52 protein-coding genes (1 of these 52 only partly in view) are annotated in these 51891 nt (G+C 67.1%); 26 read left to right on the top strand and 26 right to left on the bottom strand.

Annotation, left to right across the window (positions count from 1 at the left end):
- Positions 1-557: 557 nt before the first annotated feature.
- From MGN01_RS06775 to MGN01_RS06740, 8 genes are all read left to right on the top strand, one after another.
- Positions 558-1730 carry an alpha/beta fold hydrolase gene (locus tag MGN01_RS06775; protein ID WP_306437181.1) on the top strand — a complete coding sequence of 391 codons (1173 nt, stop codon included), beginning with the start codon at positions 558-560 and terminating at the stop codon, positions 1728-1730.
- A gap of 33 nt (positions 1731-1763) precedes the next feature.
- The gene (locus MGN01_RS06770) at positions 1764-2282 is read left to right on the top strand and encodes a gluconokinase (RefSeq protein ID WP_373319204.1); all 519 of its coding nucleotides are present in this window, start codon (positions 1764-1766) and stop codon (positions 2280-2282) included.
- Between the two features lie 13 nt (positions 2283-2295).
- The gene (locus tag MGN01_RS06765) at positions 2296-3108 is read left to right on the top strand and encodes a Cof-type HAD-IIB family hydrolase (RefSeq protein WP_147045824.1); all 813 of its coding nucleotides are present in this window, start codon (positions 2296-2298) and stop codon (positions 3106-3108) included.
- 180 nt (positions 3109-3288) lie between these two features.
- A complete protein-coding gene (locus MGN01_RS06760) occupies positions 3289-4188 on the top strand; it encodes a transglycosylase SLT domain-containing protein (protein WP_147045823.1) in 900 nt (299 codons plus the stop codon).
- 283 nt (positions 4189-4471) lie between these two features.
- Complete coding sequence (locus MGN01_RS06755; RefSeq protein ID WP_147045822.1) at positions 4472-5380, top strand: helix-turn-helix transcriptional regulator; 909 nt, start codon at positions 4472-4474, stop codon at positions 5378-5380.
- Between the two features lie 235 nt (positions 5381-5615).
- On the top strand, positions 5616-6476 hold the full coding sequence (gene cysE, locus MGN01_RS06750) for a serine O-acetyltransferase (protein ID WP_147045821.1): 861 nt from the start codon (positions 5616-5618) through the stop codon (positions 6474-6476).
- Positions 6477-6622: 146 nt separating this feature from the next.
- Positions 6623-6838, top strand: coding sequence for a DUF3126 family protein (locus MGN01_RS06745; RefSeq protein WP_147045820.1), 216 nt, complete (start codon positions 6623-6625; stop codon positions 6836-6838).
- A 119-nt stretch (positions 6839-6957) separates the two neighbouring features.
- Entirely contained in the window at positions 6958-7287 is a 330-nt protein-coding gene (locus tag MGN01_RS06740) for a DUF6949 family protein (protein WP_147045819.1), read from the top strand.
- A 16-nt stretch (positions 7288-7303) separates the two neighbouring features.
- Here MGN01_RS06740 and MGN01_RS06735 read toward each other — a convergent pair whose 3' ends face one another.
- The 4 genes from MGN01_RS06735 to MGN01_RS06720 all read right to left on the bottom strand — a co-directional run bounded on the left by MGN01_RS06735 (position 7304) and on the right by MGN01_RS06720 (position 10435).
- On the bottom strand, positions 7304-7984 hold the full coding sequence (locus MGN01_RS06735; RefSeq protein WP_147045818.1) for a transglutaminase-like cysteine peptidase: 681 nt from the start codon (positions 7982-7984) through the stop codon (positions 7304-7306).
- Between the two features lie 155 nt (positions 7985-8139).
- Positions 8140-8778 carry a transglutaminase-like cysteine peptidase gene (locus MGN01_RS06730; protein WP_147045817.1) on the bottom strand — a complete coding sequence of 213 codons (639 nt, stop codon included), beginning with the start codon at positions 8776-8778 and terminating at the stop codon, positions 8140-8142.
- Between the two features lie 262 nt (positions 8779-9040).
- Positions 9041-9670 (bottom strand): PilZ domain-containing protein, encoded by a 630-nt coding sequence (locus MGN01_RS06725; protein WP_147045816.1) that lies wholly within the window; start codon positions 9668-9670, stop codon positions 9041-9043.
- Between the two features lie 153 nt (positions 9671-9823).
- Complete coding sequence (locus MGN01_RS06720; protein WP_147045815.1) at positions 9824-10435, bottom strand: PAS domain-containing protein; 612 nt, start codon at positions 10433-10435, stop codon at positions 9824-9826.
- A 470-nt stretch (positions 10436-10905) separates the two neighbouring features.
- Between MGN01_RS06720 and MGN01_RS06715 the strand changes: the two genes are divergently transcribed.
- Both MGN01_RS06715 and MGN01_RS06710 read left to right on the top strand, forming a co-directional pair.
- Positions 10906-11718, top strand: a complete 813-nt coding sequence (locus MGN01_RS06715; RefSeq protein ID WP_147045814.1) for a rhomboid family intramembrane serine protease — start codon at positions 10906-10908, stop codon at positions 11716-11718.
- Between the two features lie 355 nt (positions 11719-12073).
- The gene (locus tag MGN01_RS06710; protein ID WP_147045813.1) at positions 12074-12505 is read left to right on the top strand and encodes a CBS domain-containing protein; all 432 of its coding nucleotides are present in this window, start codon (positions 12074-12076) and stop codon (positions 12503-12505) included.
- 21 nt (positions 12506-12526) lie between these two features.
- On the opposite strand, the gene MGN01_RS06705 is transcribed toward MGN01_RS06710, so the two are convergent.
- From MGN01_RS06705 to folE, 3 genes are read right to left on the bottom strand one after another with little or no spacing between them, the layout of a single operon-like run.
- Positions 12527-13567, bottom strand: a complete 1041-nt coding sequence (locus MGN01_RS06705; protein WP_147045812.1) for a patatin-like phospholipase family protein — start codon at positions 13565-13567, stop codon at positions 12527-12529.
- On the bottom strand, positions 13564-13977 hold the full coding sequence (hisI, locus tag MGN01_RS06700; RefSeq protein ID WP_147045811.1) for a phosphoribosyl-AMP cyclohydrolase: 414 nt from the start codon (positions 13975-13977) through the stop codon (positions 13564-13566). Before hisI ends, MGN01_RS06705 begins: the two co-directional genes overlap by 4 nt.
- A gap of 43 nt (positions 13978-14020) precedes the next feature.
- Entirely contained in the window at positions 14021-14746 is a 726-nt protein-coding gene (gene folE / locus MGN01_RS06695) for a GTP cyclohydrolase I FolE (RefSeq protein ID WP_488803226.1), read from the bottom strand.
- 243 nt (positions 14747-14989) lie between these two features.
- Between folE and MGN01_RS06690 the strand changes: the two genes are divergently transcribed.
- The 3 genes from MGN01_RS06690 to thrS all read left to right on the top strand — a co-directional run bounded on the left by MGN01_RS06690 (position 14990) and on the right by thrS (position 18142).
- Positions 14990-15448: an iron-sulfur cluster assembly scaffold protein gene (locus MGN01_RS06690; protein WP_147045809.1), complete on the top strand. Its 459-nt coding sequence runs from the start codon at positions 14990-14992 to the stop codon at positions 15446-15448.
- Between the two features lie 4 nt (positions 15449-15452).
- Positions 15453-15797, top strand: coding sequence for a membrane protein insertion efficiency factor YidD (gene yidD, locus MGN01_RS06685; RefSeq protein ID WP_210246068.1), 345 nt, complete (start codon positions 15453-15455; stop codon positions 15795-15797).
- A gap of 317 nt (positions 15798-16114) precedes the next feature.
- Positions 16115-18142: a threonine--tRNA ligase gene (gene thrS / locus MGN01_RS06680; protein ID WP_147045807.1), complete on the top strand. Its 2028-nt coding sequence runs from the start codon at positions 16115-16117 to the stop codon at positions 18140-18142.
- 23 nt (positions 18143-18165) lie between these two features.
- Here the strand turns inward: thrS and MGN01_RS06675 are convergent, their stop codons facing one another.
- A complete protein-coding gene (locus MGN01_RS06675) occupies positions 18166-19575 on the bottom strand; it encodes an aminotransferase-like domain-containing protein (protein ID WP_147045806.1) in 1410 nt (469 codons plus the stop codon).
- 884 nt (positions 19576-20459) lie between these two features.
- Between MGN01_RS06675 and MGN01_RS06670 the strand changes: the two genes are divergently transcribed.
- Positions 20460-21983 (top strand): caspase family protein, encoded by a 1524-nt coding sequence (locus MGN01_RS06670; protein WP_147045805.1) that lies wholly within the window; start codon positions 20460-20462, stop codon positions 21981-21983.
- Between the two features lie 61 nt (positions 21984-22044).
- Here the strand turns inward: MGN01_RS06670 and MGN01_RS06665 are convergent, their stop codons facing one another.
- Positions 22045-22980, bottom strand: a complete 936-nt coding sequence (locus MGN01_RS06665) for an RgsD C-terminal domain-containing protein (protein ID WP_147045804.1) — start codon at positions 22978-22980, stop codon at positions 22045-22047.
- A 164-nt stretch (positions 22981-23144) separates the two neighbouring features.
- On the opposite strand from MGN01_RS06665, the gene MGN01_RS06660 reads away from it, so the two are divergent.
- From MGN01_RS06660 to MGN01_RS06645, 4 genes are all read left to right on the top strand, one after another.
- Positions 23145-23708, top strand: a complete 564-nt coding sequence (locus MGN01_RS06660) for a nitroreductase family protein (RefSeq protein ID WP_147045803.1) — start codon at positions 23145-23147, stop codon at positions 23706-23708.
- A 34-nt stretch (positions 23709-23742) separates the two neighbouring features.
- A complete protein-coding gene (locus MGN01_RS06655; protein WP_147045846.1) occupies positions 23743-24342 on the top strand; it encodes a flavin reductase family protein in 600 nt (199 codons plus the stop codon).
- Positions 24343-24559: 217 nt separating this feature from the next.
- Positions 24560-25366 carry an SGNH/GDSL hydrolase family protein gene (locus tag MGN01_RS06650; protein ID WP_147045802.1) on the top strand — a complete coding sequence of 269 codons (807 nt, stop codon included), beginning with the start codon at positions 24560-24562 and terminating at the stop codon, positions 25364-25366.
- A 47-nt stretch (positions 25367-25413) separates the two neighbouring features.
- The gene (locus MGN01_RS06645; RefSeq protein WP_147045801.1) at positions 25414-25797 is read left to right on the top strand and encodes a group III truncated hemoglobin; all 384 of its coding nucleotides are present in this window, start codon (positions 25414-25416) and stop codon (positions 25795-25797) included.
- Here MGN01_RS06645 and MGN01_RS06640 read toward each other — a convergent pair whose 3' ends face one another.
- From MGN01_RS06640 to MGN01_RS06590, 11 genes are all read right to left on the bottom strand, one after another.
- Positions 25798-26601: an MBL fold metallo-hydrolase gene (locus MGN01_RS06640; protein WP_147045800.1), complete on the bottom strand. Its 804-nt coding sequence runs from the start codon at positions 26599-26601 to the stop codon at positions 25798-25800.
- A 133-nt stretch (positions 26602-26734) separates the two neighbouring features.
- Positions 26735-27532 (bottom strand): TatD family hydrolase, encoded by a 798-nt coding sequence (locus MGN01_RS06635; RefSeq protein WP_147045799.1) that lies wholly within the window; start codon positions 27530-27532, stop codon positions 26735-26737.
- Between the two features lie 35 nt (positions 27533-27567).
- Entirely contained in the window at positions 27568-29067 is a 1500-nt protein-coding gene (gene metG, locus MGN01_RS06630) for a methionine--tRNA ligase (RefSeq protein WP_373319205.1), read from the bottom strand.
- Positions 29068-29241: 174 nt separating this feature from the next.
- On the bottom strand, positions 29242-30306 hold the full coding sequence (locus tag MGN01_RS06625; RefSeq protein WP_147045797.1) for a DNA polymerase III subunit delta': 1065 nt from the start codon (positions 30304-30306) through the stop codon (positions 29242-29244).
- Complete coding sequence (gene tmk / locus MGN01_RS06620; protein ID WP_147045796.1) at positions 30296-31003, bottom strand: dTMP kinase; 708 nt, start codon at positions 31001-31003, stop codon at positions 30296-30298. Before tmk ends, MGN01_RS06625 begins: the two co-directional genes overlap by 11 nt.
- 47 nt (positions 31004-31050) lie before the next feature.
- The gene (locus MGN01_RS06615) at positions 31051-32202 is read right to left on the bottom strand and encodes a D-alanyl-D-alanine carboxypeptidase family protein (RefSeq protein WP_238257721.1); all 1152 of its coding nucleotides are present in this window, start codon (positions 32200-32202) and stop codon (positions 31051-31053) included.
- A 183-nt stretch (positions 32203-32385) separates the two neighbouring features.
- Entirely contained in the window at positions 32386-33672 is a 1287-nt protein-coding gene (locus MGN01_RS06610; RefSeq protein WP_147045794.1) for an efflux RND transporter periplasmic adaptor subunit, read from the bottom strand.
- A gap of 55 nt (positions 33673-33727) precedes the next feature.
- Positions 33728-36958 carry an efflux RND transporter permease subunit gene (locus MGN01_RS06605; protein WP_147045845.1) on the bottom strand — a complete coding sequence of 1077 codons (3231 nt, stop codon included), beginning with the start codon at positions 36956-36958 and terminating at the stop codon, positions 33728-33730.
- A 150-nt stretch (positions 36959-37108) separates the two neighbouring features.
- Positions 37109-38434, bottom strand: coding sequence for a septal ring lytic transglycosylase RlpA family protein (locus MGN01_RS06600; protein ID WP_238257724.1), 1326 nt, complete (start codon positions 38432-38434; stop codon positions 37109-37111).
- 389 nt (positions 38435-38823) lie between these two features.
- Positions 38824-39129 carry a ribbon-helix-helix domain-containing protein gene (locus tag MGN01_RS06595; protein ID WP_147045792.1) on the bottom strand — a complete coding sequence of 102 codons (306 nt, stop codon included), beginning with the start codon at positions 39127-39129 and terminating at the stop codon, positions 38824-38826.
- A complete protein-coding gene (locus MGN01_RS06590; protein WP_147045791.1) occupies positions 39113-39769 on the bottom strand; it encodes a division plane positioning ATPase MipZ in 657 nt (218 codons plus the stop codon). The genes MGN01_RS06595 and MGN01_RS06590 overlap by 17 nt, the downstream gene beginning before the upstream one ends.
- Before the next feature lie 432 nt (positions 39770-40201).
- On the opposite strand from MGN01_RS06590, the gene MGN01_RS06585 reads away from it, so the two are divergent.
- Together MGN01_RS06585 and MGN01_RS06580 are read left to right on the top strand one after the other, a co-directional pair.
- A complete protein-coding gene (locus MGN01_RS06585; RefSeq protein ID WP_147045790.1) occupies positions 40202-40774 on the top strand; it encodes a PAS domain-containing protein in 573 nt (190 codons plus the stop codon).
- Positions 40775-40887: 113 nt separating this feature from the next.
- Complete coding sequence (locus MGN01_RS06580; protein ID WP_238257702.1) at positions 40888-41952, top strand: alpha/beta hydrolase; 1065 nt, start codon at positions 40888-40890, stop codon at positions 41950-41952.
- A 9-nt stretch (positions 41953-41961) separates the two neighbouring features.
- Here MGN01_RS06580 and MGN01_RS06575 read toward each other — a convergent pair whose 3' ends face one another.
- The 6 genes from MGN01_RS06575 to MGN01_RS06550 form a co-directional block, all read right to left on the bottom strand.
- Entirely contained in the window at positions 41962-43272 is a 1311-nt protein-coding gene (locus tag MGN01_RS06575) for a COG3904 family protein (RefSeq protein WP_147045789.1), read from the bottom strand.
- A gap of 200 nt (positions 43273-43472) precedes the next feature.
- The gene (gene cobF / locus MGN01_RS06570) at positions 43473-44228 is read right to left on the bottom strand and encodes a precorrin-6A synthase (deacetylating) (protein ID WP_147045788.1); all 756 of its coding nucleotides are present in this window, start codon (positions 44226-44228) and stop codon (positions 43473-43475) included.
- 1 nt (position 44229) lies between these two features.
- Entirely contained in the window at positions 44230-44589 is a 360-nt protein-coding gene (locus tag MGN01_RS06565; RefSeq protein ID WP_147045787.1) for a hypothetical protein, read from the bottom strand.
- A 541-nt stretch (positions 44590-45130) separates the two neighbouring features.
- Positions 45131-45976, bottom strand: a complete 846-nt coding sequence (locus MGN01_RS06560) for a metallophosphoesterase (RefSeq protein WP_174804562.1) — start codon at positions 45974-45976, stop codon at positions 45131-45133.
- A complete protein-coding gene (locus MGN01_RS06555) occupies positions 45976-46575 on the bottom strand; it encodes a cation efflux transmembrane domain-containing protein (protein WP_147045786.1) in 600 nt (199 codons plus the stop codon). Before MGN01_RS06555 ends, MGN01_RS06560 begins: the two co-directional genes overlap by 1 nt.
- A 216-nt stretch (positions 46576-46791) precedes the next feature.
- Positions 46792-47016, bottom strand: a complete 225-nt coding sequence (locus tag MGN01_RS06550) for a GCG_CRPN prefix-to-repeats domain-containing protein (protein WP_147045785.1) — start codon at positions 47014-47016, stop codon at positions 46792-46794.
- On the opposite strand from MGN01_RS06550, the gene MGN01_RS23990 reads away from it, so the two are divergent.
- The 6 genes from MGN01_RS23990 to MGN01_RS06525 all read left to right on the top strand — a co-directional run.
- Entirely contained in the window at positions 47015-47161 is a 147-nt protein-coding gene (locus MGN01_RS23990; RefSeq protein WP_210246067.1) for a hypothetical protein, read from the top strand. The genes MGN01_RS06550 and MGN01_RS23990 overlap by 2 nt on opposite strands.
- Before the next feature lie 190 nt (positions 47162-47351).
- Complete coding sequence (gene croR, locus MGN01_RS06545) at positions 47352-47825, top strand: 3-hydroxybutyryl-CoA dehydratase (RefSeq protein WP_147045784.1); 474 nt, start codon at positions 47352-47354, stop codon at positions 47823-47825.
- A gap of 217 nt (positions 47826-48042) precedes the next feature.
- Positions 48043-48864 (top strand): TrmH family RNA methyltransferase, encoded by an 822-nt coding sequence (locus MGN01_RS06540; protein WP_147045783.1) that lies wholly within the window; start codon positions 48043-48045, stop codon positions 48862-48864.
- 121 nt (positions 48865-48985) lie between these two features.
- Entirely contained in the window at positions 48986-50575 is a 1590-nt protein-coding gene (gene crtI / locus MGN01_RS06535; protein WP_147045782.1) for a phytoene desaturase family protein, read from the top strand.
- Positions 50572-50997 (top strand): DUF2141 domain-containing protein, encoded by a 426-nt coding sequence (locus MGN01_RS06530; RefSeq protein ID WP_147045781.1) that lies wholly within the window; start codon positions 50572-50574, stop codon positions 50995-50997. The genes crtI and MGN01_RS06530 overlap by 4 nt, the downstream gene beginning before the upstream one ends.
- 53 nt (positions 50998-51050) lie before the next feature.
- Positions 51051-51891 carry the 5' portion of an ABC transporter ATP-binding protein gene (locus MGN01_RS06525; protein WP_147045842.1) on the top strand. Its footprint extends 86 nt past the window's final position, so 841 of the gene's 927 nt are visible here — the first part of the coding sequence; its start codon is at positions 51051-51053; the stop codon falls past the right edge of the window.

Here is a 51891-nt window from a genome sequence, read left to right as displayed (position 1 = left end):
GCGAGCGCGACACCGAGGGCGAGGGGAATGGAGCGCATACAGGAGGGCCTGTCGGTTTCCTTGAACCCGCTGCCTAGCTCAAACCGTCAGGGCTGTCCGTGGCGAGGCAGTCACAGTGATCTCCGGACGGCCCCAGTCATCCGGCCGTCCCCGCTTCACACAAGCGAAACGGTCGAACCCGATTCTATCGGAGCATTTGCCTTTTTCTGTCCGGCCTGGCTGCATCTGCATCTCTAGGCGTTCATCTCGACAGGTCTTTTCCGCCGAGTCTGTTTTTCGGCGAAGAGCGTTCGCGGCGTCCATCTTTTGACAGAAAGCCTGCCCAATGACATGTGTCATATATTATACTGCCGTGGTGGGGGCGCTGTGTGCAGTCTGAACTGGATGATGGAAGGCCGTCTTGCGGGGCGGCTTCATCGAACAATTGTCTGGGCTACACGCCGCCGGATTTGCGGTATTCTGACCTATCGAAACAATCGGCATCGGTCGGGCGCCGGCATATCTTCTATTGTCCTGGCTACGACCCTGAGTCGCGCACGCGCTACCGCCTGCTCTTCGTGCGAGAGTTGCTGCGGCACGCCAAATGTTTCGGTGAGGCCAAGCCGCAGATCAGCCGCGCCAGCCTTTCGGCCGACGGGCTCGTGCAAAGCTGGACCGTCACCGCCGTTTCCGCCTCGAGAGACGTCGAGACCAGCTACGACGTGCTGTTGTGGGACGACATCGTTGTGCGGGACTCGGCGCGATCGCGCTTCGTCAGCGTGGTGCTCCTCGTTATCGGCACCCTTCACGCGCTGATCCGCGGCAAGCTATTCACGTTCTACCGGCTCAACTGGAAGTACGGAAACGTCATCCTCTACCCCTTCGTGCTGCTGATGCTGCTCGGAATGATCACGGCTCTCGTAGCGCTCGTCGTCCATGCCCATCTCGGCGACTGGTACGGGTACAGCCTGGGCCTGCCGCCCTGGGCGACGATCCCTCTCGGCATGCTCGCCGGCCTCGGCTGGATCCGGGCGATGGAGGCGATCCTCAACCGCGCCTTCTTCTGGCAGATCCTGAACGACTGGGTGTTCAACTGGCAGCACGGCCAGGGCCGAAGGCCGGATTACGAGGCGCGGCTCGACGCCTTCGCCGACCACCTCGTCGCACGCCTCGCCGCCTTCGCGGATGTGGGCGAGACGCTGGACGAGATCCTGATCGTCGGCCATTCCACCGGCGGCCTGACGGCGGTGGAAGTGGCGGCGCGGTTGCTCGTGCGCGATCCCGAGATCGGCGCACGGGGGCCCGTCCTGTCGCTGGCGACGCTCGGCTCCGGGCTGCCGCTGGTCGCACTTCAGCCTCAGGCGGCTCGTGTTCGCTCCGACATCGCGAGCCTCGTCACCAGCCGGCGTATCGCCTGGATCGACTATGTTGCGCCGCAGGACTGGATGAATTTCCCGCGCTTCAATCCGCTGCGCGATCTCGACCTTCCGATCGTGGCGGGTGCCCCGATCGTCAATCCGACGATCCGCTCGGCACGGTTTCGCGAAATCCTGGCCGAGGAGACATACCGCAAGGTGCGCTTGCGGCCCTTCCGGATGCATTTCCAGTTCCTGATGTCGAACGACCGGCGTGGCGCCTACGATTTCTTCGCGATGACGCTCGGGTCCTCAACCCTCCATCAGCGCGGTCTTGCTGATTGGGCCGGCCTCTCGACCGGGCTCGCCCTCCCATGCGAGACGCTGGCCGCCTGAGGCGGGGCACTCCCGCGGGCGGGGATGCACGAGATGGCGGTCCCGATGGTGCTCGTGGTGATGGGCGTATCGGGTTCCGGCAAGAGCACGGTTGCCCAATTGCTGGCGGGGCAGCTCAGCCTGCCCTTCGCCGACGGTGACGGTTTCCATACCCCTGAGAACATCGCCCGGATGCGGGCCGGCGACCCTCTCGACGATGCCAGCCGCAGGCCCTGGCTCGCGCGGATTGCAGCGTGGATCGACGCACGGCTGGCGGAGGGGCAGGGGGGCGTCGTTGCCTGCTCGGCCCTGCGCCCCGCCTATCGCAACGACCTGGTTCGTGGTCGCCCGGACGTGCGTATCGTGTATCTGCAGGGCAGCCGCGCCCTGATCGCTGATCGCCTGGCACGGCGGCGCGCCCATTTCATGCCGGCCGCCTTGCTCGACAGCCAGTTCGCTGATCTGGAACCTCCGGGCGCCGAGGAGTGTCCGATCACGGTGGGAATCGAGGACGAGCCGAACACAATCGTTGCGGAGATCCTCGCCCGCCTCGCCTTTGTAAAGAATCCTTGAAGGAGGAGCCGGCATGGACATCGCCCTGGTGGTCTCAGACGTCGATGGCACGCTCGTTACGACGGACAAGCGCCTGACGCCGGCGAGCATTGAGGCGGTGCGGCGCCTGGAGGTTGCCGGCATTGGTTTCACGATCGCCTCCTCCCGGCCGCCGGTCGGCTTCCGGTCGCTTGTCGAGCCGCTGAGGCTGTGTCTGCCGATCGGAGCCTTTAACGGCGGCACGATCGTTGGGCCGGACCTCGCGCCGCTCTCTCAAGCGCTGATTCCGGAGGATGCTGCACAGCGGGCGGTCGAGAGTCTGCTGCGGGTGGGGATCGATGTGTGGGTGTTTTCCGAGGGTGTCTGGCACCTGCGCGACCCGGCCGCGCCTTACACTGACCTCGAACGCCGAACGCTCGGCGTCGAGCCTAAGGTCGTCAGCGATCTCGGCCCCCTGCTCGACTCGGCGCAGAAGATCGTCGGTGTGAGCCGTGATGCCGATGGGCTGGCGCGTGCTGAATCAGGTCTCTCAGACGCCTTGGCCAGCCAGGCTAGTGTGGAACGCTCTCAGGTCTACTATCTCGACATCACGCCGCCGGGTGTGAGCAAGGGCAGCTTCGTCCTGGATGTGGCCCGCCGGCTCGGGATTGCGCCCGAGCGGATCGCGACCATCGGGGATGCCGCCAATGACAAGGCGATGTTCGCGGTAAGTGGCCTGGCCATCGCCATGGCCAACGCGAAGCCGGACGTGCAGGCGGCCGCTGCGGCGGTGACGGTTAGCAACGACGAAGACGGCTTCGCCCGTGCCATCGAACGCTTCATTCTGAGAAGTGTCCCGGCGGTCTGAGCGACTGTCGCGGACTGTGCCTCGGTGAACACAGGCAGCCGGTGAACGGTCACGCTGTCGGCCGTCGACCGAGCGAGGCCGCTTTCCGGCCTCATTTCGCAACGACCAAGCTCAGGTAAACTTGGCCGTCTCCGCGAGGAGGGAGCCGACGCACCGAACTTGGGTCACGCCGGAATGCAAATGCGCCTCGCGCTCGCTGCTCTGATCGCTGCCGTTCCGGTCTCTGCGCTTGCCCAGTCGGGCGGCGCGCGCGACAACATCGACGCGCTGATCGAACTGCAGGCCAAGGCCAACAAGTTGCCCGCTGCCTTCGTCCATCGGGTGGTCAAGCGCGAGAGCAACTACAACCCACGCGCCAAGGGCGGCTCGGCGCTCGGCCTGATGCAGATCAAGCACGCGACGGCCCGCGGCATGGGCTACAAGGGCGATGCGGCCGGTCTCTACGATCCTGAGACGAACCTTAAATACGGTATCGCCTATCTCGCCACCGCCTATCGTCTTGCCAGGGGCGATCTCGATCAGGCCTACCGCTACTACAACAAGGGCTTCTACTACGCTGCCAAGAGGCTCGGCATCGAGACCGCGGTCGCCGTGCCGGACGATACGCTAGCCTCCGCGCCCGTGCAGACTGCCAGTTCCTCGAATGAGTTCTCGAAGCTGTTCGGCCTGTCCTCTGGACAGACGGCGGCGCCGCTTCGGACTGCTTCCGCCGATCCGCAGGTCGGTATCGCCGGGGCGACCGCGCTCGCCTACGCAGCGCCAGCCGGGCCGGCGAGCTCCGTCGAGGTCCCGCTGCCACCGCGCCGGCCGGCCGCTTTCGGCGGCGAGACGCAGGGTTCGGCCGAGGCCCTCGCGCAGGTCTCGGTAGCTCCGGCCGCCCCGACTTCTCCCAGCCTGAGCCCCTCCATGTCGGCTCCGCCGCAGCCGGGGGCCTCCACCGATCTCGTCGAGGTGCCGCTGCCACCGCGCCGGCCGGCCGCCATCGTGCTTGCCACCGTCGCCCGGCCGGCAGCCTCCGCCCGCAAGCTCAATGCGCCCGCCGAGGTTCTGGAGGCGACGGCTCTGCCGGCCGCACAATAAGCCGGACGCGCCCGCAAGCCGCGCGTCGAGGTTCTACACACTCCGCATCATGGACGATGCCCCGTCGCGAAACGCATGGGTCCGCCGCTTGCGTGATGATTGCGTTCCGGCACACGACGCGGCACATCTGCCGATCTGCTATTGCAATGCAGCATAGGTGTGATCATGTCGATGGGCTTGGTCCGCCGTTTGCTGCGTGCCTCACGCGAGGCGGATATCGCGCCGATGATCCTGGTCTGAGGGCAGGCCGTAGATCTCGGTGCATGGAGAGGCTGGTGACGCCATGAGCGGCGTGGTGGAACTCGAAACCGCTTTTCTGAGTGAGCTGGGCCGGCGCGTGCGCGAGGCGCGCACCATGCGCGGTCTGTCGCGTAAGTTGCTGTCGCAGACCTCGGGCCTGTCGGAACGTTACATTGCCCAGCTCGAGAGCGGGCAGGGCAACGTGTCGATCATCCTGCTGCGTCGGGTCGCGAATGCCATGGGCGTGCGCCTCGACGACATGATCGCGGGCGAGAATTCTTCATCCGAGTGGCGGCTGATCCGGGACCTGCTGCGCGATGCCTCGCCTGATCAGATCGCGCTTGCCAAGTCCGTTCTGTCCGGAACCTCGACGCAGCAATCCGGTCAGAGTGGAGGCATCCGCGTCGCGCTGGTGGGCCTGCGAGGCGCTGGTAAGTCGACGCTGGGACGGCTCGTCGCTGAGCGCCTAGGCTGGACCTTCATCGAGCTGAACGCCGAGATCGAGCGCGAGAATGCGCTCTCGGTGCGCGAGATCTATGCGATCTACGGTCAGGAAGGTTATCGTCGGCTGGAGCAGCGGGCGCTGCGGCGGCTGACCGGGCATCCTGGCCCGCTGATCCTGGCGACAAGCGGCAGCATCGTCGCCGAGCCGCTGACCTATGACCTCCTGCTCCAGTCGTTCCTCACGATCTGGCTCCAGGCCCGGCCCGAGGAGCACATGCAGCGCGTGCGTGACCAAGGCCAGATGGAAACAACAGGCGACCATGCGGCTGCTCTGGAAGAGCTGCGGGCCGTACTGATCAGCCGCGAGCCTCACTATGCCCGCGCTGCCGCCACGGTCGACACCTCTGGTGTGCCCGTCTCCACCATGCTCGACCGACTTACGAACGAGATCGAGGCACGGATGCCGGCCGCCCGCCAAGCGCCCGTGAAGGACAGGCGCAGCGCCTGAAAGTCACGCCGCCAATGCTCTGCTCCTGCCCGGTTGCGGGCTCGGCAGGTCTTGACGCAGCGCAACCTCGCAATCACTTCCCCAGTGCGGGGCTCGGCAAACATCCGGTTCTCCGGTTGCGTGACCGGGCCACGGTTTTTTGCCGGGATCGTGCCTGGCATTGGCAGAACGTTATCCGGGACCGGGCCAGAATAGGATCGGCCGCGATCCGTCCCGACCGTTCCGAGGAGGAAGCATGTCCGCCAGCCCTGCGCCGAGCCTCAACCGAGGACCGAACGCCGTTGCCGGCGTCGTCGATCCGTGGTGGACGCGCGTGCGGGAAGAGGCGGAAACCGTCGTGCGTGACGAGCCGCAGCTCGCCTCGTTCTTTGTGGCGACAATCCTCAATCATCCGACTCTCGAAGCGGCCGTCGCCCACCGTGTCGCGGCGCGCCTGGGCCATGCTTCCCTGCCGGCCGAACTCGTCGCCCACGGTTTTCGCGAAGCCTTTGAGGCCGATCCGGAGCTCGGGCGCAGCATCCGCGCCGACATCGCTGCGGTGATGGACCGCGATCCCGCGACCACGCGCGCGCTGGAGCCGGTGCTCTATTTCAAAGGCTTTCACGCCATTCAGGCGCATCGCTTGGCACACTGGTACTGGGACCAGGGCCGCCGCGACCTCGCACTCTACCTGCAGAGCCGCTCCTCCGAAGTCTTCCAGACTGACATCCATCCCGCCGCCCGCATCGGCCGTGGTGTATTCTTCGACCATGCCACGGGAATCGTGATTGGTTCGACGGCCGTCATCGAGGACGACGTCTCAATCCTGCACGCCGTCACCCTCGGCGGAACCGGCAAGCAGGGCGGCGACCGCCATCCGAAGATCCGCCGCGGCGTGATGATCGGCGCCGGTGCCAAGATCTTGGGCAATATCGAGGTTGGGGCTTGCGCTCGCGTCGCGGCTGGCTCCGTGGTTCTGCGGCCCGTTCCGCCGCACACGACTGTCGTCGGCGTGCCAGCTCGCGTCGTCGGGACGGCCGGCTGCGCTGAGCCGGCGCGCTCCATGGACCAGCTCCTGGCCATGACCGATTATATCGACATCGCCGGCGGCATCTGAGGCCGGTCTTGCGATCCGGTGCAGGGACCTCTAGCTCTGCGCCCAATCTCGCTCTCGCCATCGGGTTCGTCCGACCGCCTGTCATAGCGGCCGTGACGGACGATCCGTGCGAGGTGAGGCGCGTCCCAACCCGAAAGGCCAGCTCCTTGAATAAGACCGAAGCCGCCACGCTCCAGGGCTATCTGCGCCGCAAATTCGCCAATGCGAACATCAAGGTCGTCGCCATGAAGACTGGCGATACCGCGGAGGTCTTCATCGGCGACGAGTCGATCGGCGTGATCGCCGACGACAAGGAAGACGGTGATGATTCCTATACGTTCCGGATGGCGATCCTCGACATCGACCTCGAAGAAGACGCCTGACCAGACCCTTTTCGTCCACAGCTCTTCCGGCCGGCATTTACCGTCCGGGAGAGCAATGCTTAACAGATCGTAAATTCTTGGTCAGAGTGCACGTCTCTGTGTGATGGAGATGGTGCGTCATGACCGTCAGCCCGGCTGCTGCCGAGTCCTTGCAGACTCTGATTGTTGGGCTCGCGCTGGCGGGGCTGCTCGCGAGCGCCTTCGAGTTGTTCACCGATCGCAAGGCGAGCTTCAGGCTGTTGGAGGCCGGCGGCGTCTCGGCTTTGGCGGCGGTACCGATGCTGGCCTTCACCGCGCCCTTCATCATCCTGCGCAACACCCTGCGCGGGCGTCGCCTGGAGCACCGGCCGATCCCCTTCGTGATGATCGCGACCATGGTCGCCTGCGGCTGGAGCCTGCTCTCGGGTCGCGTCGCGGTCGATCTCGCCGCCCTTGTGGTTGGCGGCTGAGCGGATCAGACAAAGATCAGCGGTTCGCCGTCGTGGACGGCGAGACGCCGTTGTTGAGCGAGACCCAAGCCATCCCGTCCTGGCCCTCGCGCTTCACGAAGCTGTAGCCGGTCCGCTGCCAGGGCAGGATCGTGTTGGTCTTATTGTCGAGGATCAGGTCGCCGCGGTCGGTGCGCACCATCAGTACCGCATGGCCCTCGCCGATCTCGTCAATCACTACCGTCAGCCGGAGCGCCCGTCGGGGCACGTGGCGCTCCACCAGCATGCGGCGCTTGAGGAGCTGAATGTCTTCGCAATCACCGAAGCCGTCATCGGGATAGTCCCAGCGATCGACAACGCCCCAATGCGCCATGTCGGTGACTGGCTTGATGCGCTGGTTGACGCGGCGGTTGATGCTGGAGAGCAGACGCCAGACCGAAGAGGTTAGGACGATCTGCGTGGGTTCCGACGGGTCGACGGTGCACTCGCCCGGCATGCGGGCGCAGAAGTCGCTCCAGGCGGCGACGGGCCGGGCCGGCTGGCCGTACTCGACAGGCGTGCCGATCTCGGGACGGTGAATCGAGGGCCGGGCCTGCGTAGTGGCTCCGCCAAGTAGCAGCGTCGCGCCAACGATCGAGAGATGGGCCGCGCGACGCAGATGGCGGCGAGCTGAGACGCGGACGACCGCAGACCCGCCGTCCCAAACCGCGTACCGCATGACCTTAAAGCCTTGCCGCAATGACCCAACGGCGAAGCTTGCACGGCGAAGTCCCAGGCTCAACAGCAAAGTTAAGCTTTTGTAAACCGATGGCCGCTGTTGGCCTCTCGGATCGGCACGTCATCGGCGCGCTTGCAGCTGGGCCACATACACGGTCAGCGATTGGCGGTGACCGTCGGAGAGGTGGCGCCGCCGAGGGAGACCCAGGCCACTGCGTCTTGGCTCTCGCGCTTGATGTAGGTGTAGCCGGTCTCGTGCCAAGCCATGACGGTATTGGTCTTGTTGTCGAGGGCGAAGTCGCCGCGATCGGTGATCAGGGTGAGCACGGCATGGCCCTCTCCCTTTTCGTCGATGACCACGGTCATCCGCATGGCTCGGCGGGGCAGGCCAGCTTCGGCAAGCATGTGGCGCTTCAGGAGCTGGTAGTCCTCGCAGTCGCCCACGCCGTCCTCGGCGAGGTCCCAGCGGTCCGGAACGCCCCAATGCTCCTGATCGGTTCGCGCCGCGACGCTGTTGTTCACGCGGCGGTTGACCGAGGTAATTAGGGACCAGACCGACGGGGTCAGGGCGATACGGGCCGGCTCATTCGTATCGACGGCGCATTCGGCCGCGTAGGACTTGCAGAACGTCGTCCAGGCGAGGATCGGCCGGGCAGTGCCGACCGGCGTGGCGCCGCTGGAGGCGCGCGGGAGGGTGCCGGTAGCCTGCTCACGGGCAGTCACCTGTGTGGCGGCGAGGAGCGTAAGGCCGAGAGCGAGCCCCGTGATCCCTGTCTTGATTCCTGCGCTGCACATCGCGGCCACCCCTTCGAACGAGGGCCATCGTGCAACCGCATCTGCTCTGGCTCGCTGAAGCGAATAAGCGCAATTTTATGCAATTCCCGACTGGCCGCACCGACCCCAGGGCAAGCCGAATCATCGGATGGAGATTTGCGCCGATTTGTCGGGGCTTCGTTAGGAAGTCAGCAACTCTGCGGATGCGGCGCTTACGCCGGCAGGCGGCGAACACGCCGCCTTCTCCGCTCCCATTAGCCGGTCGACCCGCCGTGGGCGCTGCTCAGAGACGGATGCCTTCGTGAAACCGGTCGGCGGAGATCGGCAGCATGAACTGTGCGCCGATGCCACCCTCGAAGTAGCGCACCACACGGCTTGGCGTGCTGCCAACCATCAGGCTGGTGCCGAGCGGCGGCGCCGTCTCGGTGGCGATCGCCACGCCCGACATCGAGATGTCGATGACCCGCGCGGTTAACTCGCGGCCGCTTGCGAGGCGCAAGGTCACTACGGGGTTGTTGGGTGTCAGGCGCTCGTGCGTGCGGCCCTCGGGCAAACCGAGATGCTCGCGGTTGGCGAGCCAAGTGAGCTGCGAGGCGATCTTGTCGCGCTTGCGCGGCGAGGCGGTGAACTGAGCTGCGAGGGTGCCGGCGTCTGGATGGCGCGTGATGATGCCTTCGACCCGGCCGATCTGCTCAAGATAGAACACCACGCGCTCGCCGATCTGGCCGAGGACCGCGCAGGTTACCTTCACGCCGCCCGGCGACATGTCGACGGTCTGGCATGGGTACTCGCGGCGGTCCGACAGCATATAGCGCCCAAGCAGGGCAACACGCACGCGCTGGTGACGACGCAGCTCAGGACCACGGGCAGGACGAGCCTCAACGGACTCGGCTCTCGTGGCGGCCTCGCTCATGTCGTCATGTCGTCCAGGAATCGCGGGATCGGATCTCCAGCCTTAGTGTCCGAGGGTTACGAAAGCCTTTTTGCAAATATCCGCATGCACGCAAAACAGGGGAATTTGCGAAAATTTACTACTTCAGGTTGGTGGGCATGGGTGACATGTAAGTTAGAGGCGACCACCCTCATGGACCAACAGATGGCCGCGCCGAACGGGGAGGGGGTCGTTCGCCGGCATCGGGATGTCGGTCGGCAGCTTGGCGGCTTCCGGGACACGAGCCGGCCCAAGGACCCGCAGGGAATTCACCTCGAGCCGCTTGACAGGATGCAGCCCTAGCCAGGCCGGCACGCAATGCGGGCTGAGTGCACCGAGGACGCGGGCTTGCGTCCGCCCGCGATGGCGCAGCGGCAGCAGCAGCAGTTCGAGTTCGATGATCTCGCTGGCGGCAGTGAGCCCTCTAAGGCCGGCGACTACGCCGAGCGTGTCCATCGTTACCGTCTCCACCAGGCGCCAAGCGCCCTCGGTGGGATCGCCACCGTTCCTGTCCCACAGCTCCGAAAAGGCAGATCCCCGCAACTCGCGCCCGAACAGGGCGCAGAGACGTGTGCCGGCGAGCCGGAAAGCGGCTTGGCGACGTTGCGGCTCGATTTCGAGAATCAGGCTGTCAGCCAGCAGGTTGCGGATCTCGCCGGGCTCGATCTCGCTGCGCTCCGGCGCGGCGCGCTCGCCCCGCAGGCGGTCCCAATAGGCATGGAGCAAGCGGCTCGTCGGGTGCTTCATGTGTGTTCCGGATCGGTACGGTCAGGTTCGGCCTGTCTCGGGATCGTCGTTCGCCGGGTCTGGCCGACCTGTGCTGGTGGCGTTGGACGAACCCGGCGCACACCCTATGCCGGTCGAAGGCGGCCGGCTCGCGTAAGCTTCCGTTAAGGTTAAGCGATGGTTGCGATTGCGTCGGCGGCCTCGCTCGGCGAGGATCATCTCGTCGGATCGAGACCCGACGCTCCCCAGCGGCACCCCGACCCTTAGTGGTCTCGATCTACAGCTTGCGATGTGAAACTCGAGGAATCGGACCTTCTCGATGCTAGGCCCTGGCGCCCTCCGGTGCGCCGCCCTGCGGACGAGGTGTGATCTCTTTTTTGAGGGGAGGGCGGTAACGCTCTCCCCTTTTTTCTATGTCAGCATGCGGGCGGTCGACGCGGCACCGGACTAGGCACTTGCGGCGAGGCGGCAAGCCCCGACATGGTGGCGACATGGATGCCTCACCCGATCTGCCGCCCCAGAGCCGTGTGCCCGTCTTCAATCTGCCGGGCGTCGTCACCGCGTCGATCGTGGTGCTCGTCGCCATCCATGCCGTGCGGCAGGTGCTGCCGGACCTATGGGACGTCCAGGCGCTGATCGAATTCTCCTTCATCCCGGCCCGATGGACGGTAGCCCTCGACCCGTCCAAGGCCCAGGCCATCGTGCAGGCAGCGACTGAGGGCTTGAGCGACCCGGCCTCGGCTGCCGCCCGGCAGGATTTTGCGCGCGCGCTGATCTCCGAATCCTCGCCGATGCCGTGGACCTTCGCGAGCTATGCGCTCCTGCATGGATCCTGGATGCACGTGATCCTCAACGTAGTCTGGCTCGCTGCCTTCGGCACCCCCGTGGCACGGCGCTACGGCGCCTGGCGATACGGCGTGCTCGCGCTGGCGGGCATCGTGGCAGGCGCCATCCTGCACCTGCTGGTCGATCCCCTGAGCGCAATGCCGCTCGTGGGCGCATCGGGCGGCATTTCTGCCCTGATGGCCGGGGCCGCGCGGTTCGTCTTTCGACCTCCGCCCGCCTATCGTCCGGCCATGGCTTGGCAGATCGCGCCACAGCCACGGCTGGAGACGATCACCGAACTCATCCGTAACCGCAGTGCGGTCTTGTTCCTGGCGATATGGCTCGGCACCAATTTGCTGTTCGGCCTGATCTCCCTGCCGCTGGGTGCCGGTGATGGCCCGATCGCCTGGGATGCCCATCTCGGCGGGTTTCTCGTCGGCTTTTTCCTGTTGCCGTTGCTGGAGTCTCGCCGCACATGACGGCTGCCCCTCGCCGCTGCTGTTCCGCATGCGCCTGAGCGGCATCACCGACACCAGGAAAACTGCCGTGCGGCAACTCTGATGGTAGAGGATTGGCTAGGTCGAGGCTGGGAGTGAGCCGATCTTTCCGGCAGATCTCGGCACTGTCCTTCGCCGTCTGACCTGAACCGCTGCTCTGTCTCGCGATTAGTCGCGGACTTTTTCAAGCATCCGCGAACTCCTTCTGTACGCCGATGCTTGCCATGGCGGAGCAAGCGCCACACTATCTTCTCCGAGCCGGGAGCAACCCGGCCGACGAACCTCACATCAGGCGCCGCGGGCTGACGGGGCTACGTTCCGGGAGGATACCGACATCATGACCGTTGCACGCATCCTTGCCGAAAAAGGCGCGGCCGTTACGACGGTGGCATCCCAGCGCACCATGGACGAGGCGATCCATATTCTCGCCGAGAAGCGCATCGGTGCAGTGATCGTCAGTGACGCCGACGAGCGCGTGATCGGCATCCTGTCCGAGCGCGACGTCATGCGGGCGCTCGCGGAATCGGGTGCCGCCGCCTTCGACGCGCCGGTTTCGCAATATATGACGGCCAAGGTCACGACTTGCACCCGCGACACCACCATCGAAGAGGTGATGGGGATGATGACGGACGGCCGCTTCCGCCACCTGCCGGTGGTGGAGGATGGACGGCTCATCGGCGTAGTCTCGATCGGCGACGTGGTGAAACGGCGCATTGCCACCGTCGAGGCCGAGCACAAGGCCATGCGCGAGTACATCACGATGGCCTGAACCCCTGGTCGGCCGCTCCGATCAGACCCGCGCGGCCGCACCCTCGATGATTCGGCGAATCTCTGGGAGAGCGGTGCGCGCTGCCTCGCGGCCGAGCGCGATGCCCTCGACGGCGCGGTGGAACTCGAACAGGCCCATCTCCGCCAGACGCGGTGTGATCATCACATCAGGGGGATCCGAGGCCAGCCGCGCCCGCGAGATGCGATCCTGCGTAATGTTGAACGCATCGAACATCACACGCGCTGCACCTGGTGCGCCCGTCTTGTGCACGAAGGAGCGGTCGCCGCGCTTGAAGCGACGCCCGACAATGCGCAGGCCTGCGCCCCGCAGAAGCGCCCAGCGGCTGCGTGCCTCGACCACCTGCTGGATCTCTTCCTGAAGATCGAGTTCTTCGGCGACCGGCGGCGCCTCGTGCCGGACCAGAGAACCGCGGACCCGCGGGTCGCAGGCAAGGTTCACGCAGATGACGACGTCCGCGCCGAGGTCGCGGGCGAGACGCACTGGCACCGGATTGACCAGCGTGCCGTCCATGAGCAGGCGGGTATCGAGCGAGACCGGCGGAAACAGACCGGGGATTGCGTAAGAGGCCCGGATCGATTCGACCAACGGCCCATTGGTGAGCCAGACCTCGTGGCCGGTCCCAAGCTCGGTGGCGACGCAGGCGAAGGCCACCGGCAGTGCCTCGATCCGCTGACCGCCGAGTTCCTCGACGAGGCGGCGGGCGAGGCGCTCGCCGCCGATCAGCCCGGACCCGGTGAGCCGAAGGTCGGCGAGCCTCATCACGCTGCGTTTGGTCAGGGACGTGGCAAAGCCCCTGAGCTTGTCGAGCTTGCCAGCCGCATAGGCTCCCCCGACAACTGCCCCGATCGAGCAGCCGGCGACAATCTCGGGGAAGACGCCGGCATCCTCCAGCGCCTCGATTACGCCGATATGCGCCCAGCCACGCGCCGACCCGCCGCCGAGCGCTAGTCCGATGCGCGGCGCGCGCGGACGCGGCGCCTCGATGGGCTCTACGAATCCATCGGGAAAGCTTTGGATAGGATGGTTCGCTCTCGCGCTCACCGTCCGGCTGGAACGAGGCGCACCCCGGTCCCGGTGCCGAGATCCACGCTGCGGTAGAAGCAGGAGCGGCGGCCAGTGTGACAGCAACCGCCATCACCGCCGACTTCGACCCGGATCAGCAGAGCGTCCTGATCGCAATCCACCCGCATCTCGACGACGCGCTGGATCTGTCCCGAGGTGGCACCCTTGTGCCAGAGTTCGCCTCGAGAGCGCGACCAGTACCAAGCCTCCCCGGTCTCGATGGTACGCGCCAGCGATTCCGCGTTCATGTGCGCGAGCATCAGGACGCTGCCGTCATGCGCGTCCACCGCGATGCAGGCGACGAGGCCGTCCGCGCCGAAGCGCGGCGTCAGCACGTCGCCTTCCTCGATCTCGGCTCGCGTCCCCGGCGCTTCGAATTTTCCTGTCATTTTGGCGTGTTGCATATCGAGCCGGTGCGCGAGGGCCCGAGCACTAGGGCTTATTGCGCACCAGTGTGAGAAAGCGGACCTGTTCGCTCGCATCGTCCTTGTAGACGCCGCGGAACTGGGTGGTGATCGTCGAGACGCCGGCCTTCTGCACGCCGCGCATCGCCATGCAGAGATGCTCGGCCTCGATCATCACGGCGCAGCCCCTCGGCTTAAGGATCGATTCGATCGTGTCGGCGATCTGCGCGGTCATTGTCTCCTGCGTCTGCAGGCGCTTGGCGAAGACGTCGACTACGCGGGCAAGCTTCGACAAGCCGACCACGCCCTTCGACGGGTAATAGGCGACATGCGCCAGCCCCATGAAAGGCACCATGTGGTGCTCGCAATGAGAGTAGAACGGGATGTCACGCACCAGTACGACGTCCGAATAGCCTTCGACCTCTTCAAAGACCCTCTCCAGCAGGGAATCCGCATCGAGCTTGTAGCCGGAAAAGAGCTGCTCGTAGGCCTTTGTCACGCGGGCGGGCGTGTCGATCAGGCCCTCGCGGGTCGGGTCGTCGCCGGCCCAGCGCAGCAGGGTGCGCACCGCGGCCTCGGCCTCCTGCCGGCTCGGACGGCCGAGCGCGATCTCGTTCGGCACGCGCTGTGCCGATTCCGGAATCGGCGCGATGTCGGCTTGGGCGTCGTTGTCGTTGCGCATCAGGGCTGCCGCGTCCGAGCGCCGGCTCTCGTCGCTCATGCCGTACGAGAGGGATTTGAGCGCGGCATCCATGGCATCTCCCGCCCGCGCGACACGGGTCTTCATCGTAGTGCTGTCGGGCTTGGCGTACATCGTCCGGTCCCGCCGGCGTCACTCGCTACAAGGTGCCGGTGCCCCTTTGCATCCGGCGGCGCCGGTCGGGGCACGACCTGAACGACGGGCCGTCCTCGCGGAACGGCGACTCCGAGCCTATATCGGCGTTATGGGGCGTTCGCGCAATGCGCGACACGCGGATCGGGTTTCCGGCAGAGTTCTATGCTCGACGACATCTACAATCGCCGCATTCTCGAACTCGCGGCCGATATCCCTCGGCTCGGCCGCCTGCCGGCCCCCCATGCCAGCGCCAGTGCCCATTCGAAACTCTGCGGCTCGACGGTAACGGTGGATCTCGTCACCGACTCGGCCGGCACGACGGTCATCGACTTCGCCCACGAGGTGAAGGCCTGTGCCCTCGGACAGGCCTCATCCTCGCTGATGGCCCGGCACGTGGTCGGGGCGAGTGCCGACGAGCTGCGGCAGGTCCGCGAGCGGATGCGCGCCATGCTCAAGGAGAATGGTCCGCCGCCGGACGGCAAATGGGCCGATCTCGCCGTGCTGGAGCCGGTCCGCGATTTTCGTGCGCGCCACGCCTCGACGCTGCTCACCTTCGACGCGGTGGTGAACGCTCTCGACCAGATCGCGGCCCGCAAGACGGCCCCAGCTGCCGCAGAGTAGGGCGGTGCTCGGCCGTCGGGCAGCGCATTGGACGATCCGCGCCTATCAGCTCACCCTCTCAGGCCTGATCGGCCGCCAGTGCCGCCACTGGCCCTCATGCTCAGAGTACACCGACACGGCGATCGCACGGCATGGCCTCTGGGCTGGCGGCTGGATGGGATTTTCGCGCATTTGTCGCTGTGGGCCGTTCGGCACCCATGGCATCGATCTCGTGCCGGAACGTGTCCGCCGGACAGCGCGCTGGTGGCTGCCCTGGCGTTACGGACGCTGGCGCGGCGTCAACGCGCCACCATCGCCCTTTTTCTGCGACGATGCGGATGGACCCGTCCCGGGCAAGACATTGTCCTGACGCGGCCGGCACGACGTCGGAATTGGTGCGCCGAAGACACCAGGGGTCGCCGTCTCACAGAGCGTGTCTGCCGGGGGTAAGGGGGCAGTTTGGCCGCAGGCTGTCACCCCGCCGAAAATCATCGAGCCAACGAGGAAACGGACCTTTTTGGCAGCCCGGTATCGTGCCGGTGGAGGCCCGTAGCCGGATGGGTTCGCGATCATCCGGTGTTTTCCTCCCGTCCCAAATCGGTCTAAACCGCGCCGCCGCGTTTCGACGCCCTCCGAAAATTCGCTTACCTGCCTCGTTCGCAGGAGTGAGCAAGGACACCGCGAAAAATGCCCATCCTGACATTTCCCGACGGCAATACGCGCGCCTTCGACGCCGCCGTGACCGGCCGCGCTGTCGTCGAAGGAATCGCCAAGTCTCTGGCCAAGCGCACCGTTGCCATGGCGCTCGACGGTACTGTCCACGATCTCGACGACACGATCGCGCACGATGCCGCGATCGAATTCCTAGGCCGTGACGATCCGCGCGCGCTAGAGCTGATCCGGCACGATTGCGCGCACGTTCTGGCGGAAGCCGTGCAGGCGCTCTGGCCAGGCACGCAGGTGACGATCGGGCCGGTCATCGAGAACGGCTTCTATTACGACTTCGCCAGGAATGAGCCGTTCACGCCTGAGGACTTTCCGAAGATCGAAGCCAAGATGCGCGAGATCATCGCGCGGGACGCTCCCTTCACGAAGGAGGTCTGGAAGCGCGACGATGTCAAAAAACTCTTCGCCGATAAGGGCGAGGCCTACAAGGTCGAGCTGGTCGATGCGATCCCGCCCGGTGAGGATCTGAAGATTTACCGGCAGGGCGAGTGGTTCGACCTCTGCCGCGGGCCGCACATGACTTCGACGGGCAAGGTCGGCACCGCCTTCAAGCTGATGAAGGTCGCGGGCGCTTACTGGCGGGGCGATGCCAACAACCCGATGCTGATGCGCATCTACGGCACCGCCTGGGCGACCAAGGAGGACCTCGACGCCTATCTTCACCGCCTGGAGGAGGCCGAACGCCGCGACCATCGTCGCCTGGGCCGCGAGATGGATCTCTTCCACTTTCAGGAGGAGGGGCCCGGCGTCGTGTTCTGGCACGCCAAGGGTTGGACGATCTTCCAGGAGCTGATTGCCTATATGCGCCGGCGCCTGAAGGGCGATTATGCCGAGGTCAACGCTCCGCAGATCCTCGACAAGGCGCTCTGGGAGACCTCCGGCCACTGGGACTGGTACCGCGAGAACATGTTCGCGGCGCAGAGCGCCGGCGACGAGGCCGAGGACAAGCGCTGGTTCGCCCTGAAGCCCATGAACTGCCCGGGCCACGTGCAGATCTTCAAGCACGGCCTGAAATCATACCGCGACCTGCCGCTGCGCATGGCCGAGTTCGGCGTCGTGCATCGTTACGAGCCGTCTGGCGCCATGCACGGGTTGATGCGCGTGCGCGGCTTCACGCAGGACGATGCGCATGTCTTTTGCACCGAGGACCAGCTCGCGGCCGAGTGCCTCAAGATCAATGACCTGATCCTCTCGACCTACGCCGATTTCGGCTTCGACCGCATTGTGGTGAAGCTCTCGACGCGGCCGGAGAAGCGTGTCGGCTCCGATGCGCTCTGGGACCATGCCGAGGCGGTGATGACCCAGGTGCTTGCGCAGATCGAGGAACAGTCGGGCGGCCGCATCACCACGGCGGTCAATCCAGGGGAGGGCGCCTTCTACGGCCCGAAATTCGAATACGTGCTGCGCGACGCCATCGGCCGCGACTGGCAATGCGGCACCACGCAGGTCGACTTCAACCTGCCGGAGCGGTTCGGCGCGTTCTACATCGACGGCGAGAGCAACAAGGTTCCGCCGGTGATGGTCCACCGTGCGATCTGCGGCTCGATGGAACGCTTCACCGGCATCCTCATCGAGCATTTCGCCGGGCACTTCCCGCTCTGGCTTTCGCCTGTGCAGGTGGTGGTGGCGACGATCACGAGCGAGGCGGACGACTATGCCCGCGACGTGGTGCGGGCTCTGCGCCGTGCAGGGCTGCGGGTCGAAGCGGACCTGCGCAATGAGAAGATCAACTACAAGGTCCGCGAGCACTCGCTGGCCAAAGTGCCGGTGTTGCTGGCGCTCGGCCGGCGCGAGGCGGAGGAGCGCACCGTCTCGATCCGCCGTCTCGGCAGCCAGCATACCAAGACCCTGCCGCTCGCCGAGGCGATCGCCTCATTTGTAGAGGAGGCGACCTCGCCGGATATCCGTCGGGCGCAGGCCGCATCCGACGCGGTCCCGAGCGAGAACGCGACGCTCGACGGGCATCATCAGGAACTGGCGGCGCCGTAGCTCGGGGCGGAGGAGTCTTCGTCTTACCTCTCCATTGCCTGCTCCAGCACGTCGAAGACGCGCTTGTCCGCGCATTGGGCGGGGTTGAAGCGCAGGTGGTCGGCGGCGTTCTGGCCAAGGCTGAACACGTTGCCTGGTGCCAGCACGACGCCGCGCCGAAGGGCACGGCGGGAGACCTCGGCCGCGTCGAGGCCGTCTGGCAGGCGTGCCCAGAGAAACATCCCCGCCGAGGGCACGTAGGGGACGCTGAGGCCGGCGGCGGCGAGGCGCCTAAGAGTCACCGCACGCGCATCGGCGAGGCGGTTGCGCATCGTCTCGAGGTGGTGCCGGTAGCCGCCATCGGTGAGCAGGCGGTGGACCAGCACGGCGCTGAGATGCCCGCTGCCGACGCTCACCGCGAGCTTGAGGTCGACGAGCCGCTCGACCCAATCCGAGCGGATCGCGATGACGCCGATGCGGGCGGCGGCCGAAAGCGTCTTCGAGAAGCCACCGATATGGATGACACGGTCGAGCCCGTCGAAGCCGGCGAACCTCGGTCCGGGTTCGAGTTCGAAATCGGCATAGATGTCATCCTCAACGATGAGCGTGTCGTGCGCCTCGGCGAGCCGCAGCACCCGGTGCACAGTGGCCGGCGCCAGGGAGGCACCGGTCGGGTTATGAAGCCCGGAATTCGTGAGGTAGAACCGCGGCTTGTGCTCTTTCAGGGCCTGCTCGAACGCCTCGAGATCCGGGCCGTCCGCGCCAAAGGGCACGCCCACGACTTTGAAGCGGTAGGCCCGCAGCAGAGCGTGAAAGTTAAAGTAGCAGGGGTCGTCGACGAGAACCGTGTCGCCCGGCTCGGCCAGGAAGCGGCAGATCAGGTCGAGTCCGGCGGTGGCCGAATCGGTGAGGACGATCTGGTCGGGATGGGCGAGGATGCCACGCTCCGTCAAACGCCGGGCGAGCTGCTGGCGCAGGGGGGCGAATCCGAGCGGTCTATCGTAGGAGGTGAGGTCTTCGCCCCGATCGCGGGCGATATGCCGCAGGGCGCGGCACAGGGCGTCCTCCGGCATCCACGAGGACGGCATCCAGCCGCAGCCAGGCACTAGGGTTTCCGCGCTGGCTTCTAGGGATTGGCGCGCGATCCAGAGCGGATCGACCTCTCGGTCGAGTTGAGGGCCGATCGAGGCGAGGCTGAGCGGTTGTGCCTTGCCGGCGACATAGAACCCCGAGCCGGGCCGCGAGATGATCGAGCCCTGCGCCAGGAGCCGGTCATAGGCCTCCACCACCGTCGATTTCGAGACCTGCATGGCCTCGGCGAAGGAGCGTATCGACGGCAGCCGCGTGCCGGCCGTCATGGCACGACCTTCGATTCGGCGCTCGATCGCCGCCATTACCGTTTCAACCCTGCTCAGGCCTCGCTCATCGGCGATCTCGACTGCGCCCTCCGTCATGACGACTGTCCTCGTGCTAACCTGACGACTGTACCGGTTTTTGTCCCGTACAGTTCATCTGAATCGTACTGGAACTGTCCCTATCTTGGAAGGCGCACAGGCGGCATGACGAGTTTATCAAAATAGATGAGGGGAACCGCCATGACCGAGATTCAAACCGATCGTTCTCGTCGGGCTTTGCTCGTGCGCTTCGCGGGCGATGCCTTGATCCTTGCTGCTGGTGTGGCCCTGGCGCTGCCGCTGATCCTGCCCCTCTCGTAAGGTGTAGGCTCAAGGGGCCGACGCTCCGAGAGCGGAGCCGGCCCTATCCGATGTTCCGTCCGTGCTGAGTGAATTTATCGGCGGCTTCGAGCCGTTTTTGGTCACCGCCCCCCGGGCGGCGATCGCCGGCGTCGCCGCGGGCTGCCTCCTGCTCGCTCTGCCCCAGAAGCGGCCCTAGGCGTGTGCTTGGCCTAAAGCAAAACCTGCTGGCTTTGCTTGGTGCCACCATGGCTGGCGACAGGGGACGGTACTGTTCCTTTCGGTGGGCGATACGCCGGATCAGCATTGCGGGCATTGCTGTGAGCAACGAATTTCATGCCATCCATTACCACCTGTCCAAGCGAGGATGCTGAACGGGTGGAGCAACGCGTTCACTGCCATCAATGGGATTTGAATTTCGCGCAATCTTTCTTCGTTCGATACCGGGTTGGTGATTAATTGCTCTGCTCTGTATCTATTCAGTAGGCTGCTCCGCCACACCCCAACAAAAATTTACCTCAATCCCACGAATGGGTGAGCGAGGTCGTTGATCGACACTGAACTCTCCGCGATGGTCGACGCCCGTTTAGCGGCACGGTCACAACGGCTGGTCAGCTCACGAAAAAGCGAGGGGGCATCGAAACATGAGGGGTGTGTTCGGTCGCGTGCGCAGGCTCAATGTCCGTGCCGTCCTGTTCACGATGGTACGGACCTCCGTCGTCGTGAGCGCCATGGGTGGATCTCTTGCTCAAGCCGCGACGGCCGATCGGCGTGTCGCCCTGGTGATCGGCAACGGCGCCTACGAAAACGTCGCCCAGCTCGACAATCCGCTCACTGATTCCAAGGCAGTCGCCGCTGCGCTCAAACGCATCGGCTTCGACGTGGTTGAGGGCTACGATCTCAAGCTCGACGGCATGCGCAGCCTCGTCGGCCAGTATGCAGCCAAGCTCGACGGGGCCAAGGTCGCCTTCGTCTATTACGCTGGCCACGGCGTCGCGGTCGCAGGCGACAACTACCTCCTGCCCACCGACACCGTCCTGAAGAGTGAGGCCGACCTCGACTTCAAGACCATGAACGTCAACCTGGTGCTTCGACAGATGCAGCGTGAGGACCGCGTCAACGTCGTGATCCTCGATGCCTGTCGCGACAACCCGTTCACTAAGGAGCTGGCGCGCTCGCTCAAGACCCGCTCAGCCTCGGTGGCCTCGGGGCTCTCCGAGATCACGGTGAATTCGGCGGCCGGGACAATGATCGCGTTCGCAACCGATCCGGGTAAGACGGCGCTCGATGGGGCAGGGGGCCAGAACAGCCCCTTTACCACCGCGTTGCTCAAACACATGGAGACGCCCGGTGTCTCGATCAGCACGGTGATGGACCGCGTGCGCGAGGACGTCTGGCGCTCGACCGGCGAGCGTCAGCGTCCCTGGGTCAACACCTCGATCATCGGCGAGTTCTACCTCAACCCGACCCCCGCAGCGGCAGCCCTACAGGTTGCCGCCGCCGAGACGCCCGGAGTCTCGTCGGCGACCCCGGCGATGGCCGCTGCCGGTCCGCAGGCACTCGAGATCAGACTCTGGGAATCGGCCGAGAAGTCCGGCGCCAAGGAGGACTATCAAGCCTATCTTGACGCACATCCGAACGGCTACTTTGCGCAGATTGCCCGCAATCGTCTGGCGCGTCTCAACGGACAGGCCGGCGGCCGCTCAGTGCAGTCGGAGGCTGAGCTGAAGGAGCCCGGCACTGCTCAGACCGAGGCCGGGCTAGCCTTGTCCGTGAAGGACCGGATCGAGGCGCAGCAGCGGCTCCGCGCCATCGGCTTCGATCCCGGTGGCACCTCGGGCACCTTCGGCCCCGGCACCCGGCGCGCGCTGAGCAACTGGCAGAAGACCAAGGGCCTACCGGATTCGGGCTTCATGACGAAGGCGCAGCAGGTCGCCCTGTGGGAGCAGAGCGAGCCCGACTACCAGAAGGCAATGGCCCGCCCGCAGGCTGAGCGTGCGGTGAGGGCCACCGCGCCGCGTGCGCAACGCCCTGCCCCTGCGCAGACCCGCGCCATGCGCGAGCCGGCGCCGTATCCTCAGCAGCAGCCGCAACGCGGGCCGTCGCTCGGCGAGATGGGCAACTTCCTTGGCGGCGTCGGCAACCTTGTCGGCAGCATGCGGCGCTGAGCCAAAAATCGATGGTCTGCGAAAGGCGTGGCTTCCCCATGAAGCCGCGGCCTTCGTCCGTTTAGGAGGCCTTGGCCACGACCTCGATATCCCGGTCAAGGCCGCTCTCGACCTTGAACTCGCGGGTATAGACCTGTCCCTCGTGGCGGGCGATCAGCACGTAGTCGCCCTCCGCCAGCGTCACCGAGGGGAAGGCGCCGATCGCCTCGCGGATGGTGTCACCGCCAGGGGTCAGCACGCTGAAGGCGGTGCCGGCGAAGGCCTCGGAGCCGGGCGCGGCGACGAGCTTCAGCGTGACGGTCGCGGCCCGGTGATTCAGCGTGGCGTCTGTAATCTTGGCGTTCTCGACCTTGAGGTCAGCGCGCTGGATCGCGTTCGATTCCCCGTAGGTCGAAACGACGTGATAGGTGCCCTCGGGCAGCCGCACGACCTCACCCGCCTTGACCCCGCTCCTGACGAGACGGCCCTCCGAGTTGGTGCCGATGGGCACGAAGATCGAGAAGGCGAGCTGATTGGGGGCAATCTTCTGGTTGCCGATGGAACCGGAGAGTTTCAGTGCGCCGGCGCTGACCTTCAGCTCTTCCTTCGCCGCATTGCCCGACATCGTCACGCGCTTGGACGCGCTCGCGAAGCCGTAGGTCACGGTGGCGACATAAGTACCGGGCGCGAGCCTGAAGCTCGGGGCCGCATCGGTCGAACGCGCGACGATCGCCGGCTTGCCGGCCTCGGGCCTGTCCTCGTAGATGCGCCAGGCGAGGCCGGAGCGCAGCGGCTGGCCGGTACCGACGAGGGTGGCAGACAAGGACAGATCCGCCTCACTCTCTGCGGGGGCGGGCTGAGGCAGGAGTGGGCTGGTGATGCCGGGCGAGGGCAGGGAGCTGCCCGCGGGATTGTCGAAGGGGTCCGATACCTGCGCCTGCGCGGCGCCCGCTGTCGCGGCGAGCATCGCGACCGCCTGCCAGAGCCCCACTCCCCGCATCTCGAACTGTCCCGTCATGCGGGTATGATCGCCCGCGATTGCCAATCTGGCGACCCTACGCCATGACGGGCGCTACGACCGGACGATGGCGGCGGCATGGCCATCGCCGACCAGATCCAGGATCGCGCATCGCTACGTATGCGTCCTTCGCCGCCTTTCGCCGAGTTAGCCTGCGGAATTCCATGAACGCCACCCTCGACATGCTCCGTTTCCGCCGCTCGGTGCCGCCTGCCCGGCTCGAAGGCCCGGGCCCCACCCGCGAAGAACTCGACGATCTGCTCACCATCGCCGCACGGGTGCCCGACCACGGCAAGCTCGCACCTTGGCGCTTCCTGGTGATCGAGGGGGAGGCACGGGCCAAAGTCGGCGAGACCATCGCCAGGACCCATGCGGCGGACTTTCCCAACGCAGATGCCGCCCGGCTCGACCTTGAGCGCAAGCGGCTGGCCCATGCGCCCGTGGTCGTTGCCGTGGTCTCACGCGCAGGAGCGCATGTAAAAATTCCGGAATGGGAGCAGGTGCTCTCGGCCGGTGCCGTCTGCACCAATCTGGTGATCGCGGCCAATGCGGCCGGCTACGCCACCTCCTGGCTCACGGAGTGGTTCGCCTACGATCGCCGCATTCTCGACGCGCTCGGCTTGGAGCCCTCGGAAAAGATCGCCGGCTTCATCCATATCGGCCGCCCGCAGGAGGTGCCGAGCGACCGGCCGCGTCCCGCACTCGCCGAGATCGTCACCCGGCTCTGAGTCGGATGAATGCCGAAAACCTGAAGGCTTGAGCATGCATTATGGTCCCGACGAGCGGACGCTGCCGCACAACCCGCTCAAGGCGATCGTTGCACCGCGTCCGATCGGCTGGATCAGCAGCATGGACCCGGCGGGCCGGCTCAACCTCGCGCCGTACTCGTTCTTCAACGCCGTCGCCGACGACATGGTGATGTTCTCGTCGACTGGCCGCAAGGACGCACTGAGCTTCGCGGAGGAGGGCGGTGAGTTCGTCTGCAGCCTCGCCACCTTCGACCTGCGCGACGCGGTCAACGCTACCTCGGCGCCGCTGGAGCGCGGCGTCAGCGAGTTCGACCATGCAGGGCTGGAGATGGCTCCATCGCGCAAGGTGCGGCCGCCACGCGTCGCCACGTCGCCGGCGGCGCTCGAATGCAAATGGCTGCAGACCGTGCCACTGGTGCCACTCGGCGGCGGGTCGGCGAGCAACTTCATGGTGATCGGGCAGGTGGTCTCGATCTATGTCGACGACCGTTTCGTCAGCGACGGCCGCGTTGACACAGCTGCCATGCAGCCGATCCAGCGCGGCGGCTATTTCGACTATTTCGCCGTCGCTGCAGACCAACGCTTCGAGCTGCACAGGCCGAAGGGCGGTTAGAACACTAACCGCGACAGTGGCTTGGAACCACCTGCATCCGCCAAATCCATCATTCGCATAAGATATATTATGGAACTTTAGGCTTTGCTTTCCTGGGGTAGGGCTTGGGTCCGACATCGCGACCCCTCACGATGCAGCCCTCGCCCGCGCTATGGTCACAATCCTTCTCCATGGATTGCGGCCTGTCTCTGCTCCTCATCGTCAGCATATGTATCCGATGTCCCAGCGCTTCTCGTGCCTCGGTCTTGCCCTCCTCGCAATCGGTTCCGGGGCGCCCGCTCTGGCGCAGCCCGATCCGGCGCCGTCGGCCACGACCCAGTCGACGCAGAGCCTGACTGCCGCGCCCGTGCGGCCGGCGATCAAGCTGGCGCGCTTGGCCTCGCTGCTCGGTCGTGACGGTGACATTCGCATCGTGGCCTTTGGCTCGTCCTCGACCCAAGGCATTGGCGCCTCGTCGCCGGCAGCCACCTACCCGGCCCTGCTGGAGACCGATCTCGAGGAGCGCCTGCAGATCGGCGCGTCGAGCCGCCGGTCGGTGACGGTGATCAATCGCGGCAAGGGCGGCGACGATGCCCGCGACATGGCCCAGCGCCTGCAGCGCGACGTGCTCGCCGAACATCCGGACGTGGTGATCTGGCAGACCGGCAGCAACGATCCACTCAAGGGCGTGCCAGTGGATTACTTCAAGGCGCTGACCCGCGAGGGTATCTTGGCGATCCGCGCGACCGGAGCCGACGTGGTGTTGATGGACCAGCAATGGTGCCGGCGGCTGAGCGGCGTCGCCAACGCGGCACAATACGGCGACGCGCTCCACGAACTCTCGGTCGAGCTCGGCGTGCCGGTGATCCGCCGCCACGACATGATGCAGTCTTGGATCACGCGCGGGCTGATGACGCCTCAGCAGATGATCGGTCCGGACGGCTTCCACATGACCGATGCCGGCTACAGCCGGCTCGCCAAGTCCGCTGCGGCCCAACTCCTGGCCAGCGCGGGGCTCGCCCAGCCCTCGCTCGTCCGGAATTGACTGGGGCAGGGGTATCGGCGTCCCCTCCCCGCGCCCGCTTCGAGACCTTGACCGAGGAGGCCCTTGGCACGTTCCTCGACGCCTTCTACGCCAAGGTGCGGCGTGATGATGTGATCGGCCCGATCTTCGCTGCTCGAATCGCGGACGAGGACTGGCCGCGCCATCTCGCGACGATACAGGATTTCTGGTCCTCCGTGCTGCTCAAGACTGGCCGCTACAAGGGCAACCCCTTTGGCAAGCACGTAGCGATCGAGGAGATCGGCCTGCAGCATTTCGAGCGCTGGCTGAAGCTCTTCGGCGAGACTGCCATTGAGACCTTCACGCCGGATATTGCCGAGACACTTGCGGAGCGCGCCCATCGCATTGGCGACAGCCTCAAAGCCGGGCTGTTCTTCCGTGCCGAGATGCTCCAGCCCGCAGGGCCGAGGTGATCAGAGATCCACACTGACGGCGAGCCCGTCATACGCCGGTACCACGCCCGGCGGCAGTTTCTTGGCGAGCATCGCGTAGTCGAGATCCGTGTGGAGGTTTGTCAGGATCGCGCGGCGCGGCGTGACCTCCTCGATCAGGGCGAGGGCGTCCGAGACCGAATAATGCGACGGGTGAGGGGTCTCGCGCAGCGCATCGATGATGAGCAGGTCGAGGTTTTTGAGCTGCGCCTTGGCGGTCTCCGGCATCACGCTCACGTCGGGCGCATAGGCCGCCGGGCCGAAGCGGAAGCCGTGGGCCGCCTCGTTGCCGTGCTCCATGGCGAAGGGCAGGGCCTCGATTGCACCCCCCTCCCCGACCACCGTCACGATGTCGGCTTCGGTGAAGCCGTGCATGTCGAGGATCGGTGGGTAGAGGCTGCCCGGCGGTGTCTCGAAGGCGTAGCCGAAGCGCACGGAGAGCAACTGCCGTGTCAGCGGATCCGCGTGAACCGGAATACGCCGGCGCATGGTCAGCACCAGTGGACGCAGGTCGTCGATGCCGTGGGTGTGGTCGGCGTGGGCGTGCGTGTAGAGCACGGCGTCGAGCCGATTCACGCCGGCCTCAATCAGTTGCTCGCGCAGGTCCGGCGAGGTGTCGATGAGGACGCTGGTGGTGCCGGCGCCATCCTGCCGTCCGACGAGGAGCGAGCAGCGGCGGCGGCGGTTCTTCGGCTCGTTCGGGTCGCAGGCACCCCAGCCGTAGCCGACCCGAGGCACGCCGCCCGACGAGCCGCAGCCGAGGATGCGCAGGGTCAGGGACGGCATGGAGTCATCCGCCTTGCCAGTCTCTCACCGTCATTGCGAGTTGCACGCGAAGCAATCCAGAGCCGACGCGTCAACGTCGCGGGCGAAACCCTGAATAGCTTCCGTGCGCGCCCAAAGACGGAGGAGGCCGCTCTCATAGCGCCCTGCCCTCCAAGGCCGCAGCCTTGTCGAACAGCCTGAAGAAATTGTCCGTGGTCTGCGCTGCAAGGGTCTCGAATGGCATGTCGAGGGTCTTCGCCAGCGAGCGGGCCGTGTCGGCCGTATAGGCCGGCTCGCAGCGGCGGCCGCGATGCGGCTCGGGGGCGAGGAAGGGCGCGTCGGTCTCCACGAGCATCCGGTCGAGCGGTACGGCGGTGGCGATCTCGCGCAACTCGTGCGAGCGTCGGAAGGTGACGATGCCGGAGAACGACACGTACAGCCCCAGCTCGACGCCAACCCGCGCCAGCCGGGCGCCCGACGAGAAGCAGTGCAGGATGGCCTTGAACGGGCCGCGCCCGACCTCGTCGACGAGTACCGCCTCCATATGCGCATCGGCATCGCGCGAATGGATCACCAGAGGCAGGCCGGTGACGCGGGAAGCCGCGATATGGGCGCGAAACACGCGCTCTTGGACCGTCTGCGGAGCAGCGTCCTCGTAATGGTAGTCGAGCCCCGCCTCGCCGATTCCGATGCAGCGCGGATGCTCCGTTAGGCCGATGATGGTCTCGGCAGGGATATCTGGCTCCTCGGCGGCGCCGTGTGGGTGGGTGCCCACCGTGTACCAGACTTGGTCGTGCGCCTCGGCGATCGCCCGGTATGTGTCGGCCTTTGCCACCCGCGTCGAGATAGTGAGCATCCGCCCGACGCCAGCCGCCTCGGCGCGCGCGATCACGCCGGCGATGTCCTCGGCGAAATCCGGAAAATCGAGATGGCAGTGACTGTCGACCAGCATGGAGCGGGCTGTTTCGATTCCTGTGATCGGAAGCCTCAGGCGGCTTCCGGCTTCTCGAAGCGTGGGAAAATCGGGCTCGGCGCCGGCAGCGGTGTGCCAGCCTTCAGGCTATGCCCCTCTCCCGCATGCGCGAACTGTCGCTCCAGGGCCGGCACGGCCAGCAGATCGAGCAGCACGCCACCCGCCGTCGGGACGAAGGGCTGAACCAGGATGCCGACGCGGCGCAGGGTCTCGATTGTCACGTAGAGCACGGTGTTCATGCGTGCCGGATCGCTCTTCTTAAGCTTCCACGGCTCTTCGGATGCGAAGTAGCGATTGGCGTCGGCCACCACCGTCCAGATCTCGGCGAGGATCTGGTGAAGGGCGAGATCCTTCATCAGGTCCCTCGCCTTGTCCGGCAGAGCTGCGGCAGCGTTCAATAACGTCGTATCGGCCTCGGTGAAGGCGTCCGGCTCCGGCACAGCGCCGTTGCAGTTCTTCGCGATCATGCTGAGCGAGCGCTGGGCCAGGTTGCCGATGTCGTTGGCAAGGTCCGCGTTGACGCGATTGATGATCGCCTCGTGGCTGTAACTGCCGTCACCGCCGAAGGGCACCTCGCGCAGCACGAAGTAGCGCACTGGGTCGACGCCGTAGGTCGAGACGAGGTCCAATGGGTCGACGACATTGCCGAGCGATTTCGACATCTTCTCGCCCTTGGAGAGCAGGAAGCCGTGGCCGAAGACGCGCCGCGGCAGCGGCAGCCCGGCCGACATCAGGAAGGCCGGCCAGTAGACGGCGTGGAAGCGCACGATGTCCTTGCCGATGATGTGCAGATCAGCCGGCCAGTACTTTTTTCGCGGGTCGGATTCGTCGGGGAAGCCGGTGACGGTGAGGTAGTTCGTCAGGGCGTCGACCCAGACATACATCACGTGGCCGGGCCGCTCGGGCACCGGCACACCCCAGTCGAAGGTGGTGCGGCTGACCGAGAGATCCTTGAGCCCCGAGCGCACGAAGCTCGCGACCTCGTTCATGCGCGTGTCGGGGCCGAGGAAGTCGGGCTGCTCGGCATAGAGCTTCAGCAGCCGGTCCTCGTAGGCCGAGAGCCGGAAAAGGTAGTTCTCCTCTTCCATCCACTCGACCGGCGTGTCGGTCTTGACCGAGCGGCGGCTGCCGTCAGGCTGCAGGACAGTTTCGGCCTCATCGTAATAGGCCTCGTCGCGCACCGAGTACCAGCCGGCATACTTTGCGAGGTAGATGTCGCCATTGGCCTCCATCCGCCGCCAGATTTCCTGGGCCGCGGCGTAGTGCTCCGGCTCCGTAGTACGGATGAAGCGATCGTAGGAGCAGTGAAGGGCGTCGGCCATCGCCTTGAAGCGCGCAGCCATGTCGTCGACGAAGGCGCGGGGCGTTGTGCCGGCCTTGGTAGCGGTCTGCTGAATCTTGAGGCCGTGCTCGTCGGTTCCAGTGGTGAATTGCACGTCGAAGCCGTCGAGGCGCTTGAAGCGCGCGATCGCGTCCGTGGCGATCACCTCGTAGGCATGGCCGATATGCGGCATCCCGTTTGGATACGAGATCGCCGTAGTGATGCTGAAGGTGCGCTGCGCGGTGTCGCTGGCCGTCACGTCGAGGAGGCTTTCCGCAGGGGGTCGGGTCTGGCCTTGTTGCGCGGGATCCTTCGCGACGCAACCGAGCATCGCCGCTGCCAAAGCCGGAAACCTCCGGCGTGACGATCAGATATCGCGCAGCGCGCCCGCCGCTTCCGTGAACAGGGACAGCACGAGCGGCCGCCGGTCGAGATTGTAGATTGCCGCCTCGCGAGCCTTCTCCGAGATACGGTCGGAGGCTTCGACGAGGCCGAGGAGACGGGCGGCGCCCTCCCCCTTCCGGCGATCGATTTCTGAGGAGAGGAAGCGCTGGAGCGTATCGAGGGCCGCCGCGAACAGTTCGTCCGCATCTCGGCCCGACAGCGTGTCGGCGAGCTTCATGATACGGCGCCAGTCCGGGTCGTGCGGATTTGCGAGCAGCATGCGCACCTCGCGCACCACACCCGCCGTCGCGGAGTCCAGAAAGGCGATTGTTCGCGCCACCGAGCCTTCGCCAAGGGCGGCCGCACGCGCGATGTCCTCCAGACCAGGCTGTATAAAGGGCGGCGGAAACTCGGTGATCACTGCCTCGACCTGCTCCTCGTCGAGCGGTCGCAGCATGAGTTTCCGGCAACGCGAACGGATGGTCGGGAGCAATCGGGCCGGCGCGTGACTGACGATGAGGAACAAGGCACGCGGTGGCGGCTCCTCCACCATTTTAAGCAGGGCATTGGCGCTGTTGGCGTTGAGATCGTCGGCGCTGTCGACGATGCAGACGCGGTAGCCTCCCTCTCCGCCCGCCGTTTCGGCGAAGAGATCGAGAGCCTGCCGCGCCGCCTCGACGGGAATCCGGGTCGGCAGCGATTTTGCGCCTGGTGCCTGGACGCGGCGCAGAGCGACGAGATTCGGATGCGACAGGGCCGCGACTTGCCGCGCGACGGGATGCTCCGGCGGCACATCGAGGCCGTCGGGCTGGGGCAGCGTGCGCGGATCGGCTACGAGCCGGCGCGCGACCCGGTAGGCCAAAGTCGCCTTGCCGATGCCGCGTGGCCCGCCGATCAGCCAAGCATGGTGCATTCGCCCTGAGTGCAGGGCCTCCACGAAAGCGGCCTCCGCCGCCTCGTGGCCGACGAGGCGGGTCTGCTCGCGGGGGCGGGGAATGCCGGGGAGATCGCCCGCCTCTGCAGTTTCGCGGACGAGTTCAGGCGGCATGCTCTGTCGCGTCCTTCCCGGTCCCGGAGAGCAGGGCGGGCAGCCGCGCGGCGACCACGGCGCGGATCGCCGCCTCGACAGCTTCCGGCAGGGCGTCAGCATCGATGACGGCACAGCGCTCCGGCTCGGCTTCGGCGATGGCGCGGAAGGCGGCGCGCAGGCGCTGGTGAAATCCGAGCGTCTCGGCTTCGAACCGGTCGACCCCCTCCCCGTCTCCCGCGCGTTGCCGGGCCCGCGCGAGGCCGGTCTCCGGCGGCAGATCCAGAATCAGGGTCAAATGCGGCCGGGTCTCCCCGACGACGACGCGGTCGAGGTCGCGCAGGGCGGCCTCGTCCACGCCGCCGGCCGCGCCCTGATAGGCACGGGTCGAATCCGAGAAGCGGTCGCAGAGCACCACGGCGCCTCTCGCGAGCGCCGGCCGGATCAGGTGGTCGAGATGGTCGATGCGCGCGGCACAGAACATCAGCGCCTCGGCGAAAGCGCCGTACGGCTTGGCCGCGCCGGCCAGCACAGCCTGGCGGATCGTCTCGGCCTTCGGCGTGCCGCCGGGCTCGCGGGTGGTCACCACCTCACGGTTGGTGCGTGCGCGCAGATGCGCAGCGAGACGCAGGATCTGTGTGGATTTGCCTGCCCCCTCCCCGCCTTCGAAGGTGATGAAGACGCCCTCGGGGACGGCTTCGGGCGTGTCGATCGTCATGCCGAGGGGCCTAGCATGACCGGGATCGCGGTGCGACGGTTCCGGTTTCAGGAGGCACTGCCGCTGGGCGCGGATCCGCCCTTCGCCTTGTCGAAGGCTTTGCGGACGAGATCGCCGCCGACTTCCAGCGCGGCGTCGAAGGCGCGCTGCGTCAGGCTGCCGGCCGCGACAGGTTCTGCTGCGTAGAGCGGCTGGTCGAGGGCGATGGTGTCGCCGCGCATGACGCGCAAGGTGCCGACCTGCCGCCCCTGCTCGATCGGCGCGACGAGCGGACCCTTGTAGACCACGCGGGCGCTCATGCGCTCGGAGGAGCCACGAGGTTGCAGCAGGCGCACCGTCTTCTTGGCAACCACGGCGACCGAGCCCTTCTCGCCGCCATAGACCGGCACCTCGGCCACGGTCTCATTGGCCTGGAAGATCTGCCGGTTGTCGAAGGCGCGCAGGCCCCATTCCATCAGCTTGCGCGATTCCGAGGCCCGGTCGCGTGCGGTCTTGAGGCCCGAGAGCACCATGATCAGGCGCTGGCCGTTCTGCACGGCCGATCCCGTCAGAGCGTAGCCGGATTCCTCAAGGTAGCCGGTCTTGAGGCCATCGGCGCCGATATCGAGGGTCAGCAGCGGATTGCGGTTCTGCTGCTTGATCTTGTTCCAGGTGAACTCCCGCTCGGCGAAGATCTTGTAGAGGTCCGGATAGGTCTCGATGATGTGCTGGGCGATCCGCGCCATGTCGCGCGCGGTGACCTTCTGGTCCGGCGCCGAGTAGCCTGTGGCATTTCGGAACGTCGAGTGCGTGAGGCCGATCTCCTTGGCCTTCTGATTCATCAGGCCGGCGAAGGCTTCCTCGGTGCCGGCCATGTTCTCGGCGATGGTGATGGCGGCGTCGTTGCCGGATTGGACGATCAGCCCGCGCAGCAGGTCGGACAGCTTGATGCGGCTGTTGACCTGCGCGAACATCGATGAACCGCCACCGCCGGCCCCTCCCCGCTTCCAGGCGTCCTCGGTCACCGTGAACTCGCTGTCCATGGTGAGCCGGCCCTCCTTGAGGGCGCCGAAGACGAGCTCGGTGGTCATCAGCTTGGCCATGCTAGCCGGAGAGAACGGCTCGTCGGCCGCTTTCTCGAACAGCACCGCGCCGGATTCGGCGTCGACCAGGATCGCGTGTGGTGCCGCTGTCTGGAACGTCTGAGCCATTGCCGGCATGCCGGACAGGGCGACGCATAATGCCGCCGCCCGAAGAAACACTCTCGAAGCCTGTCCTGCCCGCATCGTCGTCTCTCGCACGTCGCCTGCCAGAGCAAGCCTCTCAAGAGCTTGACTATATCTTGAACTGCCGCTGCGATCGAATCCACCCTGTTCGAATCACGGCGTCTGCGACGTCCTGCCTTAGCGCTGTGCCGCCTGCATCGGCTTGCCGTCGCCCTTTTCCGGCTGGATCTCAATCCTTTGGCCGTCCTTGAGGTCAGGTGGCGGACTGAGGACGACGCGCTCGCTGCCGTCGAGGCCCTGATCGAGCTCGAGGGAGGTGCCAAGGTCGCGGCGGATGCCGATGGTGCGCCAGGAGGCGGTGCCGTCGGCATTAGCGACTACCACCTGGGTGCCGCGCTGGTTGAACACCATTGCCTCGGCAGGGATGCGGACAGCTGGCACGGCGCGCGGGATCTTCAGCGTGACGTAGACGTAGAGCCCGGCCTGCAGTGCGAGATCCTTGTTCGGCACGTCGACCTGCGTCGTCAGCGTGCGCGAGGCCGAGAGCAGGGCGACCGAGCTGCGCTCGACGGTGCCGGAGAATGAACGACCGGGCATCTGCGGCACCTTGATGGTCGCCTCGATGCCGGGCTGTACGCCGACCGATGCATTCTGCGGTACGTTCACCGAGATGCGCAGCAGGTCGTCGCGCGCCATGGCGAGGAGCGGCGTGCCGTTACCAGCATCGGCCGTGACGAGGTCGCCGACATCGACACTTCGGGTGGTGACGACGCCGTCGAAGGGCGCCGTTACGATCTCGAAGCTCGTCAGCGCCTTGAGCCGGTCGACGGTGGCCTGCTGCGCCTTGATGTTGGCCTCGGCGACCTTCACGTCGGCCTCGGCCGAGGCGAGGTTGGCGGTCTGGCTGAGCACACCGGCCTGGGTGTTGTCGGCGTTCTGCTTCGAGGCCCAGCCCTGTCCGGCGAGCGTCGAGGTGCGCGAATTGGTGACCTGCGCAAGGTTTACGTTGGCCTTGGCCTGATCGACCTGCGCCTTGGCGCGCAGGAGCTGCGCCTGGAGTTGGCCGAGTTGAGCCTGAGCCTGGGCGAGTTGCTGGTCGAGATCCGGTGCTGCGATGCGCAGAAGCTGGTCGCCGGCTTTGACCCGCGAGCCGATATCGACGTTGCGCTCGGCGATATAGCCGGTGGCCCGAGCGAAGATGCGGGCGGTGGCGAAGGCCTCGGTCTGGCCTGGCAGCGTCAATTCGACCGGTGTCTCGACCCGCTCGGAATTCAGGGTGCGAAGCTTCGGCACCTGCTCGATGACCCTGCGCTGTGATTCGGCAGCGGCGGCATCGCGCCGCCAATGGCCGTAGCCGCCCCAGCCGAGAAGGCCAATCGCTACGAGCGCGACGAGCACAAACAACCCCTTGCCTGGCGGCGGGGGGATGTCCTCGTCGGAGGCTGGCTGGTGGGGCTGGTTCACGGTCACCTTGTCTCGGCCCAATGGCGAACGGCCGCGCACCGCAACGTGTTCCGGATCATAGGTAATCCTCGACCGGATGCACGCCGCCGCGGCGCAGCAGGCTGTAGAGAAATGGCACGAAGAGCAGCGTTGCCGGCGTGCCGATCGCGATGCCGCCCATGACGGCACGGGCGAGCGCGGCGTTCTGTTCGCCTCCCTCCCCCGAGCCGATCGCCATCGGGATCAGGCCGAGAAACATGGCGCCCGCCGTCATCAGAACCGGGCGCAGTCGCGTGTCGCCAGCCTTGATCGCCGCTTCCATCGCCGAGCAGCCCGTGGCTTCACGGTGCTCCTTGGCGAAGGTGACGAGCAGGATCGAGTTCGCGGAGGCAATGCCCACCGACATGATCGCCCCAAACAGGGAGGGGATCGAGAAGGTGGTGCCGGTGATGAACAGGCTCGCCGTGATGCCGCAGAAGGCGAGCGGCAGGGCAGCGAGCACCACGAAAGGGTCGCCCCAGCTCTGATAGTTCACGGCCATCAGCAGGTAGACCGCGATCAGAGCGATGCCGAGGCCGACCTCCAGCCGGAAGAAGGCCGAGCGCATGTTCTCGATCTGCCCCCGCACGGTGATCTTGTCCGGCGCCGGCAGAGCCTTCTGCTCCTCCTGCACAATCCGGTCGATCTCGGCCGCCACCGAGCCGAGGTCGCGGTCCTGCACGGCGGCGTAGATGTTGAAGGTCGGCTGCGTATTGACGTGGCTGATCACGGTCTGGGTTGGCGTGCGCCGGATGTTCGACACGCTGGAGAGCAGCGTCAGCACGCCCGGCCCGTCGCGGCCGCCGCCCTGGACCAGGATCGGGGTATTCTGCAGCTCGGTGAGCGAGGCGTTGCGGTATTCCGGCGTCTGCACCCAGAGCTGATAGGGGATGCCGGTTTTCGGATCGGTCCAGAAGTTCGGGTTCACCTGGAAGGAGCCAGCCAGCGAGACGTTGAGGCTCTGAGCAACCTGCTGCTGCGTCAGCCCGAGTTCCGAGGCCTGGCGGCGGTCGACGTCGACGTAGAATTGCGGCTGGTTGACGATCTGATGGAGATGGACGTCGACGAGGCCCTTCGTCTCCTTCAGGCGGCCGACGATCCGCTGCGCGACCTCGAGGTCCTTCTCGGTGTTGCGGCCAGAGACCTGGACGTCGATCTGAGCGATCACGCCGAAATTCAGGATCTGCGTGATGATGTCGGAGGGCTGTACATAGACCGTAAGGTCCGGGAAGCGGTCCCGCAGGGTTTCACGCAGGCGCTTGGTGTAATCCGCGACCGGCGCGTGGCCCTCCTTCAGGCTGATCAGCATCTGGCCGTCGTTGTAGGAAACGAAGGACCCGTCGGAGAAGGCGAAATTGTAGTTGTTCGAGGGGAGGCCGATGTTGTTGAGCACCAGCTCGATCTCGTCCGGCGGGATCACGTCCCTTACCGTCTTCTCGACACTGCCGAAGACTTGTTCGGCGGTCTCGATGCGCATGCCGGTGCGACTGCGCAGGTGCAGCGTGATCTGGCTCGACTCGACCTGTGGGAAGTAATCCTGCCCGACGAACAGGAAGAGGCCGCCGGTCCCGGCGAAGATCAGGGCGACGACCGTGAGCGTTGTGACGCGTCGGGCCAGCACAGCGTGCAGCAGCCCGACATAGCTGCGGTGGAAGCGTGCGAAGCGAGTCTCGAAGCCGCGGCGGAAGGCGCCGGCGAGGCGAAACACCGGCTTCATCGGCGCTGAGAGGGCGCGGCGCAGGCGTCCGCTCCCGGGCTGATCGTGCGCATCGCCGTGATGTTCCGCGTATTCACGCGCGACAAGAACGTCGATCAGCAGCGGCACCAGCGTGCGCGACAGGAGGTACGAGGTCAGCATCGCGAAGACGACGGCCATCGCCTGCGGCGTGAACAGGTACTTCGGGATGTCGGTGAGCGCGAAGACCGAGACGAAGGCGGCGCAGATCGACAGCGTCGAGATCAGGGCCGGCTTGGCGATGCCGGCGGCTCCGTGGACCACGCTCTCGCGGAACGGCCTGCCTTCTTCGAAGAGCCGATAGGTGTTCTCGATCGCGACCGTGCTGTCGTCGACCAGGATGCCGACGGCGAGCGCGAGGCCGCCGAGCGTCATCACGTTGATGGTCTGGCCGAGCGCGGCGAGCACCGCGAGCGAGGTAAGGATGCACAAGGGGATCGAGATCAGCACGATCAGCGTCGAGCGCCATGAGCCGAGGAAGAGCAGGATCGTCACGCCGGTGAGGCAGGAGGCGATCAGCGCCTCCTCCAGCACGCCGCGAATCGCGCCCGAGACGAAGACCGACTGATCGAACAGCGTCTTGACGCTCATGCCCTCGGGCGCGGCGGCACGGATATCCGGCATCGCCTTCTTGAGGTTGTTGACGACGTCCAGCGTCGAGGCGGTGCCGTTCTTGAGGACCTTCATCAGCACCGAGGGCGCGCCGTCCGCGCGCACGACGTTGACCTGCGGCGGGCCGCCATCGCGCACATGCGCTACGTCGCGCACCAGAACCGGCTGGCCGGCCACCACCTTGATCGGGATCTCGTTGAGCTCCGCGATGGTGTCGGGCGTGGCGTTGAGCTGGACCGGGTATTGCTGTTCGCCGAGCTTGGCCAGGCCCGAGGGAATGGTCAGGTTGCCCGCGCCGATGGCGTTGGTGACCTCCAGGGGCGTGATGCCCAGGGCCTGGAGCGCGCGCAGGTCGAGATCGACCATGACCTGGCGCGGCGCGCCGCCGAAGGGCGAGGGCAGCGTCGAGCCCGGCACCTGGGTCAGGCGCTGGCGGATGCGGTACTGGGCGTAGTCGTAGACCTTGGTGAGCGCGTCCTTGGTCGAGGTCAGCGCGAGCTGGATCACCGGCACCGAGGAGGCCGAGAACCGCACGATCACCGGCGGCTGCACGCCCGGCGGCATCAGGGCGCGGATCGAGTTCGTCGACGAGACCACCTGGGCGATGGCGAGGTCGATGCTGACGGAGGGGTCGAAATAGATCTTCAAGACCGCCGTGCCCTGGAGCGTCGTCGACTCCATGCGGGTGATGCTGTTGACGTTGTTGGAGATTCCGAATTCGGAATAGGTCGTGATCCGCTTTTCCATCTCGGGAGCGGACAGGCCCGTATAGGTCCAGACCACGACGACGACCGGGATGTCGACGACCGGCAGCACGTCCTTCGGGGTGACGATGGCGGCGCCGGCGCCGCCGAGCATCATCAGCACGGCGAGCACGTAGGTCGTGATGCGGAATTTCAGCGCGTACTGGACGAGCCCCATACGCCCTGCCCTCGCCTTCACGACCTCGTCGAGAAGTCTGATCTAGGACGACGGCAATGTTTCCGGCAAATGTCTCGATGGGCGCAGGGCGGCATACGCGCGCCGATGCCGCACTTATCGACAGCGCAACCTCGGCGGCTCTCGGGCGGATCAGTATACGCCGGCGAGGTGGGACCGGCGACCGGGGCCCGGCGCGGCCGGCTTCGTGCTCGACGCCACCAGGCGCGCCATCGCGTTCTTCGCGTCCGCCGGCATGGCGGTGCGAGGGGCAGGGCCTGTCTTGGGCGAAGGCCCGGTCTTGGGCATCGCGGCCTGGGCGACGTGCAACTTGGTGGCAGGCAGAGCGGGCGGCGCGAACTTCGCCTGCGTGACCTTGGCCTCGGCGAATTTGGCCTGGCCGAATTTCGGCGCGCCTGCCGCGAGCGCGGCATGGGCGGCGCGGCTGCCGGTCTCGCGGGCGGAGGGCGCGGCCGGCGGCTCGCGCATCGCACCGGCGAGGCGGAGCGGGGGCGGAGCGAGGCTGAGCGGGGCACGGCCGTGGGCGGGTTCCGCTGCAGAGGCCAGGCGACCCGCCGGCGCAGCATGGGCGCCGGGGTTGAGGCCGGCAACCGGCATCGGCTTGAACGCCGCGCCGCGGGCGGCGGTCGGCTGAACGGCGGCCGGCACGGCCACGCTGGCCGCGCTCGCCAGGACGATCGGTGCGGCGCGCTGCGGACGCGGCGCGGGCTCGGGCGCATCCTCCTCGGCCGGCTTGTAGGCGAGCGTCGGGCGCGTGGTTCGCGAGAAGCGCTCGTGGACGGGCTCCTCGCGGTCGGGGCCGAGATCGGCCACCATCACCGGCGAGCCCGAGCCGATCGGGGCCGGGCGCCCGTCGGTGCGCAGGCTGGCGAGCAGCTTGCGATCGTCGCTGCCGGCCACCGAGGCCTTGCCGATATACTCGACGCGGACGTGCTCGGTGCCCTTGCGATGGAAGTCGAGGGCGCGGGCCGCCTCCTCCGAGAGATCCATCACGCGGCCGGCATGATAGGGGCCGCGGTCGTTGACGCGCACCACCATCGAGTAGCCGTTCGAGAGGTTGGTGACGCGGGCATAGCTTGGCAGCGGCAGCGTCGGATGCGCCGCTGCGATGGAGTGGCGGTCAAAGATCTCGCCATTGGCGGTCATGCGGCCGTGGAAGGCCGAGCCGTACCAGGAGGCCAGGCCCTCGCGGACATAGCCCCGCGCATCGTCGCGCGGCACATAGGTCTTGCCGGCCACGACGTAGGGCTTGCCCGAGAACCGGCGTCCGCCGCCCTTCGGGATCACGTCGCCCTCGTTGTAGAGGCGCTTGGAGGCGCGCACGCCGTATTTCGGGTCGATGTCGCTGCCCGAGCTGCCGCCCGCGAATTTCTGAGTGTTGTTGCCGGCGCAGTTGGCGGTGGTGAGCGCCACGGCGCAGACGCCGATCAGGCGCCATACCGGCCAGGCGCGCGGCATTGCGCCCAGAGCCGGATTCGATCCGGCCGTCGTGATCCGCGCCATACGCAACTCGCCCGGCTCAATGGGCGACCGCTCGATGCCCTCCAGGAACGCGGAAAGGCGCGGCCGCTCGCTCAACATCTCGCAACGATCGGGGATGCTGCCCCGTCTCGATCGCGAGGATTGTCCGCACGGCGTAAATGAACGCTGAACGACGGCGCCGCCTCGGACGGTTTCGAGGCCCGGCTGTTGAACTTGCGGATGAAGCTTGGCCGCTAAGCCAAGGTTCAGAAACGAAAAAACCCGCGTCCCGCTTTCTTCAAGGCAAGGACACCAGCAGGGATCTCGCGCAGAGCGTGAGCAGCTGCGTTCAACTCCATGAGAAAACTGATAAAAATGTCGAGAGCTCAGCGGCTCTCGGCCTCGTTGATCTGCTCGATGGAGCGGGCGCCGCGCTGCTTGAACAGCAGATCGAGCGCCTCGAGCATCAGCGCGTGCATCTTGGTGCGCTCGGTATGGGCCAGATCGCGGAGCTGGTCGTAGACCGGCGGCTCCAGATAGACCGACATCTGACGGGCGCGTTCCTTGAGGGTCGCGGTCGGCTTCGGGCGAGGCGCGGGGACATCGAGCTGGACGATGTCGGCGCTCTTGCGGGTCGGCGGCGTCGCGGCGGCGACGATCGCGGCGAGGTCGAGCTTAGGCGGCCTTGACATGCTTGCCTGCCCCGGCCCCTCGGCCCTGCTGCATGCGGCGCTCGATCCAGGACCAGAGGCGGCGGATCTCGCCGGCGGCCTGGCCCTTCGGATTGAACTCGGTGACGCCCTGGCCGACGCCGATGGCATCCTGGTGGTCGGTGCGCGCGACGATGTTCACGTCGGGCAGGATGCCGAGCACGGCAAGGCCGTCGGCCGCGTCGCGGATGCGGTAGGAGCGCGGCGGCGTCTGGTTCAGCACGAAGGCGAACTTCTTCTCGAGCCGGTAGATCGCGGCGAGTGTCGGCTTGAAGGCGCGCAGGTCGGCCGGCGTCGGACGGCACGGGATGATGCAGAGATCGGCAGCGCGGATCGCCGAGAGCGTGCCGGCGGAATCGACGCCGGGCGTGTCGATGAAGACGTAGTCGTAGGCCGACTCGTGCAGGCGTTCCATCACGGCCTCGATCTGCGTCGCGTCGATCTGGGCGACCTCCGGACCGTCGGCGGTGCGGTGGTCGAGCCAGTCGGAGACGGTGGCCTGGCGGTCCATCTCGAGGATGCAGACCGTCTTGCCGGCTTCCTGCGCTGCGACGGCGAGCGAGATGCAGAGCGTGCTCTTGCCGCTGCCTCCCTTTTGCGTGACGAACGTGATGGCCTTCATCCGCGTGAAACCCTTCGAGCCTGCCGGCCTGCCGTCGCGATCTCCCGTCGATCGCTTCGAGCCCGTCACGGCGTCCTGTGATCCGGGGATGCCTTGATCCCCGATTCCCTGGTTCCTGGTGTCGCCGATCATGGTTAACCGACGGTTAAGAGCACCGGATCGGGGGATGACGCGATCCTGGCATCCTGTGACCCGCCCGGCCTCCTTTTGCCCGTTCGAACCGCAACGCAGGCAGGAGGATAAACTTGTGGTTTGTTTTTGTCTTTGGCACCGGCAACGACCTGGATCGTGCCAGCTAAGAGCGATCTTTACAGGCAATCCGATCGCAGCCTAGGGTGTCCGCAGGCTCACGCAGCACATAAAATAAATCTGAAGTTTATTTTGGCGTCGTGGCCCGACCCCTCCCCGTGCCGTGCCGGAGTGCATCCCCGCATGCCGCCCGTCCATCCCTTTCCCGGCCTGGATTTCGAGGATGCCCTCGACGGGTCGGCCTGTCTCGGCGCCTGGACGCACGACGTCGCCGCCGACCGGTTCGGCCTCGCGCGCCCGCTCGGCGATGCGCTCGGCCTCACGGCGCGCGAGAGCGCCGGCGTGCCGTTGGCGCGGCTGATCGCGGCGATCCATCCCGAGCACAGCCTGCGCATCGAGAGCCTCTTCCTGGCCGCGCGGGACACCGGCGGCCCGTTCGAGGCGGAGTTCCGCACGCGGGGCGGAGCCCGCTGGCTGCGGCTGATGGGCCGGACGGATCTCGGCGGATCGGATGGCGCCGTGCGAACCTGCGGCCTCGCCTTCGATCTCACCGAGGGCCGGCTCGGCCGGGGCGGCCCGGGCCGCGGGGCGCAGTGGCAGGCCAACCAGCTCGCCGAGCACGTCATCGCCATGAAGGGCCTGGTCCCGCCGCTGGACAACCCGTCGCTGGCGCATCTCGTCGATCGGCTGGCGGTGGAGATCGGGTTCGAGCTGGCCCGCCGCTTCGGAGAGGCGGCCGGCGATGTCCGGCACTGACACCGGTTTCCGCACGGAGAGTTGAGCCCCATCGGGCTACCGGCAGAACCGGCTCGGCGGTAGAGCTGAGCCGATGCCAGGCCCCGATCAGAGGGCCGGCTCTGGAGGTTCACATGCTGAAACGCTGGTCGAGGATGCTTGCGGCTGCCGCCGCGTCGAGCGGCGTCTGGCTCGCCATGGCGACGGCTGCCCCCGCCGCTCAGGCTGACGCCTCGGAGATCGTCACGGAGGAGATGATGGTCCCGGCCGCGGACGAGGGCATCAGCCTCTATGTCCGCAACAAGCACCCGGCGGGCCTGTCCACCTTCCGCCCGGAGCGCACCCTGCTCTTCGTCCACGGCTCGACCTATCCGGCCGAAACCTCCTTCGACCTGCCGCTCGACGGCCGCTCCTGGATGGAGGAGATCGCGGGCCAGGGCTATGACGTCTATCTCGTCGACCTGCGCGGCTACGGGCGCTCGACGCGCCCTCCCGAGATGTCGCAACCCGCGGAGGCGAACGGGCCTATCGTGCGCACCGAGACCGCGGTCAAGGATGTCGGCAGCGCCGTCGACGCCATCCTCAAGCGCCGCGGCCTTGAGAAACTCGATCTGATGGGATGGTCGTGGGGCACGACCATCATGGCGAGCTACACGACGCAGCACCCCGACAAGGTCTCGCGCCTCGTCCTCTACGCGCCGCAATGGCTGCGCACCTCGCCGGGCCTGATGACGACGGGAGCAGGACCGCTCGGCGCCTACCGCTCCGTGACGCGACAGACCGCGCGCGAGCGCTGGCTGTCCGGTGTTCCGCAGGACAAGGTGGCCGGCCTGATCCCGGCGGGATGGTTCGAGCAATGGGCCGACGCCACCTTCGCCACCGATCCGGTCGGGGCGAAGGCAGAGCCGGCGGTGCTGCGCGCGCCCAACGGCACCATCGCCGATGCGAGGGAGTTCTGGTCCTCGAACAAGCCGGTCTACGATCCTGCGAAGATCACGGTCCCGACGCTGCTGGTTGGCGCGGAATGGGACCGCGACTGCCCGGCGACCCTGCGCCAGGCCCTCTTCCCGCTCCTCGTGAACGCGCCTGCCAAGCGCTACGTCGAACTCGCCGAGGGCACCCACACGATCCTGATGGAGAAGAACCGGCACGAGCTGTTCCGCACCGTCCAGGCTTTCCTGGACGAAGGCTCCCGCTGAGAGCCCGGTCTACGGCTCGGCCGAGGCTTCCAGGGAGGGCCGCGGTGCGCCGGCCGGGTGGATCAGTCCGCGCAGGACGGCAGCCGCCTCGCGCTTCGGCCGAGCCAGCGCCTCGGTATAGGCCGAGCGCAGGCCCGCGCACTCGCCGGCCGGCGGGGTGGACATCGGCCGCAGGGCATCGTCGGCGAGCGTCATGGCATCCGGCACGGGCAGCGGGCTGTCCCGGTGCGCGATCACCTTGACGATCAGGGTGCGGAGCGCGGTGTCGGCCGCACCCTCCCGCCGCCCCGCCCGCTGGGCCAGGACGGAATCGGCCTCGGCGCCGATGGCGGCGCAGGCCGCCGGGCTCGCGCCGGGCGCCTGCATGGCCTGCAACAGGTAGCGGCCGAACGCGACCACGAATCGATCCTCGGCGCCGCGCATTGCGCGCGAGACGGCACGGGCGGCGAGCCGCTTCAGGCCCTCGAAGGCCTCGGCCTCGGAGCGGCTGCTGCGGTAGCTGTCGAGGTACCAGGCGGCGATGCCGTCGACGATTCCCGGGGCCCGCGCCTCGAAGGCCTGCAGCAGCTCGATGTTGCGCAGCACCGCGGCGCGGGCATGGCCTGGATCGTCGCCATCGTCGAGGGTCGAGTCGGGGAAGTGCGACGGCTCGACGATCCGGGTCGCGACCCGGGCCGCGATCAGCCTGTCGGCCTCGGGAAACCACATGTCCCGCGAGGCGACGGCGAGGGCGGCCTGCGCGAAGTCCGGCGTGACGCCGGCCGCGATATAGGCGGCGCGTTCCGGCGCACCGTCCGTCCGGAACGCCTGCCCGAACAGGCCGGCCTCGTAGGGCGCGTGGAAGCCGAGCCGCGAGGCCGTCATGATGTACCGCTCGCCGCCGCGCACGAAGGCGAGGGTGCAGGCGGAGACGCAGTAATCCGGGACGTAGGTGTCGAGCCGATGCCGCGCGATCGCGGCCCCGATCGCCTCGCCCTCGTCGACGAGGCCGCCCTCGCTGGTGAGGTGGATGCGCACCACGCGCGGGTTCTCGGCGAGGAGGCGTTCGAGCCGGCCGCCCGCACCCTCCGTCAGCTCGCCGGAGAGCCGCACGTCCCGTCCGCCGGGGCCGAGCACGATGCGGGTCTCGGCGGCGGGCCCGTCGGTGCCCAGGCGCGATGCGAGCTCGAGCGAGACACGCGCATAGATGCCGAACAGGCCGGTCTCGGAGGGTTCGAGACCGCTGCGCAGATGAGCCTGGACGACGCTGGCCGCGCCGAGACAGGCGAGTGCCAGTCCGGCCAGTCCGACTCCGCATGCGACGCGCCAGGCTCTCGCCATGACCTGCCCCCAGATGGCTCGACGGTCTTCAAGACCACGGCCAGTCTTCATTGCTGCATCGGCTAAGCAAGAGCCACGCCGCGTCAAGGACACGGCCGGAAGCGCATCGTGGATGGGCTGTGTCGGCAGGGAGACGTTTTTTAAAACGAACGATCCGTTCGTCACCTGAGACGGTAGAAGAACGCCCTAGCGGCTTGCGATTATGTCGCAGGCCGGCTCAGCCGGTAGATGTCCATGATCCAGCCGTGGCGCGCCCGCGCCGCGCGCCGCGTCTCGCGAATCAGCTCGGCGACGTCGCCGAGACGGCCCTGGATCAGCAGCTCGTCGGCGGTGCCGAGATAGGCGCCCCAGTGGATGACGAGATCCGGGTCGAGCCCGGCGAAGTCGACCCGGCCATCGAGCATCACCACGGTGGCGCCCTCAGTGGAGAGGTCGGCGGCGAGGCGGCGTCCCGTGGTGATGGTCACCGGCTCGCCGATGCCGTTGAGCGGGATCTGGTGGCCCGCGGCGAGCGCCTGCACGCTGGTGATGCCCGGGATCACCTCGCAATCGAAGGCGAACCGGCCGCGGGCGCGGATGCGCGCGATGATCCGGAGCGTGCTGTCGTAGAGCGACGGGTCGCCCCAGACGAGGAAGGCGCCGCTCTCCCCCTCGCCGAGATTCTGTTCGATCAGCCTCTCGTAGAGCTCGGCCCGGGCAGCATGCCAGTCGTCGACCGCGACCCCGTAATCGCCAGGCGCCCGGTCGCGCTCCGGATCGACCGCTCCGACGAAGCGGGGCTGCGCGCCCTCGATATAGCGCTCGCAGATCTCGCGGCGGACGCGCAACAGCTCGGCCTTCGCGTCTCCCTTGTCGATCAGGAAGACGGTGTCGGCCGCGTTGAGGGCGCGTACGGCCTGGATGGTGACGTGCTCGGGATTGCCCGTGCCGATGCCGATGATGTGGAGCTTGCGCAAGTCAGCGCCCGAACCAGGAGGCCACCGGATCGACGACGGAGGCCGCGGCCGACGAGATCCAGGCAAGCGCGCGCGTGGTCAGGCCACGCTTGGGTGTGCTGTCGGCGGCCACGGTACGTGCCGTGAGCTCGGCGGCGACATAGGCATCCTCCTGCGCCTTGCAGGCTGCGAGTGCAGCACGCTCGGCGGCGCGCCTCTCGATGCTCAGGGGCTGGCCAGAGAAGTGCTGGCGCACGCAGCGATGCCAGTCGCCACGCAGGCGATCGAGCTCGGCCTGCTCTTGGGCCCAGGCGGGGGCGCCGGCTAGCCAGCCTGCGGCGACGAGGGCCGCAAGGGGGGCGGACAGTCTCGAGCCTCGCATGACAAGCCTCCTCCGATCCGATGGATTTCACTCCGAGTCAGGGCCGTCGTTCCCGGCTTGTTCTCGGATCCATGGGGCGAGGCAGTACGTGATTTGGGTAACGAAGGCTGTAACCCGGATGCGTCAGCCGATCCCGCGATGAGCCAGTGCGAGGCCTTTTCGCGTGAGAGCCGGATCCGTCCTGATTGCATCAAGCCGGCGTCTCATCCCTTGGTGTGACGCGCCTTGTTAAGAGGAACCGGAATCACTTCCCCGGACGGTGATCTAGCCGAAGAGCGCCGTCACGCAGGTGCCGGCCACCGTCACAAGGCCGATCATCGCGATGAATCTCAGGTCGTCGAAGCGCTCTCTCATAGCCCCCTCCTCGGGCGGTCAGCCGGCAACCGCTCGTCAAGCTCAATGACCTGTTAGCGGTGTCGTTAGAATTGCTCCGTGCGCATCGTCACCAGAACTCACACGAGTCCGGCACGAACACTTGGAAACACGGTTGCCGAACGCTGAATCATGCTATTGGTTGCAGTGGTATCCGCAGAGAATACTCCTATCCCACCTTTACCCGGACATCCGGGTCGAAGGTCTTGCCTTCCACCGGGTTGGCCACCCAGCAGGTGCGACCGATGCGCAGGTCGTGCCCGGCATGGAAATGCCCGGAGATCCAAGCCTGCGGACGCTGCTCGTCCGGCAGGTCCTCCAGCACGGTCGTCGCGTAGAAGGCAGGCACCCACCAGGGCACGCCGGGCGCATCGCGAAAGGCGTCCGCCGCGCGCGGGCTTGGCGGATGGTGGGTAACGGCGACCGTCGGGCCGTCATGGGGCTTGGCCAGGGCCGCCAGCAGCGCCGCCTTCTGCCCGCGATGAGCTTCCATGGCATCCTCGGGCGACCAGTCCGAGCCGTCCGCGTTGCGGATCGAGCCGCGATATTCGCGCGAGCCGGTCACTGGGTCCGTCATCCGCGCGGCGGCGTAGGCCACCGGGTCGGCCGGGCGATCCGGCATGTCGGACGTGAGCCAGCGCCCCGCGAGCGACCAGTCGCTCCAGAGCGTCGTGCCGACGAAGCGCACGCCGTCGATCACCAGGCTCGCAGCGTTCTCGAGCAGATGCAGGTGATCACCCTCCCCGACCCGGCGGGCGACCTCGATGCGCAGGGCTGCGAGCAGCTCGGGCGCGGTGCGGGTGTCGCCGGTCGGCGCATAATGCTCGTGATTGCCCGGCACCAGCACCACCGGCCGGCCGTCGGCGAGCGCCATCACGGCCGCGAGCCCCTGCTCGGGATGGCCCTCGAACAGGTCGCCGGCGCAGACCAGGACGTCGAAGGGCGCCGCGGGCCGCGGGATCAGGTCGGGCCGGCGGCGCTCAAGATGGAGGTCGGAGATCGGAAAGAGCTGCATCAGGCTTCTGCGGCGGCCCGGCGCTCGGCACGCGCGGCCTTGAGGATGTCGAAAGCGGAATCCGCGTTGAGGATCGCGATGCCGATCCCGACGACGAGATCCGGCCAGGGCGAGAGCGTCGCTGCGGTGGCGAGGCCGGCCGCGATGATCGCGATGTTCGCCGCCACGTCGTTGCGGGCGGAAAGATAGGCGGCCTTGGTCAGGCTGCCGTGGCCGCTGCGGTGGCGCGCGAGCATCAAGGCGCAAGCGAGATTGACGAGGAGTGCGCCGAGGCCGGTGAGCGTCAGCGGCACGGACGCGGGTGGCGCCATGCTCGCAGCCTTGTCCCAGGCCGCCCAGGCCGCGCCCAGCGCCGGCACCAGCAGGATGAAGGCGAGCCCGGTGCCGAGCCGCGCCCGGTTGCGCAGGCTCCAGCCGAGACCGGCGAAGATCAGGAGGTTGATCGCGGCATCCTCGAGGAAGTCGAGGCTGTCGGCGATGAGCGCCACCGAGCCGATCGCAAGCGCGACCGCGATCTCGACCGCGAAATAGGCGAGGTTCAGCCCGGCGACGCGCATGACGACCGGGCGTAGCTCCGCCGCGGAGCCATGTGCGTCCATGGAGGGGTGCCTCGTCCCGGCGGCGCCAGCGCCGCCGGGAGGCCCTTAGAGCAGGCTGCGAAAAAGGGGAAACGGTTTTTCGCGAAGCCTGCTCTAACGCATTGAATCGATCATGTTTTCTGCGTTTGGAAGGATGTCGTCGAAACACGGCATGATCGGGCGGTCAGGCCGCCTGGGAGCCATCGACGGTGCTGTCGTGCTCCGGCGCCGTTGGCCTTACCAGCGGCGCCAGCCGGGACGGCCGTAGCGGCGCGGACCGTAGCCGCCGTAGTAGCGCGGTCCCGGACGCGGGCCGAAGAAGCGCGGGCCGTTCGGGCGGCAGACGCCGTAGGGGTTGGGATGGAAGCCGGGGCCGCAGCCGAACCTGGCTTCGGCGGCGCTGCTGCCGGCCAGCACGGTTCCGAGAGCCAGCAACCCCAAACCAGCGAATTTCCAGGTCATGTCGTTCTCCTCGATGATGGCCAAGGGCCTCAAGGCCGGCGGCGCCTCGCGCCTGTCCACCCGGGCCGTGTCTCCGGCGGTCGCCTTCCTCCGGAAACCGCCGGGCAGGCACATGGTTCTGTCGGGCGCGAAGTCGAGGGCTTGACGGCCAAGCTTCTTCACGGGCGACGATGCCGTCTTGGCGCCGGCTCGCCAGCCGCATCGGCCTGCGCAATCATGCGCGAATGACGCCGCAGCGTCGTACCTATGGCGCACTGGATTTGCGGGGCATCCTGTGCAAGGCCAAAGCTTTGCCGCGCTCGCCATCTTCGCGGCAGCACAGGAGAAGACGAGCGATGCTGCCGGAACTTCGTATACTGTATTTTGAAGACCTGACGCTCGGTCTCACCGAGACGCTGAAGAAGGAGATCTCCTCTTCCGACGTCGTGGGCTTCGCCGAGATCACCGGGGATCGGAACCCCATCCACCTCTCCGAGCACTTCGCCGCGCGCACGCCCTTCGGCACCCGCATCGCTCACGGCCTCTACACGGCCGGCCTGATCTCGGCGGTGCTCGGCACCCGCCTGCCCGGGCCGGGCGCCGTCTATATCAGCCAGACGTTGAACTTCCGCGCGCCGGTGCGGATCGGGGATACCGTCGAGGTCATCGTCGAGGTGGCCGAACTGATCCCGGAGCGCCGCCGCGCGCGCCTGTCCTGCACCTGCAAGGTCGGCGACGAGGTGGTCCTCGACGGCGAGGCCCTGGTGAAGGTGCCCAAGAGGGAAGAATCCGACCCGGCCAGCATGCGCATGGGGGGCGGCCAGGCGTAACCCCTTCGTCATTCCGGGCTCCCCAACGGCGAGAGCCTGGAATCGGCGACGGGCTGCAACGGTGGCCTCGTTCGAGCATCACACCTGGATCCGGGGTTCCGCTCCGCGGCCCCGGAATGAGGTGGGATGAGATATTGTGGTTGCGGAGCCTCCCCTCTCCCCGCGTGCGGAGAGAGGCGAAACGCTGCGTGTGACAACGCGATCATCCTGCGACGGCATGTGCCCCCGATCCGCAATCCCCATCGACGATCCTGCCGACCCGCGGCTTGCGCCCTATGCCGCGATCCGCGAGCGGGACCTCGTCGGGCGTCAGGGACGCTTCATCGTCGAGGGTGAGGTTACCCTGCGTCTGATGCTGTCGCCGGCCTCGCGGTTCAAGGCCGAGTCGATCCTGCTGCTTCCAGAGCGCCTGGCCGGCTTCGCCGAGCTCGTCGCCACCCTGCCCGAACCGCCGCCGGTCTATTGCGCACCGAGGGCGGTGATGAGCGCGGTGGCAGGTTTTCCGATCCACCGCGGCGTTCTTGCCGTCGGCGTGACCGGCGCGCCGGCAGAGCCGGATGCGCTGATCCCGGCGCCCTCCGCGCCTGCGACGGTGCTCGGTCTCGTCGGATTGACCAACCACGACAATGTCGGCGGCCTGTTCCGCAACGCCGCCGCCTTCGGAGCGGATGCGGTGCTGCTCGACCCCGAGAGCTGCGATCCGCTCTACCGCAAGGCGATCCGCGTCTCTGCCGGCGCAGCCTTGACCGTGCACTTCGCCCGCGCGGCGAGCGCACGGGCGCTCCTCGATCTCGCGGAGCGCCACGACCTCGTGCCGCTGGCAATGACGCCGGGCGCCGAGCACGACCTTGCCGATGCTCCTCTGCCCGCCCGTGTCCTGGTGCTCCTCGGCAGCGAAGGGCCGGGTCTCGCCGCCGAGCTGATGGCGAAGAGCCAGACAATCCGGATCGGGATGGCGGCGGGGTTCGATTCCCTCAACGTCGCGACCGCCGGCGCCATCGCCCTGCGCGAGCTATGGCGGGCGCGCCGGCGGATCTGAGAAGCCGGTGGTGGGCCGGATCGAAGCGTGGCATTACGCGCGACATTCCGCTGCAATTGCCGCAAGGTTGGCCGTGGCCGAAATACGCGCCCAAGGTTGGCTTTGGGGAGAATGGACGGCGTTGCTTCAGTCTGGCGAGGGTTTGCGGAGGCTGTCCGGCAGTCGCGTCGCAGTCGTTGGTGCCGGTCCAGGTGGTCTCGCCACCGCCCTCCTGCTCGCGAAGGCCGGCGTTCACGTCACGCTGTTCGAGCGTGAGACCGCGGTCGGCGGGCGCACCAAGACCGTCGAGGCGCCCGGCGGCTACCGTTTCGACATCGGCCCGACCTTCTTCCTCTACCCGCAGATCCTCGCCGAGATCTTCGAGAGCTGCGGCGAGCGGTTGGAGGATCACGTCGAGATGCGGCGGCTCGATCCGATGTACCACCTGCTCTTCGAGGGTGAGAACGGGCTGTCGGGCGAGATTCGCGCCACCAGCGACGAGGCCCGTCTCCAGGCCGAGATCGCGCGCATCGCGCCGAAGGATGCCCGAAACCTGCCCGCCTTCTTCGCTGAGAACCGAACCAAGCTGGCGCGGTTCAAGCCGGTGCTGGAGCAGGCCTTCGACCGCTTCCTGTCGATGGTGAGCCCGGCCATGCTCACGGCCTTGCCGCATCTCCATCCGGGCCGCAGCGTCGACCGCGACCTCAGGCGCTACTTCGCCGATCCCCGCGTGCGCCTCGCCTTCTCGTTCCAGACCAAATATCTCGGAATGAGCCCGTTCCGGTGCCCGAGCCTGTTCACGATCCTGTCGTTCCTCGAATACGAGCACGGGGTCTACCACCCGATCGGCGGCTGCGGCGCGATCTCTGAGGCGATGGCGGGTCTCGCCCGGCGTCTGGGCGCCGACATCCGCCTCGGTGCACAGGTCGAGCGCGTGGTCTTCGAGGGGAAGCGCGCCTCGGGTGTGGTGGTCGACGGCGAGACCTTCAAGGCCGATGCGGTGGTGCTGAACGGCGATTTCGCCGGCACCATCCGGCAACTCGTGCCGGAGAGCCATCGTCCGCGTTGGCGCGACCGCAAGGTCGAAAAGGCCCGCCTCTCCTGCTCGACCTTCATGATGTATCTCGGCATCGAGGGCACGATGCCCGAGGGGCTCGGCCACCACTCGATCCTGCTCGCAAAGGACTACGAGCGGAACATCAACGAAATCACCAACGGCACGCTGCCGATGCAGCCCTCGCTCTACGTGCAGCATGCCGGCTACACGGATGGCGGCATGGCACCTCCCGGCCATACCGCCCTCTACGTGCTGGTGCCCGTGCCGAACCTCAAATCCGGCATCGATTGGGAGCAGGCGCAGCCGATGTATCGCCAGCTGGTGCTGGACCGGCTGAAACTCATCGGTCTCACCGATATCGAGAGCCGCCTGCGCTACGAACGCGTGCTCGATCCGCGCGACTGGCGCGACGAGTTCGCGGTGCACCAGGGTGCGACCTTCAACCTCGCCCATGACCTCGGGCAGATGCTGTGGTTCCGTCCGCACAACCGGTTCGGGCAGGGTCTCTACCTTGTCGGCGGCGGCACCCATCCCGGCTCGGGCCTGCCGGTGATCTACGAGGGCGCACGCATCTCGACGCGGCTGCTCATCGAGGACCTGATCGGAGCAAGGGCACCTGAACTCCGGGAATTGCCGGACACCGCGCCGCTGGCGACGCAGGGAGAGCCTTCGTGAAGCGCGCCGTCTGCTGCGGGCTGGGCCTGGCCTGCCTCGTCGTCAGTGCCCGGGCCGCGAGCCTCGAGGTCGAGGTGGACGGCATCGAACCGGGGTCCGGCACCGTCTATGTCGCCCTGTGCCAGGGCGGCCTCGCGGAGAGTACCTGCCGTTCCGGGAAGGATGCGCCGGCGGACGGGCGGAGCCAGCGCGTCCTGTTCAAGGGCATCGAGCCGGGGGTCTACGCAGTTGTCGCCTACCAGGACATCAACGGCAACGGGCGCATCGATCGCACCGGGCTGGGCCTGCCGTTGGAGCCCTACGGCGTCTCCCGCGGCGGAGGTCGCCGGGCGCGGCCCGACTTCGCCACAGCGAGCTTCCCTCTCGATGAGCCCGGCGCGGCGGTGCGCGTCCGTCTCGCCCGCACGCTGCCGTCCCGTTGACGCGCGCGGCAGGTGGCGCGGGCGCGCACCGCGCGTCCGACGCACGTCTCGACATGCGGGATGCGGCCCTGGCCTATCACGGCCGGCCCGCCCTCGACGGCGTCAGCCTTTGTGTGATGGGCGGCGAGACGCTGGCGCTGCTCGGGCCGAACGGCGCTGGGAAGACCTCCCTGATGCGCCTGGCTGCCGGTCGCCTGCGGCCGGGTAGCGGGACCGTGCGGGTGATGGGCGGCGATCCCGCCCGCGACAGCGCCACCCGGCGGCATATCGGCTTCGTCCCGCAGGACATCGCGCTCTATCCACGGCTGACGGTCGCGGAGAATCTCGACGTGTTCGCTAGGCTCGCGGGCCTCGGCCGGGCGGCGCGACGCGCGGCGGTCGCCACGGTGCTCGACCAGGCTGCCATCGAGGATGTGGCGGACAGGCCCGTCGGCGCGCTCTCGGGCGGATACCAGCGCCGGGTGAACCTCGCCGCGAGCCTCGTCGGACGGCCCGGGCTCATCCTGCTCGACGAGCCGACCCAGGGCGTCGACCTCGCGGCCCGGGCCGCAATCCACGCCGTGCTCTCGGCGCTGCGGTCGCAGGGGGCCGCGATCGTGATCAGCACGCATGATTTCGGTGAGGCGGAGCGCCTCGCCGACCGGGTCGCGTTCCTGTCGGCCGGGCGGCTCGTGCGCGAAGGGCGCCTCGCCGACTTGCTCCGGCCGCTCGCCGCGAGTCTCGAATGCGAGGCCATGCTCGACGCTCCGCCAAAACCCCCGGCCGAGGCGGCTTTGCGCCGCACGGGCTTCACGCCGGGCGAGGCGAGCGATGCGACGTCCTGGCGGGCCGTCCGGGATGCCGCGGGCGGCGTCGACGGTGCCGCCGTCCTGTCGGCCCTGCGGGAGGCGAGCG

Origin of the sequence: Methylobacterium gnaphalii (assembly GCF_007992215.1) — a bacterium.
Classification (GTDB): Bacteria; Pseudomonadota; Alphaproteobacteria; order Rhizobiales; family Beijerinckiaceae; genus Methylobacterium; species Methylobacterium gnaphalii.
The sequence above is the reverse complement of the archived record's forward strand: the minus strand, read 5'-3'. Positions and strand labels throughout refer to the sequence as shown.

Coding starts and splice junctions, on each gene's coding strand:
- MGN01_RS06615 (WP_238257721.1), bottom strand. CDS start 32,202: ATGCCGGCAATGGCTCAGACGTTCCAGACAGCGGCACCACACGCGATC.
- MGN01_RS06730 (WP_147045817.1), bottom strand. CDS start 8,778: ATGTGCAGCGCAGGAATCAAGACAGGGATCACGGGGCTCGCTCTCGGC.
- MGN01_RS06595 (WP_147045792.1), bottom strand. CDS start 39,129: ATGTCAAGGCCGCCTAAGCTCGACCTCGCCGCGATCGTCGCCGCCGCG.
- MGN01_RS06590 (WP_147045791.1), bottom strand. CDS start 39,769: ATGAAGGCCATCACGTTCGTCACGCAAAAGGGAGGCAGCGGCAAGAGC.
- tmk (WP_147045796.1), bottom strand. CDS start 31,003: ATGACGATCGACACGCCCGAAGCCGTCCCCGAGGGCGTCTTCATCACC.
- MGN01_RS06670 (WP_147045805.1), top strand. CDS start 20,460: ATGAGGGGTGTGTTCGGTCGCGTGCGCAGGCTCAATGTCCGTGCCGTC.
- MGN01_RS06710 (WP_147045813.1), top strand. CDS start 12,074: ATGACCGTTGCACGCATCCTTGCCGAAAAAGGCGCGGCCGTTACGACG.
- MGN01_RS06580 (WP_238257702.1), top strand. CDS start 40,888: ATGCTGAAACGCTGGTCGAGGATGCTTGCGGCTGCCGCCGCGTCGAGC.
- MGN01_RS06640 (WP_147045800.1), bottom strand. CDS start 26,601: ATGCCGTCCCTGACCCTGCGCATCCTCGGCTGCGGCTCGTCGGGCGGC.
- MGN01_RS06540 (WP_147045783.1), top strand. CDS start 48,043: ATGTGCCCCCGATCCGCAATCCCCATCGACGATCCTGCCGACCCGCGG.
- MGN01_RS06765 (WP_147045824.1), top strand. CDS start 2,296: ATGGACATCGCCCTGGTGGTCTCAGACGTCGATGGCACGCTCGTTACG.
- MGN01_RS06555 (WP_147045786.1), bottom strand. CDS start 46,575: ATGGACGCACATGGCTCCGCGGCGGAGCTACGCCCGGTCGTCATGCGC.
- croR (WP_147045784.1), top strand. CDS start 47,352: ATGCTGCCGGAACTTCGTATACTGTATTTTGAAGACCTGACGCTCGGT.
- MGN01_RS06665 (WP_147045804.1), bottom strand. CDS start 22,980: ATGACGGGACAGTTCGAGATGCGGGGAGTGGGGCTCTGGCAGGCGGTC.
- MGN01_RS06735 (WP_147045818.1), bottom strand. CDS start 7,984: ATGCGGTACGCGGTTTGGGACGGCGGGTCTGCGGTCGTCCGCGTCTCA.
- MGN01_RS06560 (WP_174804562.1), bottom strand. CDS start 45,976: ATGCAGCTCTTTCCGATCTCCGACCTCCATCTTGAGCGCCGCCGGCCC.
- MGN01_RS06655 (WP_147045846.1), top strand. CDS start 23,743: ATGCATTATGGTCCCGACGAGCGGACGCTGCCGCACAACCCGCTCAAG.
- MGN01_RS06565 (WP_147045787.1), bottom strand. CDS start 44,589: ATGCGAGGCTCGAGACTGTCCGCCCCCCTTGCGGCCCTCGTCGCCGCA.
- MGN01_RS06635 (WP_147045799.1), bottom strand. CDS start 27,532: ATGCTGGTCGACAGTCACTGCCATCTCGATTTTCCGGATTTCGCCGAG.
- MGN01_RS06725 (WP_147045816.1), bottom strand. CDS start 9,670: ATGAGCGAGGCCGCCACGAGAGCCGAGTCCGTTGAGGCTCGTCCTGCC.
- metG (WP_373319205.1), bottom strand. CDS start 29,067: ATGCCGCATATCGGCCATGCCTACGAGGTGATCGCCACGGACGCGATC.
- folE (WP_488803226.1), bottom strand. CDS start 14,746: ATGGATGCCGCGCTCAAATCCCTCTCGTACGGCATGAGCGACGAGAGC.
- MGN01_RS06770 (WP_373319204.1), top strand. CDS start 1,764: ATGGCGGTCCCGATGGTGCTCGTGGTGATGGGCGTATCGGGTTCCGGC.
- MGN01_RS06550 (WP_147045785.1), bottom strand. CDS start 47,016: ATGACCTGGAAATTCGCTGGTTTGGGGTTGCTGGCTCTCGGAACCGTG.
- MGN01_RS06755 (WP_147045822.1), top strand. CDS start 4,472: ATGAGCGGCGTGGTGGAACTCGAAACCGCTTTTCTGAGTGAGCTGGGC.
- MGN01_RS06760 (WP_147045823.1), top strand. CDS start 3,289: ATGCGCCTCGCGCTCGCTGCTCTGATCGCTGCCGTTCCGGTCTCTGCG.
- MGN01_RS06650 (WP_147045802.1), top strand. CDS start 24,560: ATGTCCCAGCGCTTCTCGTGCCTCGGTCTTGCCCTCCTCGCAATCGGT.
- MGN01_RS06585 (WP_147045790.1), top strand. CDS start 40,202: ATGCCGCCCGTCCATCCCTTTCCCGGCCTGGATTTCGAGGATGCCCTC.
- hisI (WP_147045811.1), bottom strand. CDS start 13,977: ATGACAGGAAAATTCGAAGCGCCGGGGACGCGAGCCGAGATCGAGGAA.
- MGN01_RS06660 (WP_147045803.1), top strand. CDS start 23,145: ATGAACGCCACCCTCGACATGCTCCGTTTCCGCCGCTCGGTGCCGCCT.
- MGN01_RS23990 (WP_210246067.1), top strand. CDS start 47,015: ATGTCGTTCTCCTCGATGATGGCCAAGGGCCTCAAGGCCGGCGGCGCC.
- cysE (WP_147045821.1), top strand. CDS start 5,616: ATGTCCGCCAGCCCTGCGCCGAGCCTCAACCGAGGACCGAACGCCGTT.
- MGN01_RS06740 (WP_147045819.1), top strand. CDS start 6,958: ATGACCGTCAGCCCGGCTGCTGCCGAGTCCTTGCAGACTCTGATTGTT.
- MGN01_RS06600 (WP_238257724.1), bottom strand. CDS start 38,434: ATGCCGCGCGCCTGGCCGGTATGGCGCCTGATCGGCGTCTGCGCCGTG.
- MGN01_RS06715 (WP_147045814.1), top strand. CDS start 10,906: ATGGATGCCTCACCCGATCTGCCGCCCCAGAGCCGTGTGCCCGTCTTC.
- MGN01_RS06690 (WP_147045809.1), top strand. CDS start 14,990: ATGCTCGACGACATCTACAATCGCCGCATTCTCGAACTCGCGGCCGAT.
- thrS (WP_147045807.1), top strand. CDS start 16,115: ATGCCCATCCTGACATTTCCCGACGGCAATACGCGCGCCTTCGACGCC.
- MGN01_RS06575 (WP_147045789.1), bottom strand. CDS start 43,272: ATGGCGAGAGCCTGGCGCGTCGCATGCGGAGTCGGACTGGCCGGACTG.
- MGN01_RS06605 (WP_147045845.1), bottom strand. CDS start 36,958: ATGGGGCTCGTCCAGTACGCGCTGAAATTCCGCATCACGACCTACGTG.
- MGN01_RS06675 (WP_147045806.1), bottom strand. CDS start 19,575: ATGACGGAGGGCGCAGTCGAGATCGCCGATGAGCGAGGCCTGAGCAGG.
- MGN01_RS06720 (WP_147045815.1), bottom strand. CDS start 10,435: ATGAAGCACCCGACGAGCCGCTTGCTCCATGCCTATTGGGACCGCCTG.
- MGN01_RS06625 (WP_147045797.1), bottom strand. CDS start 30,306: ATGCCGCCTGAACTCGTCCGCGAAACTGCAGAGGCGGGCGATCTCCCC.